Source organism: Novosphingobium sp. SG751A (assembly GCF_013149295.1).
Taxonomy (GTDB): Bacteria; Pseudomonadota; Alphaproteobacteria; order Sphingomonadales; family Sphingomonadaceae; genus Novosphingobium.
In genome coordinates, this window is the sequence record NZ_JABGCB010000006.1 from 285,932 (window position 1) to 333,774 (window position 47,843).

38 protein-coding genes and 1 pseudogene (1 of these 39 cut by a window edge) are annotated in these 47,843 nt (G+C 63.7%); 20 read left to right on the forward strand and 19 right to left on the reverse strand.

The window, feature by feature from the left end; genetic code table 11:
• Positions 1–201, forward strand: partial view of an NAD-dependent succinate-semialdehyde dehydrogenase gene (locus FHW96_RS10475; RefSeq protein ID WP_172340562.1) — the final stretch only. 1,254 nt of this gene lie to the left of the window's left edge; the window shows 201 of its 1,455 coding nt (coding positions 1,255–1,455); its start codon lies beyond the left edge, outside the window; its stop codon occupies positions 199–201.
• A 39-nt stretch (positions 202–240) separates the two neighbouring features.
• Here FHW96_RS10475 and FHW96_RS10480 read toward each other — a convergent pair whose 3' ends face one another.
• Genes FHW96_RS10480 through FHW96_RS10500 form a run of 5 tightly spaced genes read right to left on the reverse strand, consistent with a single transcriptional unit; the run spans position 241 to position 7,148 of the window.
• Positions 241–1,584 carry an LLM class flavin-dependent oxidoreductase gene (locus FHW96_RS10480; RefSeq protein ID WP_172340503.1) on the reverse strand — a complete coding sequence of 448 codons (1,344 nt, stop codon included), beginning with the start codon at positions 1,582–1,584 and terminating at the stop codon, positions 241–243.
• A gap of 5 nt (positions 1,585–1,589) precedes the next feature.
• Positions 1,590–2,870, reverse strand: a complete 1,281-nt coding sequence (locus FHW96_RS10485) for an MFS transporter (RefSeq protein WP_172340504.1) — start codon at positions 2,868–2,870, stop codon at positions 1,590–1,592.
• Between the two features lie 5 nt (positions 2,871–2,875).
• Positions 2,876–4,054, reverse strand: a complete 1,179-nt coding sequence (locus FHW96_RS10490) for a M24 family metallopeptidase (RefSeq protein ID WP_172340505.1) — start codon at positions 4,052–4,054, stop codon at positions 2,876–2,878.
• Between the two features lie 9 nt (positions 4,055–4,063).
• Positions 4,064–5,782, reverse strand: a complete 1,719-nt coding sequence (locus FHW96_RS10495; RefSeq protein ID WP_172340506.1) for an amidohydrolase family protein — start codon at positions 5,780–5,782, stop codon at positions 4,064–4,066.
• Between the two features lies 1 nt (position 5,783).
• Positions 5,784–7,148: an LLM class flavin-dependent oxidoreductase gene (locus FHW96_RS10500; protein ID WP_172340507.1), complete on the reverse strand. Its 1,365-nt coding sequence runs from the start codon at positions 7,146–7,148 to the stop codon at positions 5,784–5,786.
• A gap of 234 nt (positions 7,149–7,382) precedes the next feature.
• Between FHW96_RS10500 and FHW96_RS10505 the strand changes: the two genes are divergently transcribed.
• Genes FHW96_RS10505 through FHW96_RS10515 form a run of 3 tightly spaced genes read left to right on the forward strand, consistent with a single transcriptional unit; the run spans position 7,383 to position 10,127 of the window.
• Positions 7,383–8,060, forward strand: a complete 678-nt coding sequence (locus FHW96_RS10505) for an SDR family oxidoreductase (protein WP_172340508.1) — start codon at positions 7,383–7,385, stop codon at positions 8,058–8,060.
• Positions 8,057–9,322 (forward strand): MFS transporter, encoded by a 1,266-nt coding sequence (locus FHW96_RS10510; protein WP_172340509.1) that lies wholly within the window; start codon positions 8,057–8,059, stop codon positions 9,320–9,322. The genes FHW96_RS10505 and FHW96_RS10510 overlap by 4 nt, the downstream gene beginning before the upstream one ends.
• The gene (locus tag FHW96_RS10515; protein WP_172340510.1) at positions 9,312–10,127 is read left to right on the forward strand and encodes an alpha/beta fold hydrolase; all 816 of its coding nucleotides are present in this window, start codon (positions 9,312–9,314) and stop codon (positions 10,125–10,127) included. The genes FHW96_RS10510 and FHW96_RS10515 overlap by 11 nt, the downstream gene beginning before the upstream one ends.
• Here FHW96_RS10515 and FHW96_RS10520 read toward each other — a convergent pair.
• Positions 10,120–10,527 (reverse strand): hypothetical protein, encoded by a 408-nt coding sequence (locus tag FHW96_RS10520; RefSeq protein ID WP_172340511.1) that lies wholly within the window; start codon positions 10,525–10,527, stop codon positions 10,120–10,122. The two genes, FHW96_RS10515 and FHW96_RS10520, sit on opposite strands and share 8 nt — an antisense overlap.
• Positions 10,524–11,078, reverse strand: a complete 555-nt coding sequence (locus FHW96_RS10525) for a hypothetical protein (protein ID WP_172340512.1) — start codon at positions 11,076–11,078, stop codon at positions 10,524–10,526. Before FHW96_RS10525 ends, FHW96_RS10520 begins: the two co-directional genes overlap by 4 nt.
• A gap of 444 nt (positions 11,079–11,522) precedes the next feature.
• On the opposite strand from FHW96_RS10525, the gene FHW96_RS10530 reads away from it, so the two are divergent.
• Positions 11,523–14,039 (forward strand): TonB-dependent receptor, encoded by a 2,517-nt coding sequence (locus FHW96_RS10530; protein ID WP_172340513.1) that lies wholly within the window; start codon positions 11,523–11,525, stop codon positions 14,037–14,039.
• Between the two features lie 52 nt (positions 14,040–14,091).
• Entirely contained in the window at positions 14,092–14,379 is a 288-nt protein-coding gene (locus tag FHW96_RS10535; protein WP_172340514.1) for a DUF1330 domain-containing protein, read from the forward strand.
• Here the strand turns inward: FHW96_RS10535 and FHW96_RS10540 are convergent.
• The 6 genes from FHW96_RS10540 to FHW96_RS10565 form a co-directional block, all read right to left on the reverse strand.
• Positions 14,376–15,464 (reverse strand): LacI family DNA-binding transcriptional regulator, encoded by a 1,089-nt coding sequence (locus FHW96_RS10540; RefSeq protein WP_172340515.1) that lies wholly within the window; start codon positions 15,462–15,464, stop codon positions 14,376–14,378. The two genes, FHW96_RS10535 and FHW96_RS10540, sit on opposite strands and share 4 nt — an antisense overlap.
• 371 nt (positions 15,465–15,835) lie before the next feature.
• Positions 15,836–16,765 (reverse strand): alpha/beta fold hydrolase, encoded by a 930-nt coding sequence (locus FHW96_RS10545; protein WP_172340516.1) that lies wholly within the window; start codon positions 16,763–16,765, stop codon positions 15,836–15,838.
• A gap of 11 nt (positions 16,766–16,776) precedes the next feature.
• The gene (locus FHW96_RS10550) at positions 16,777–17,604 is read right to left on the reverse strand and encodes a phytanoyl-CoA dioxygenase family protein (protein WP_172340517.1); all 828 of its coding nucleotides are present in this window, start codon (positions 17,602–17,604) and stop codon (positions 16,777–16,779) included.
• A complete protein-coding gene (locus tag FHW96_RS10555) occupies positions 17,601–18,689 on the reverse strand; it encodes an LLM class flavin-dependent oxidoreductase (RefSeq protein WP_172340518.1) in 1,089 nt (362 codons plus the stop codon). The genes FHW96_RS10550 and FHW96_RS10555 overlap by 4 nt, the downstream gene beginning before the upstream one ends.
• Positions 18,690–18,700: 11 nt before the next feature.
• The gene (locus tag FHW96_RS10560) at positions 18,701–20,581 is read right to left on the reverse strand and encodes an MFS transporter (RefSeq protein ID WP_172340519.1); all 1,881 of its coding nucleotides are present in this window, start codon (positions 20,579–20,581) and stop codon (positions 18,701–18,703) included.
• A gap of 109 nt (positions 20,582–20,690) precedes the next feature.
• A complete protein-coding gene (locus FHW96_RS10565; RefSeq protein ID WP_172340520.1) occupies positions 20,691–21,353 on the reverse strand; it encodes a hypothetical protein in 663 nt (220 codons plus the stop codon).
• Positions 21,354–21,614: 261 nt separating this feature from the next.
• Between FHW96_RS10565 and FHW96_RS10570 the strand changes: the two genes are divergently transcribed.
• The 4 genes from FHW96_RS10570 (at position 21,615) to FHW96_RS10585 (ending at position 26,782) form a co-directional block, all read left to right on the forward strand.
• A complete protein-coding gene (locus FHW96_RS10570) occupies positions 21,615–23,105 on the forward strand; it encodes an FAD-dependent oxidoreductase (RefSeq protein WP_172340521.1) in 1,491 nt (496 codons plus the stop codon).
• A gap of 115 nt (positions 23,106–23,220) precedes the next feature.
• Positions 23,221–24,168 carry a formylglycine-generating enzyme family protein gene (locus FHW96_RS10575; protein ID WP_172340522.1) on the forward strand — a complete coding sequence of 316 codons (948 nt, stop codon included), beginning with the start codon at positions 23,221–23,223 and terminating at the stop codon, positions 24,166–24,168.
• A complete protein-coding gene (locus tag FHW96_RS10580) occupies positions 24,165–26,336 on the forward strand; it encodes a molybdopterin cofactor-binding domain-containing protein (RefSeq protein WP_172340523.1) in 2,172 nt (723 codons plus the stop codon). The genes FHW96_RS10575 and FHW96_RS10580 overlap by 4 nt, the downstream gene beginning before the upstream one ends.
• A complete protein-coding gene (locus FHW96_RS10585) occupies positions 26,333–26,782 on the forward strand; it encodes a (2Fe-2S)-binding protein (protein WP_172340524.1) in 450 nt (149 codons plus the stop codon). Before FHW96_RS10580 ends, FHW96_RS10585 begins: the two co-directional genes overlap by 4 nt.
• Here the strand turns inward: FHW96_RS10585 and FHW96_RS10590 are convergent.
• Positions 26,769–27,800: an oxidoreductase gene (locus tag FHW96_RS10590; RefSeq protein WP_172340525.1), complete on the reverse strand. Its 1,032-nt coding sequence runs from the start codon at positions 27,798–27,800 to the stop codon at positions 26,769–26,771. The two genes, FHW96_RS10585 and FHW96_RS10590, sit on opposite strands and share 14 nt — an antisense overlap.
• A gap of 121 nt (positions 27,801–27,921) precedes the next feature.
• Positions 27,922–28,146, reverse strand: coding sequence for a xanthine dehydrogenase family protein molybdopterin-binding subunit (locus tag FHW96_RS10595; protein ID WP_172340526.1), 225 nt, complete (start codon positions 28,144–28,146; stop codon positions 27,922–27,924).
• Between the two features lie 347 nt (positions 28,147–28,493).
• On the opposite strand from FHW96_RS10595, the gene FHW96_RS10600 reads away from it, so the two are divergent.
• The 5 genes from FHW96_RS10600 to FHW96_RS10620 all read left to right on the forward strand — a co-directional run bounded on the left by FHW96_RS10600 (position 28,494) and on the right by FHW96_RS10620 (position 35,524).
• Entirely contained in the window at positions 28,494–29,327 is an 834-nt protein-coding gene (locus FHW96_RS10600) for a helix-turn-helix domain-containing protein (RefSeq protein ID WP_172340527.1), read from the forward strand.
• A 110-nt stretch (positions 29,328–29,437) separates the two neighbouring features.
• Positions 29,438–32,023, forward strand: coding sequence for a TonB-dependent receptor (locus tag FHW96_RS10605; protein ID WP_172340528.1), 2,586 nt, complete (start codon positions 29,438–29,440; stop codon positions 32,021–32,023).
• Entirely contained in the window at positions 32,023–33,114 is a 1,092-nt protein-coding gene (locus tag FHW96_RS10610; RefSeq protein WP_172340529.1) for an NAD(P)-dependent alcohol dehydrogenase, read from the forward strand. Before FHW96_RS10605 ends, FHW96_RS10610 begins: the two co-directional genes overlap by 1 nt.
• A 2-nt stretch (positions 33,115–33,116) precedes the next feature.
• The gene (locus FHW96_RS10615) at positions 33,117–34,526 is read left to right on the forward strand and encodes an aldehyde dehydrogenase family protein (RefSeq protein WP_172340530.1); all 1,410 of its coding nucleotides are present in this window, start codon (positions 33,117–33,119) and stop codon (positions 34,524–34,526) included.
• A gap of 179 nt (positions 34,527–34,705) precedes the next feature.
• Positions 34,706–35,524, forward strand: coding sequence for an alpha/beta hydrolase (locus FHW96_RS10620; RefSeq protein ID WP_371815689.1), 819 nt, complete (start codon positions 34,706–34,708; stop codon positions 35,522–35,524).
• Positions 35,525–35,553: 29 nt separating this feature from the next.
• Here FHW96_RS10620 and FHW96_RS10625 read toward each other — a convergent pair whose 3' ends face one another.
• Positions 35,554–37,206, reverse strand: a complete 1,653-nt coding sequence (locus FHW96_RS10625; protein WP_172340532.1) for a carboxylesterase/lipase family protein — start codon at positions 37,204–37,206, stop codon at positions 35,554–35,556.
• Positions 37,207–37,319: 113 nt separating this feature from the next.
• Positions 37,320–38,450 (reverse strand): hypothetical protein, encoded by a 1,131-nt coding sequence (locus tag FHW96_RS10630; protein WP_172340533.1) that lies wholly within the window; start codon positions 38,448–38,450, stop codon positions 37,320–37,322.
• A gap of 270 nt (positions 38,451–38,720) precedes the next feature.
• Here FHW96_RS10630 and FHW96_RS10635 point away from each other — a divergent pair, with 270 nt between their 5' ends.
• From FHW96_RS10635 to FHW96_RS10650, 4 genes are all read left to right on the forward strand, one after another.
• A complete protein-coding gene (locus tag FHW96_RS10635; protein WP_172340534.1) occupies positions 38,721–41,399 on the forward strand; it encodes a TonB-dependent receptor domain-containing protein in 2,679 nt (892 codons plus the stop codon).
• Positions 41,400–41,482: 83 nt separating this feature from the next.
• Complete coding sequence (locus tag FHW96_RS10640) at positions 41,483–44,707, forward strand: glycosyl hydrolase (protein ID WP_172340535.1); 3,225 nt, start codon at positions 41,483–41,485, stop codon at positions 44,705–44,707.
• Positions 44,708–44,744: 37 nt separating this feature from the next.
• Positions 44,745–45,344 (forward strand): YceI family protein, encoded by a 600-nt coding sequence (locus tag FHW96_RS10645; RefSeq protein WP_172340536.1) that lies wholly within the window; start codon positions 44,745–44,747, stop codon positions 45,342–45,344.
• A gap of 3 nt (positions 45,345–45,347) precedes the next feature.
• The gene (locus FHW96_RS10650) at positions 45,348–46,592 is read left to right on the forward strand and encodes a YceI family protein (protein WP_172340537.1); all 1,245 of its coding nucleotides are present in this window, start codon (positions 45,348–45,350) and stop codon (positions 46,590–46,592) included.
• A gap of 135 nt (positions 46,593–46,727) precedes the next feature.
• On the opposite strand, the gene FHW96_RS10655 is transcribed toward FHW96_RS10650, so the two are convergent.
• Positions 46,728–47,237: a nuclear transport factor 2 family protein gene (locus tag FHW96_RS10655; protein ID WP_172340538.1), complete on the reverse strand. Its 510-nt coding sequence runs from the start codon at positions 47,235–47,237 to the stop codon at positions 46,728–46,730.
• A 69-nt stretch (positions 47,238–47,306) separates the two neighbouring features.
• On the opposite strand from FHW96_RS10655, the gene FHW96_RS26720 reads away from it, so the two are divergent.
• Positions 47,307–47,528, forward strand: a complete 222-nt coding sequence (locus FHW96_RS26720) for a hypothetical protein (protein ID WP_172340539.1) — start codon at positions 47,307–47,309, stop codon at positions 47,526–47,528.
• A 16-nt stretch (positions 47,529–47,544) separates the two neighbouring features.
• Here the strand turns inward: FHW96_RS26720 and FHW96_RS26200 are convergent.
• A pseudogene (locus FHW96_RS26200) lies at positions 47,545–47,715 on the reverse strand (S-formylglutathione hydrolase); the annotation flags it as partial.
• Between the last annotated feature and the right edge of the window lie 128 nt (positions 47,716–47,843).

The window sequence follows — 47,843 nt, forward strand, 5'->3', positions numbered from 1 at the left end:
TTTACCCGGGATTACGAGCGCGTGTGGCGCGTGCCTGAGGCGCTGCGCTATGGCATGGTGGGGGTCAACACCGGCCTGATTTCCACCGAGGTCGCGCCTTTTGGCGGGGTCAAGGAATCAGGCATGGGCCGCGAAGGCTCGCATTACGGCATGGACGACTATCTCAATATCAAGATGGTCTGTTTGGCCGTATCGGGCTGATGGGCTGCTGCCCCGGCGCGCGCCGGGGCAGCCCTGTTGTCAGGCCCAGAGGTCCGGTTCATCGCCCGCCAGCGTGTTGGCCGGGCGGGGAATGCCCAGATTGTCGCGCAACGTATCGCCTTGATATTCGGTGCGGAACAATCCGCGCTTTTGCAGGATCGGCACCACCTGATCGACGAAATCCTCCAGCCCCCCCGGCAGGTAATTGGGCGATAGCGAGAAACCATCGGCGGCGCCCGCGCGGAACCAGTCCTCCATCATGTCGGCCACCTGTTCGGGCGTTCCGGCCATCGAGAAACTGGCGCGGCTGACCGTGGCGCGCTTGGCCAGTTGGCCCAGCGTCAGATCCTCGGCGCGCGCCATGCGGACCAGTTCCTGCTGCACCCATTGCCCCCCATTGGTCAGCGGAATGTCGGGCATTTTATCATCGGGGCCATAATCGGACAGGTCGAATCCGATCTGCATCTGCAACGTGGCCCATGCCAGCGCATCGGGGATCAGGTGCAGCAATTCCTCCTGCGCCGCGCGGGCCTCGGCCTCGGTGGAGCGCACCAGCAATTGCACCGAGGGCAGCACCGCCATATGCGCCGGATCGCGGCCAAACGTCGCCGCACGAGCCTTCATGTCATCGTAAAAGGCGATGGCCTTGTCCTTGCTGCTCTGAGCGGTGAACACCAGATCGGCGGTGCGGGCCGAGAGTGCGCGGCCCGGCCCCGATCCGCCCGCCTGCACGATGACGGGGTGGCCCTGCGGCGGGCGGCCGACATTGAGCGGCCCGGCCACTTTGAAAAAACGCCCCTTGTGGTTCATTTGCCGCAGCTTGGCCGGATCGAAATAGCGTCCTGCGGCCTTGTCGCGCAGGACGGCACCGTCTTCCCAACTGTCCCACAGGGCTTTCACCACATCGACGAATTCCTCGGCGCGTTCATAGCGCAGATCGTGGTCCATCAGCCTGTCATGGCCGAAATTGCGCGCCTCGCTGTTGCCCGCGCTGGTCACCACGTTCCACCCGGCGCGGCCCTTGGTGATATGGTCGAGGCTGGCCATGCGGCGGGCCACGGCATAGGGTTCGTTATAGGTGGTGGACACTGTGCCGATCAGGCCAATGTCGCTGGTGACCATGGCAAGGGCGGCGAGCAAGGTCGTCGGCTCCAGCTTGCCCGCATAATCGGTGGCGGCATAGGCGTCGCGGCCCTTGATCATCGGCAGGCCCTGCTGATCGCCGGAGAAATAGCAGTGCAGCTTGCCGCGCTCGGCGGTTTTGGCGAGGCGGACATAGTGATCCACATCATGCTGGTCGGCGCTGTTGCCATAGCGCCATCCGCCCGGATGGGCGCCGCTGTTGTGAATAAAGGTGGCCAGCACCATCTGGCGGCTGTTCATGGGATCTAATCCTTTTGAGAAGAAGCGATTGCCGCACGCCATGCGGCGGCAAAACAAAGCGAGGAAAGCACAAGAAACGGCACCCCTACGCGCAGGAACGCCAGTCCCAGATCGCCCGATGAACCTCCGGCCCCGCCCCCCGCCAATGCCATGACCCAAGGCCCGCCCGCGCCCGCGACGATAGCGCTGCACAGGCCCAGCATGGCCATGCCAAAGCCGCGCATCGTGTTGGGCAGAATATCCTGAAGCGTGGTGTTCATCGCCACATTGATCATCGGCATGGCGATGCCGATTGTGCCCAGCAGGGCCAGCGAGAGGCGGTAATCCGGCGCGAAACCGGCAAAGGCGGCGGGCAGGCCCAGCAGCGGCAGTGCGCAGAGCAGAGGAATGCGCCCCGCCGCCCCGCCCGACAGGCGCGAATCCGCCAGCAACCCGCTGATCAGATAGCCCGACACCCCCGTCACCAGCAGCATCAGCCCCAGCGCTCCGCTGAAAGCCGTGATCGGCAGGCCATAGTGGCGCATCAGAAAAGGCGCGGTCCACATGGTGATGCCCAGCAGCGCGACATAGAACAGGCAAAAGCCCAGATAGAGCGGCGCCACCAAAGCCCGCCTTGCCCATAGCGCGCCCAGCTTGGCGGCCATATGGGCGCTATCTTCGCGCGGGACGGCCTGGCGGGTGGGTTCCTGCGCGGTCAGCAGCAGGAGCGAGACCGCCGGCCCGCACAGCCCGCACAGGACAAAGCAGGTTCTCCATGCCTCCAGCAGGCCGAAATGGGGCAGGGTGATCGCGATGCCATGGCGCAGGATCATTCCCGGAATGACCGAGGACAGGCCCGAGCCGATGCTGGCACCGATGAAATAGACCGCCATCGCCCGCCCGCGCCGTGCCGGGGCAAACAGATCCGCGATCAGCGAGAGGGCGGCAGGCGCAATCGCTGCCTCTCCCAATCCCACCACCATGCGCGCGGCAAAGAAGCCGGCGAAGCTGGGTGCAAGGCCGCAGGCGATGGTCGCCACGCTCCACAGCGCGATGGCCCCCGCCACCAGCCGCCGCCGGTCGCGATGATCGACCAGCCAGCCCAGCCCCAGCCCCAGCACCGCCGAGAGCAGGCTGTAGGCCATGCCCATCAGCAGGCCCATCTGTGCATCGCCGATGGCAAAGCTCTTGCGGATCGGTTCGGCCAGCACGCCGACGATGGCGCGGTCGATGCTGTAAAGATTAGCGCCTAGAAACAGCAGCACCATGGGCCAGATCGTATGACGCGCCGGGGGATAGTCGCGCATGTTGGTCATTCCACCGGCACGGTGCGGCCGTCGATACAGGCCAGCAACCGGCCGTCGGGGTTATTGAGGATCTCGACCTCGCCATCCTTGAGATAGATGATGTCCTCGAAATGGAATTTGCCGATCTCTGGCCCGATCCATGGCAGATCGCAGGAGATCACCATGCCATCGACCAGTTCGAATGTGTGCATCCCGCCATTGGGATGCGGATGATCGGTATGTTCCAGCCCCACCGAATGCAGGCCGCAGCCGCGAAATTCGGGATTGCCGGCGGCCTGAATGGCGGTGGTGACGGCTTTTTCGACGTCGGTGGACAATGCGCCCGCGCGGAAATGGGGCAGGGCCGCGCGCCAGCCCAGACGGGTGGCGTTGAACACGCGCAATTGATCGGCGTTCGGCATGCCGATCACGGCGGTGCGGCCAATGTCGCTGGTGTAATGGGCAAATTCGGTGGTGGCGTCGAAGGTCACCGTATCGCCCGGCAGGAGCGGCGCGTTCTTGTCCAGACGGCCAAATCCGGGGCGATAGGGGGTGATGAGCAGGAACACCGGACGCGCGCCGCCAAGCGCGGCGGCGGACCAGAACACGCGCTCGGCCTCCGCGCAGGTGGCGCCCGCCGCAATGGCTTCTGCGCTGATTTGGAGCGCCAGTTCGGTCTTGCGACTGGCGGCGCGCATATGGCCCATTTCCTCGGGCGTCTTGACCATGCGAATGTCGCGCAGGAAATCGCGCGCGCCCACCACTTCAATGGCCCCGCCCAGCATTGCGGCCACATCCAGCCCCAGCCCGCGATCCTCGAAGGCAATGCGCGCGCCTTGGGCCAAGCCGATCTCGCGCAGATAATCGGCCACCGCCTCGGGGTGGTTCTGGGGCAGGCCTTCGCTGGTCAGCACGCCTTGCGTGCCGCCCGCGCCGATGCCGGGCTTGCGGGCATAGCCCCGGATGATCGGCATCCATGTGCCGCCGCGCTGCTGCGGCTGGCCGGTGTCGACCTCGACGGTCAGCACGGCGGCTTCCTTGGCATGGTCGCGCGGCAAAAGGGCCAGCGCCAGATCGCCAAAGCCCCAACTGGCGTCCGTGGCCCAGCTTGAGAGGTAATAGGTGTTGATCGGGGTGGAGGCGACGATGGCGTCAATGCCGTCGCGGTCCATCAGTGCATCGGCGCGGGGACGGTTGAGCAGCATGGGAAAGCCTTAATGAGCGCGGCGGAGCAGGCGGCCCGGCAAGGCGCCGGTGGGTCTGTCTTCGCGGTGGGTGATGATGCCCGACAGGATCGTGGCGGTATAGCCTTGCGCCTCCTGCGTCAGGCGGCGGCCGCCTGCGGGCAGGTCGAAGGAGGCGCGCGGCGGATGGAGATGCAGCCGGTCATGGTCGATGATATTGATGTCGGCCTTCATGCCGGGGGCCAGAAGGCCGCGATCGCGCAGGCCCATTACGCGTGCTGTATGGCCGGTCATGCGATGGACGACATGGGGGATCGAGAGCTTTTCGCCCGCCCGGTCGCGCGCCCAATAGGTCAGCAGATAGGTCTGCATCGAGCCATCGCAGATCGCTCCGCAATGCGCGCCGCCATCGCCAAGGCCCAGCACCGTGTCCTGCCGGGTCAGCATGTCGCGCACAACGTCGAGATTGAAGCGCGTGAAATTGCGCGCCGGGAAATAGAGGATGGCCTGCCCCTCTTCCTCCAGCAGCAGATCATAGGCCAGCTCTGGCAGCGAAACCCCGCGTGCGGCGGCCAGATTGTCGAGGCGGCGGCTTTCGGGCGGGGAATAGTCCGGCTCCGCGCCCATCGGATAGCACAGGTGGATATAGCGCATGAAGGCGGGATATTTCGCCGGGTCCAGCTTTCCGCCATATTCGGACAGGATCGCGGCGCGCGTATGCGGATCACGCATCGCCGCCACCCGCGCGGGCAAGGGCAATGCGTCAATCGCGTCATAGCTGGGGCAACCGCGAAACGGGTGGAGTGTCAATTGCAGCCCCATCAGTACGCCTACCGGGCGGCCCACGACTTGCCCCAGCATATCGGCCCCCGCCGCGCGGGCGTTGGCGCAGGCATTGGCGATCTCCAGCCAGCGGTCGGGCGCCTCGTCATATTGCAGCAGGGGGAAGGTGACGGTGTGGCCCGATTCCTGGGCGATGCGTTGCAACAGGCGGAATTCGCTGGAAAAGCCATTGGCCGTATCGAATTCCGAGGCCGACATGAACAGCGCTTTGCCATGCGGGCGCATGGCCAGCGCGATGGTCATCAACTCGTCCTCGCTGGCGGTGGTGACGGGCAATTGCTCGCCGCCTGCCGTGCGATGGCCGATCACGCGGGTGGTGGAAAAGCCAAAAGCGCCCGCCGCCATGCCCTCGGCCACAAGGGCGGCCATGCGCTGCATATCGCGCGCGGTGGCCGGTTCGCGCTTGACCGCGCGCTGGCCCATCACCCAGACGCGGATCGGGATATGCGGCACGGCAACACCGAAATCGGCATCCATCCGCCGCTGGCTCAGCGCGTCGAGGAAATCGGGAAAACTGGTCCAGTTCCACGGCAGCCCTTCGGTCATGACGATGCCGGGAATGTCCTCAACGCCTTCCATGACGTCGATCATCTGCTCGCGCATCTCGGGCTTGCAGGGGGCAAAGCCCACCCCGCAATTACCCATCAGCAGGCTGGTCACGCCATGGTTGGTGGAGGGCGAGAAGTGGCTGTCCCATGTGACCTGTGCGTCATAATGGGTGTGGATGTCGACAAAACCGGGGGTAACAAGCTGTCCGCGCGCGTCAATTTCCTCCGTGGCCGACCCTGCGATCTGCCCCATGGCGGCGATGCGGCCATCGGCTATCGCAATGTCGCCCTCGAACAGGTCCGCACCCGTGCCGTCGGCCAGCGTGCCGCCGCGGATCACCAGATCATAATCGGCCATCTTACGCCTCCCCCTTTGCGGGCCAGATTTCGGGTTGAACATGGGCATAGTCGCCGGTTTCATAGCCATTGGCGGGCCGCGCCAGCCCCAGCCGGTCGCGCAGGGTTTGCCCTTCATATTCGGTACGGAACAGGCCCCGCCGCTGCAATTCGGGCACCACATGGGCGACGAAAGCCTCCAGCCCGGCGGGCAGATAGGCGGGCGTGATGACAAAGCCGTCGGCGGCCCCGCTCTCATACCAATACTGCAATTCATCGGCGACATCTGCGGCGGTGCCCGCGATGGAGCGGCTGGTGCGCCCCGCCGCCACGCGCCGGGCCAGTTCGGCAATCGAGAGGTTCTCGCGCCGGGCCAGGCCGACCACCTGCTCCCATGTCGATTGCGACAGATGGCTTTGCGGCACATCGGGCAGCGGGCCATCGGGATCATGGTCCGAGAGGTCAAAATTGCCCAGCAGCCCTTCCAGCTTGCCGATGGCGACGGGCGTGGGGATCAGCGTGTCCAGCTCGCGCTGGATGGCCTGCGCCTCCTCGCGCGTGGGGGCGACGATGGGCGTGATCGCGGCCATGATCTTCAGGCCTTCCGGCGCGCGGCCCACTTCGGCCAGCAGATCATGCATTTCCGCCCGAAAGGCGCGGGCCGTGTCAGGGCTGGGGTGCGATGTGAAGATCACCTCGGCATGGCGCGCGGCAAAACGTTTGCCCGTGTCCGAGGCCCCGGCCTGTACCAGAACGGGGTGCCCTTGCGGCCCGCGCGGCACGTTGAGCGGCCCGGCCACGGCAAAATGATCGCCGCGATAGTCAACCCCGTGCAGGCGGGCAGGATCGACATAGCGCCCGCTCGCCTTGTCGGCGATCACCGCGCCATCTTCCCAACTGTCCCACAGGCGCTTGGCGGCCTGAACAAATTCCTCGGCGCGTTCATAGCGCTCGGTATGGCCGTAATGGGCCGCGCGGCCGAAATTATGCGCCTCGTTCTCCATGGTCGAGGCCACCATGTTCCACCCGATGCGCCCGCCCGAAATATGGTCGATGCTGGCCAGACGGCGCGCCAGTTCATAGGGCTGGGAATAGCTTGTCGATGCGGTGCAGATGAAGCCGAGCCGGCTGGTGGTGGCGCAAAGATGGGCGATGATGCTGGCCGGGTCCAGCTTGGGCGTTTCCAGACAGGCGAAAGTGTCGGCGCTCTTGGCGGGCGGGTATCCCACCGAATCAGCGATGAACACCGCGTCGAACAGACCCCTTTCCGCCGCCGCCGCGCATTGCCGGAAATAGGCGATATCGGTCAGCGCATTGACCTGCGCATCGGGGTGGCGCCACCCGGCGATATGGCCGCCGGTCTGCATCAGGAAAGCAAGAAGTTTCATGAGGAGGGATTATGTTGTGCATTTCTGTGCATGCGATAAATCCCCATGAAATGTTCGCCTATCGGAATTTTCGGCGCGACACCTTGATAAAACGTGCAAGAAATTGTGCAACTGAGTGAATGACGTATGGCCTGATCTCCTGCCGGATAGAGTGCAGGGGCAAGGTGATGCTGCGTGCAGGGCCTGCACATGGGTGCATCCACCATGCGCGCGGTTGGGGAAAGGGCAGATTCGATGCCGGAAAAAAGAGTGCTGATCACTGGGGCGGGCGGAGCGTTGGGCATGGCCGTGATGGCGCGATTGGGCGCGCAGGGCTGGCATATCGCGCCGGTCGCCGGACGCCATGGTGCAGTTGCGCCCGGTTGGTTCGGCCCGGTCGATCTGGCCGATCGCGATGCCGCCGCGCAGGTCGTGGCGCAGGCGGCGCAGGCGCTGGGCGAACTGGACGGCGTGGTGCATCTGGCCGGGGGTTTTGCCATGCATCGCGTGCTGGAATGCACGTCGCAGGATTGGCGCGCGATGCAGACCGGCAATGTCGAAAGTCTGATCGCGGTGGTGCAGGCCGCCGTGCCGCATATGGCCCATGGCGGGGCGATTGTTGCCGTGGGCGGTATGGCGGCGGCGCGCGCGGGGGCGGGCATGGCGGCCTATGCTTCGGCCAAATCCGCTGTCCTGCGCGTGGTCGAGGCGCTCAGCGTCGAACTGGCCCCGCGCGGGATACGCGCCAACGCGGTGCTGCCCGGCGTGATCGACACGCCCGCCAACCGCCGCGACATGCCCCGGGCCGATCCGGCCAAATGGACCCATCCCGAAGCGATTGCCGATGTCATCGGCTTTCTGCTCAGTCCGGCCTCGCGCGCGATCAATGGCGCGGGCGTGCCGGTGAACAATCCCGCCGGGCCTGCGGCATGAAACCGTGGCGCGCGTGGAGCGCGGTGCTGATCCTGTGCATCGCGCAGGTGGTTTCGACGGTGGATCGTGGGATGCTGGCGCTGGTGGTCGATCCGGTGCGGCGCGATCTGGCGATTGGCGAGGTGGATATTGCCCTGCTGCAAGGCTTTGCCTTTGCGGTCTTTTATGTCTCGGTGGGGCTGCCGCTCGGCTATGTCGCGGATCGGGTCAACCGGCGCCGCCTGTTGTTCGGCGGTATTCTGGTGTGGAGCGCGGGCACTATCGCCTGCGGTCTGGCGCAGACATTTGCGCAGATGTTTCTCGCCCGGCTGGTGATCGGCGTGGGCGAGGCGGTGCTTGGCCCCTGCGCGGTGGGCATGATCGGCGAGATGTTTGCCCCTGACCGGCGCGGGCGGCCAATGGCGCTGTATGTGCTGGGCAGCATGGTCGCTTATGGCCTTGGCTCGATGGCCACCGGGGCGGTGCTTCAGGCGGGCGCGGCGGGCGGTTTTGCCGGGTGGCCGGGGATTGCGGATCTGGCGCCATGGCGGATCGCCTTTGTGTTGATGGGGCTGGCGGGGTTGCCGGTGGCGCTGTTGCTGCTTTCCATTGCACATACCCGGCGCACGAAGGAGGCGCAGCCGCTCAGCCTGCCCTTTGCGGCCATGGCGGCGCGGCGCGGTGTGCTGCTGCCGCTTTATGGCGCGGTGGCGCTGTTTGCGATGGGGGCGGCGGCGGCCTCGGGCTGGGGCGCGGCTTTGCTGGGGCGGGCCTATCATTACGCCCCCGCCGATGTGGGCAAGCAATTGGGCGCGGCGCAGATGGCCTGCTCACTGGTGGGTGCGGGGCTGGCCGCGATTTTTGTGGACCGTGTGGCGCGGGCAGGCGGGACCATTGCCAAGTTGCGGATGAGCGCCTTGCTGGCGTTGCTGACCATCCCGGCCTGCATGGGCTTTGTCAGCCAGAGCGGCGCGGGCGCAATGATTATCACGGCCACGGTGATGGCGACGAGCGCGATTTATGGCACGACGATGCTGTCCATTCTGGCCGATGCGGTGCCGGTCGAGGCGCGCGGGCTGGCCGTCGCGCTCTATGCTTTCGTGATGACGATGATCGGCGGCTCGCTGGGGCCGCTGGCGGTGGCGGCGCTGACCGAGCGCGTATTTGTCGATCCGGCCCGCGTGGGCTGGTCGATGGCTTTGGTGGGCGGGGTTGCCCTGTCCCTTTCGGCCTTGCTGGCGGCGATGGCCGCGCGGGCGCAGGAGAAATTGGATGCTTGTTGAAAAAGCCTATGCGCCCAGCCGTTTCGGCCAGTTGCATTACCGCATTGTCCGCCCGGATGGGCCGATGGTGCAGCCGCCCTTGCTTGTGCTGCATCAGACGCCCAGCAACAGCTATGAATGGATGCCGATCCTGCCGCTGTTGGCGCAGGGGCGGGTGGTGATTGCACCTGACACGCCCGGCTATGGCATGAGCGATGCGCCGCCAGAGCCCGCCTCGATCCCTGATTTTGCGGGCGTGATGGGCGATCTGGTCGATTATCTGGCCGAGCGGGGAGAGATCGGGGATGGTGCCTTTGATGTGATGGGTGCGCATACCGGTTCGATCATCGCGACCGAATTGGCCGTCAGTTTGCCGCAACGGGTGCGGCGGCTGGTGCTGTTCGGTCTGGCGGCCTATCCAGAGCATGAGCGCGAGCGGCGACTGGCGCTGCTTTTGGAGAAGTTCCCGCGTCCCGGCGCCGATCTGGCCCATGTCGAACAGCTCTGGGCGATCTTTGGCGAGCTTGGCGATGCGCGCATGACCAGCGAGCAGCGCCATGTGGCAATGGCGGAATGTCTGCGGCTGGGCGCGCGGATGCCATGGGGCTATATTGGCGTGTATCGCTATGATTTCCTTGGGGCGCTGGCGCAGGTGGAGCAGCAGGCGCTGGTGATCAATGCGCAGGATGATCTCTGGGAGGTGACGCAGCAGGTCGCGCCGGTGCTGCGCCATGGGCGGCTCTGGCCCTTGCCGGGTCGGGCGCATGGATTTCTGGCCTTTGATGCGGCCGATATTGCGCCGGACATCCTGGGTTTTCTTAGCTGATCAAGGCGGCTTCCTGCCTCATCCTTGCCTCGGTTGGCGCGTCAAAGGCGATGCCGATCACTGTGCAGGGCTGCTCCAGCGGATAGGAGCGATGGCCGCGCCCGACCGTGTCCAGCATCACCAGCATATCGCCGGGGCGCAGCACCCGCCGCGCCCCATCGCCCGCCTCGACCGCCCATGATCCGCGCAGCACGATCGACAGGCCCGCAATGGCCGAATTGTGCCATTCGCCATAACCCTCACCGGATCCCTGCGTTATGCCCCATCCGGTGGCGCCCGCGATGCCTTCCCAAAGATCGGCGTCCGTTTTGCGACAGAGCGCCAGTGGCAGGTCGAGCAGGCGCGATCCGCCATCGGCTGTGGGCATGATCGCCACGGCCTGATAGGGCGCGCCGCTCATCGGAACCACAGCTTGTCGCGCTCGCTGCTGCCTGTCGCGGGGCATAGCGCCTTGGGCATCTGCACCGAGGCCATGAAGGAGCCCTGCGGCCCGGCGCGCGAGATATGGCCCTTGCCGCTGCAATCCTCGGCAATGGCGATGTCGCCATGGCGCAATTCGTGGAACGATCCATCCTCCAGCCCGATCAGCATCGTGCCGAAAATCGGGATCAGCAGGGTCGGCTGGTTGGCAACATGAAAGCTGAAACCGGCGTTGGGGGCGGTGCCGCCGATGGAAACGCGCTCGGCCTCGCGGCGCAGGAACAAGGCAATTTCGCCCATCACCGGGGTGTTGACTGGCAGGCTTTCGATCCGGCTCTTGCCGCCCTGCGCGGTGTAGAGATGGAAGGCACGGGCAAACCATGGGATCGGCCCTGTCCCATGAAAATCGAGTGGGAAGGGTGGCGGGCTTTGCGCCGGGACCGGGGAGGCCAGCGGCGCGGCCATGCCCGCCAGAGCAAGATTGCGTATCAGGGCGCGGCGCGGCGGGCTCAGGGGTGCTTCATCGGACATGCAGACATCCTTTCTTGCAAGATATGTGCATTGATGTGCATTGGTTCTGCGGTTCCAAGATGTGGTGCAGTATCGTCCGACAGGCGGAGTTATTACGAAAAATCGGCGGAAAATGGCGATGATTGAGCCCTTTTATGGGAGGATATGCATGGGCTTTCGACCAATCTTGCATCTGTATGGCGGCGCATATCATCATCCGACAGGCGAATAGGCCCTATATCGTGCATCGGGAAAACGGATCTGGATGCAACTTTTGCTCGTCCGCGGCAGAATCATGTGCACATTCGTCCATGATGTCCATCTTCGCCCGGATACCAACGGGCGAGCATAACGCCCGGTCAAACAGCATGAGCACCGGGGCGAAACGCAGGACCGCCCCAGACAATCTTACGGGATGAAAGTTGCCGCCCCGCGTGGGCCGGCTTGAAATGAGGGGTTATCACCATGACGCGTTACCCACGACCGATCCGTTCTCTCTCCATTTTCCACCTGGCCGCTTCGGCGCTGGCGATGGGCGCCACGCTGGCCGCCGCAGGCCCGGCCCAAGCCGCAGAGCCCGCCGCAGAACCCTCCGTCGGGGATGCCGCCAATGATCCGGGCGCCATTACCGTCACCGCGCGCAAGCGGTCCGAGGATATTCTCAAAGTTCCCGTCACCGTGACGGCCATGACCGCCGCTGCGCTGGAGCAGCGCGGCATCGTCTCGATCACCGATCTGGCCGGTTCGACGCCGGGGGTGAATGTCAACAACAGCTCTTCGGGCCATGCCGACCGTTCGTTCCAGCAGGTCGTGCTGCGCGGCTTCACGCCCTCGACCACGCTGGCCACGACCACCTCGATGTTCATCGACGGCGTGCCGGTTTCCTCGCCTTCCCAGGTGACCTCGGTCTCCGATCCGGCGCAGGTCGATGTGGTGAAAGGCCCGCAAAGCGCCTATTACGGCCGCAATACCTTTGCCGGCGCGATCAATGTCACCACCAAGGAGCCTAAGGGCGAATGGGCCGGCACGATGACCGGCATGGTGGGAACGCGCGCCAATTACCGACTGCAAGGCACGGTCGAAGGGCCGATCATCGGCGACATGCTGACCTTCCGCGTGACGGGCGAGCGCTTTTCCAAGAACGGTTCGTGGCGCAATGCCTATGACGGCAGCACGCTGGGAGATCAAAAGACCACCACCGGTTCCGCGCTGATCGTGTTCAAGCCCAGCCCCAAGCTGACGATGAAACTGTTCGGCATGATGAGCGAGGACCGCGACGGGGCGCCTGCCCAGACGCGCCTTTATGGCTATGACATCACCACCGCTTCGGGCACAAAGGTGGCCGCCAACCAGTCCAATTGCACGCTGAGCGGCAATACGCGCGGGGTGCAGGGTTATGGCAGCACGGTGTCAAACGCCTATATCTGCGGCACGGTGCCGGGCCTGATTAATCCGATTTCGGCCAACACGGTCAACACCGACGCGATCAAGCAATTCCTCGCGATGACCTCGAACCGGGTTATTCCCACCAGCGACAGCGTTGATGGCTATGGCCTGCTGCGCAAGAGCCAGCATGCGCATACGGCGGTCAATTACAAGATTTCCAGCGACCTGACCGCCGACTTACTGGCCGGGTATAACCGCGAGGTCTGGTCGACGCTGATCGATCTGGATGGTTTCGATTCCTCCGGCTTCCCATCGACCACCAATCCCAAGGGTTATTACGATTTCCCCTATCTGGTCGAGCGGCGCAATCTGGACTGGTCGATGGAAGGGCGTCTGGCCTATAACCATGGCCCACTGCGCGCGGTGGCGGGCGTCAGCTATCTCAAGGCCGACACATGGTCGGGCGGCGGCGGCGGCACGGGCGCGCTGACGGCATCGCTGCTGGTGCCGGGCGGAAAGAGCGAGAACCGCACCACGGGCATGTTCTTCGGCCTGACCTATGATGTCCTGCCCAATCTTTCGGCCAGCATCGAAGGGCGCTATCAGATTGATACTTTGGGGGCCTATGCCCGTTCGGGCGGCCAGACCATCACGTCCAGCGCCTTTATTCCGGCGGGCACCTATGCGGGCAATGCTCTGTTGGTGCAGCAGACCTATAAAAATTTCACCCCGCGCGCGATTATCAACTGGCAGATCAATCCGCGTACCATGGTCTATGCATCCTGGGCCAAGGGCGTGAACCCGGCGCAGTTCAACACCACCATTCTGGCCCAGACCGCCTCGGTTCAGGCCGCCGCGCTGGCCGCCGGGGGGCAATTGACCATTGCGCCGGAAAAGATCACCAATTACGAAATCGGCATGAAGGGCAAGGCGCTGGACGGGCGCCTGCGCTATACGGCGGCGGCCTATTATGCCCAGTGGCGCAACCAGATCAACGCGATCACCATCGTGGCCGCCGATCCCACCACATCCACCGGCTTCACCTTCATCAACACCTCGGCCAATTCGGGCTCGGTTGATCTTTACGGCGTTGAACTGGACACCAGCTGGAAGGTCAGCGACCTGTTGAGCATCGAGGCCGGCGGCGCGCTGAACGGCAGCGATATCAAATATTTCCGCAGCACGACGATCAGCCAGTTGACCGGCATCTATGACTTCTCCGGCAAGGAGATGAAGTATACGTCGAAATATTCGGCCAATGTCGGCGTCATTTTGGGCGGCGAATTGAAGAATGTGGCCGATGCCAAGTGGTTCACCCGCCTGGACTGGAATTTCAAGTCGGGCGTGTGGTCGAACGAGGCCAATATCGCCAAGACGCCGGACGCGCATAAGTTCAACCTGCGCGCGGGCGTGTCGAAGGGGCGGTTTGCGGTCGATGTTTTCGTCAACAACCTGCTTAACGACAAGACCTATACTTCGTTGACCGACAATTATGTGCTGGACCCCAGCTTTGCCCATTCGGCCTATTTCTCGGCCCTTTTGGTGGGCTTGCCGGATCTGCGCACCTTCGGGCTTCAGTTGAAGGTCAAGATGTAAACCTGTTCGGGGCGGGCCATGCGGTCCGCCCCCATTTTGCAAAGGAGGGTTTATGGCCGCCCATATTGTCGCCACGGTCCGCGTGCATGATCGCGAAAAATTTGGTGAATATCTCAAAGCCGTGGCGGGCGTGGCTGAAAGTTTCGGCGGCGAATATGTGCTGCGCGGCAAGGTGGCCGAGGTGCTGGAGGGCGATGTCGATCCTGCCGAGCTGGTGGTGGTCCTGCGCTTTGCCGATGCGGATGCGGCGCGCGCCTATGTCAACTCGCCGCTATATCTGGCGGGCAAGGCGCATCGCATCAACGGCGGCGGCGTGGTGGAATCGCGGCTTATCCTTTAATCGGCATATTGCGGGATGGCGGCGGGATTGTTGGCAAAGCTCAGCCCCAGCGTCGTCTCGCGCTCGATCACATCGCAGGCCAGCCAGATGCGCGGCGGCGGCGCCACATTGGGCCCCAGCCGCCCTGCCATCGTCGATACCGCCGTCTGCACCAGCGAGAGCAGCGGCAGGTGGATTGAGGAGGTCGCGTGCGATAGCCAGCGCGATTGCGAAGTGTCGCCAAAGCCGACCACCGAGACATCCTCGGGCACGCGCAGGCCGAATTCCTTGCGCGCCACATCGACAATGCCCACGGCCAGATAGTCCGAAGCGGCAAAGATCGCGTCGGGCCGATCCTCGCCTGCAAACAGGACGCGCGCCGCGGTGATCCCGTTTTCATAGGTCCAGCCCGTATCGACCCAGCGACAGGGCGCGCTGCCTCCCATTTCCATGGCATGGGCAAAGGCCTGCAATTCGGTCAGGCGGCGCGGATTGGCGGCAATCGCGGCGGGGCGGCTGCGCCCTTCCTTTTGCATCAATTGTGCAATGCTGCGCCCGATTTCCGGTCCGTCGATCCACACCAGAGCGGCGCCTTCGACCACATCCTGCCGATCCATCACCACCAGCGAGATACCGGCCGCAACGACTTTTTTGCGCACCGCCGCGCCCGGCACGGCGGAGAGCACGATGATGCCGTCGACCTGTTCATCGACCATGTCCCCAACGGTCACGTCCAGCAGCGCCAGATCGCTGACGATACGCCAGACCACGTCGAAGCCGCGCTGACGCAGCTCATCCTCGAACATGGCGTAGAGGTGGCAGAAATAGGGCGAAAACAGGTTGGCCATCACCACGGCGGCGCGCTTGGGGCGGCCATGGTTCTGCTGGCTGGTGGCTGATTGCAGGCGATAGCCCAGCGCCTGCGCGGCGGCCAGCACCTTGGCGCGGGTCTGGGGCGCGACGCTGGCCCCCGGCGTAAAGGTGCGTGACACCGCCGAGCGCGAGACCTGCGCCATGCGCGCCACATCGTCGGCGCTGACTTTGCGCCCGACGGCCTTGGGGGTGATGGTTCGTGCGGCGGGTTTGGAGGGGCCTTTGGGCTTCATGCGATCGGCTGCTGGTCCGTGAACGGGGTGAAGGTCTGTGCATCAGGCTTACGAGTGTTGCACGAATTGTCAAACCCGGTGGCGGTGATGCCCTGCGGCCGATCAGCTTTGCGCAGATCCGGCCCGCAATTTGGCCGGCGCGCGCGGACTGTCCGCCTGTCGGACAGGGGTAATGGCGTGGCTGAATTGCACGAAATATCGCAATATTGTGCATTATGAATTGAACGTAATTGCGCAAAATTCACAATTCGCGCCCTACCTTTGCGGCAAAGGGCGTCAAGGAACCGGGCGCAGACGGCAAAAAAGGCCGCCGCGCCTGCAACGACCCTCACTGGCCCGGGCCGCGTTGGCCCGGGTTCTTTTTGCGCCGATTATCCCGCGTCGAGAAAGCGCGCCAGCAAGGGCGCCGTCGCCTGCGGATTGTCCTGGATCACCCATGCGCCGCTGTCGGGCACCACCACCGTTTCGCCCCGGCGCAGCACTGCCTCGGCAAAGGGGCGGAAACGCTGATAGGCCTTGTCGAACTGGCCATAGACGAGCAGGGTCGGGCATTCGACCCGGCGCAGCGCGGATTTGAGATCGGTCACGCCCACGCCGCGCTCGCTCGGTTGCAGCCAGAGATCGGCGGCCTGACGGCTCTGAATGCCCTCGCCATTGATCGCATCGGCATGGACCATGCCAAAGGTGCCCACCAGCAATTCGGGGCCAGTGGGTAACGGATGACCACCCGCATCAAAAATCGGCTTCAATTTCACATCCACCGCCTGCCGCACTTCCTCCAGGGATTTGCGCCCGCCCAGAGCACTGGAAATCACGCCCAGCCGCCGCACGCGATCCGGATTGGCCGCCGCCATCACCACGCCAATGCAGCCTCCCAGCGAGGTGCCCATCACGTCTGCCACCGGGATATCCATCTCGTCCAGCGCGCCAAACAGCATCGCTGCCGTTTCTCCCAGCGTGTGAATATAGGGTGGCGGCCCATCCATCCGCGATCGGCCATGGCCGGGCAGGTCAAAGGCGATCACCTGCCGCCCCTGCGCAAGGGCCGGGGCGACCTGCCGCCAGTCGGCCAGCCATCCGCCCAGCTTGTGGAGCAGGATGACGGGTGCAACTCCGGCGCGCGCCTCGCCCAGCGTGGCGTAATGCAGCACGCCCCCGCCGCGCCGGATCTGGCCAAAGCGCGTCCAGGGTCCGGCGGGCGGAACAATCGGGGCGGGTGCCCTTGGCGCCGCGGCGGCCCCGCCTGCCATCATCGCGGCGCTCATTCCCATCATCTTGGCCATCTCGCGGCGGTTCATCATCGTATTGCTCCTTATGCGCCCGCGCGCAGATCATCACGGCGCCACAGTATCGGCAAGACATCCTGCGCCCCGTCAACCAATTCGCCCTCGGGCATTGCTTCCACGCCGGGTATCGCGGCCTTGTAGGGCGCATTGCGCCAGCGCACGTCATGCCCGAACAAACGCACCGCCAACCCGGTGCGGGCCAGAGCGGGACTGTCATTGCCCTTGGAAAAATGCGGCGTATGCGGGTGAAAGATCACGGCGTCACCCGGCTCCATATCGAATGTCACGAAGCGGAAGGCGAAATCGGGATTGTCGCGCTCGGCCTCGAAATTGGGGCACAGACCATCGGCCTGATCGGGGCGAAAACCAAAAGTCAAACCCTCCTCCACACAATGTTGATGCCACCCGGCGACATATTCGATCCGGCCGTTTTCCTCGTTCACCGGGGTAAAGGCTGTCCAGATGTTGGGCGCCATTTCTCCGCTGACCGGCCATGCCGTCTCGTCGCAATGCCATGGCATGACCGAGGGGCTGAGCGGGGGCTTGGAAAACAGATGATCGTGATACATGCGGATATGGTCGGCGCCGATCACCCGGCCGGTGGCCTCGGCAATCGGGCTGTCCATGACAAAGGCACGGAAATCGGGGTCATTACGCCACAGATAGCAGACCGAGAGCATCGCCCCATTCGACGGCCCCAACATGCCATAGCGCCCCGGATCGGCGGACACGCGGGCAATCGCGCCCTGCATCCGCGCAACCCATTCCGCATCCAGCAATCCGCGCAGCACCACCACGCCATCGCGCGCATAGGTGTCGATATGGTCCTGGGTAATCGCATATTGCATGGTCATCGAACGGCTCCTTGATTGGCGGCATCATGGGCCAGCGCGGCGGCGCGCAGGCGGGGAAAGAGTTTTCCGCCATATTCGGCGAGGTCCTGATCGGGGCGGAAACCGCGGATCAGAAAGCGCGTGATGCCCATGGCGTAATAGTCCATCAGCGCGGCGCAGACCTGATCGGGCGTGCCGACCAGCGTGGCCTGATTGCCGAAACGCCCTTGCGCCAGATGGGTCACGCCCAACCAGAGGCAGCGGTCGTGGCGATGGGCGCTTTCGGCGCTGGATAGGATGGCCTCGCCTGCATGACTGGATTGTGTGAAATTGCTGGGGCCTTGGGGCGCGGGCAGGCGCGCCATCATCGCGCGGAAATTGCGCAGGACGGCATCGGCCCTTTCCCATGCCTGCGCCTCGGTCTCGCCAAGGATCACCAGCATGGTCATCATGAAATCCATCGGGCGTTCACCCGCCGCCGCCAGCACGCGGTCGCGATGGCCTGCGATATGGGCCAGCGTGTCGCCGCTCATGGCGAATACATCGGCATGGCGGCCGCATGCGGCAATGGATTCGCTTGATGTCCCGGCCCAACTGACGGGAATCGCGCCGGGTTTGACCGGGCTGAAGGCTTGGTTAAAGCGATAGAAGCGCCCCTCGTGGTCGATGGGCGCGGGGCTTTCCCAGATCCGGCGCAGGATGCCGACATATTCATCGGCGCGGGCATAGCGGTCGGGCTTGGCGGTGAAATCGCCGTCGGCCTCCAGTTCCTTGTCGCTGGGCCCGGCGATGATGTGGACGGCCACGCGCGCGGGCGCCAGCCTGTCGATCGTGGTCAGCATCCGCGCCGCCATCGTGGGCGCGATAAAGCCGGGGCGGTGGGCCAGCAGGACTTTCAGCCGCTGAGTTCCCGCCAGAACATGGGTCGCGATGGCGTGGCTGTCGGGCATCAACGAATTGTTGGCGATCAGCACCCGGTCATAACCGGCGGCTTCCTGCGCTTTGGCGCTTTCCAGCATGGCGGCGGGGTCGAACTGGCCGGGTGGGGCGTGATCGAGCGGGGTGCCCCGGTTATGGGAAACAATGCCGGTGATTTCGACAGGCATGGATTGTCCTCTCAGGGCTTGGGCACGGGTTGAGGATTGTGCTGAATGTTCAGGTGGTTGGCCACGCAATCGCCCGGCGCCACGCCATCGGGGCAGGAGGAGGCGCGTGGTTTGAGCGGCTCTTCACGCGGCAGGCGGATGGTCATGGCCATGACCGGCGCGACGCCGATGGCGCGGCTGGTGCGGCCCTTGCCTGTCGTGTCGGCGGCCAGAACGATGTCGCCCGCATGCAATTGCCGGATCGCGCCATCACCCAGCCCCACCTCCAGCGTGCCGCTCAGCACCACCAGCAGGCGCGGGCTGGAAACCCGGTGCCAGTCGATGAAGGTGCCGGGCGGGCTGACCCCGATCTCGGTGTCGGTGGTGGTCAGCCGCGCGTTGAGCAGCAGCGGATCGGCACCGGGCGCGCGGGGCAGGGTAATGGTGGAAAGATGCGAGACGCCGCCCGCATCGGCGGTGATCTGGGGGATGGTGATACCCGATCCCTGCGCGCGGGCGGGCGCAGGCGTGGTTCCCAGCACCATCACCATGGCCAGCGCGCCGATGGCCATGGTGGCGGGCAGGCCATCGCGAGGGCGCGCGGCCATGGCCTCTTCGCCGCTATGGCGCAGGAACAGGCAGGCGACCGTCGCGGCCATCGCGGGCAGCACCGACATGGACAGGACAATGCCCAGCACGACGCCTGATCCTTGCACGCTGCCCGCATCACGGGCCGAGACGAAGCCGGCATGGCTCATGATCGTGCTGAAAATGAACGTGCCAAAGGCGGCGGTGGCCTTTTCCACCATCACGAAAACCCCGGCCAGCCCGCCCTCGCTATCGGCCATGGCGGCATGGAGGCGGGCATGGTCCATCGTGTCGGTCAGTACGGTGTAGAGGCCGAAGAACAGGCCGCCGAAACAAAGGCCCTCGGCCCCGCCCAGCATCAGCACCCATGGCACGGGATGGCCCGCCGGAACCAGATACCACAGCAGCATCGCGCAGGTTTGCGCGCCTGCGGCCAGCATCAGCGCGCGGCGGCGGCCCAGGCGACCCGCGATGCGCACCCATCCGGGCTGGCTGACCATCATCCCCAAGGTCTGGAGCAGGAAGATCGAGGCGAGGCCTTTGTCCGAGGCGTGCAGGACATGGCGCGTGTAATAGGGCAGCGCCGCGCCATGCAGCGTCAGCCCGGCGAACATTGTCACCTTAAAGCCGATCAGGCGGCAGAAGGGTCGGTTGGCGCGGATCGCGGACAGGCACTTCTGCCAGCTCAGGCGCTTTCTTTCGGGCGCGGCCTCCGCGCCCTCCAGCCCGTCGATCAGCAGAAAAGTGCCGATCCCGCCCGCTGCCACCAGCGTTGCCAGCACCAGCGCCAGCAACCCATGCGCCGCCCTGTCGCCGCCCAGCGCCGCCAGCATCCACGGCGCGGCCGAGGTGGCCGCCAGCCCGCCGAACGAGGAGCCATAGACGCTGAAGGTCATCAGGCGCGAGCGTTGATGGAAATCCTGCGTGATCTGGCGCCCGATGGCCAGATAGGGGATGCGATAGAGCGTGTAGGCGGTGGAAAAGACCAGCAGAGAGGCGCCCGACCAGAGCTGCAGACCCGCCGCGCCCAGCCCGCCCGGCACGTTGAAGAGCATCACCAGTGAGAGCGCCGCCAGAACGCCGCCGCCCGCCAGATAGGGACGATAGCGGCCCCAGCGCGTGCTGGTGGCATCGCACAGCAGGCCGACCAGCGGGTCGATGGCGGCATCATAGATCTTGGAAAGAACCACCAGCAGCCCCGCCGCGCCCATCGCCATGCCCAGCGAATCGGTCATGAAACGCAGGTGGAGCAACCCGACCGCCCCCACCAGCGCCGCCGAGGTGAAGGAACCGAGGCCCCAGCCGATCAAGGCTTTGCGTTGCATGATAATCCTCCGGCAAGGTTCGGGAGCGCCGGTGCGCCGCCTTATGTGCAATAAGAATGCAAAAATTGGCGGTTATTTTGCACAAATGGTGACCTATCCGCGTGGCGGATTAAACCGGCGTACCCAGCCCCAGCACGCAGGCGATCAGCACCAGCACCCAGATGCATTGCACCGTGGGCCGCGTCTGGCCCAACACCTTGCGGACGGCGGCATCGCTTTGGGGCGTGGCCCCCTGCGCCTTCATGGCGGCAATGGCGGGAAACAGCGGAACCAGTTGAAAGCGCACGATCACCCCCGTGGTCACGCAGGCTGCCAGCACCAGCAATTTGCAGGCGATGAAGAAGGGCATGGCCAGATGGCCGGTCAACCCCGCCACCCCCGATACGGCCAGCAGCGCGATCATCGCATAGCGGATTTTGATGTCGATTCCGCGCGCTAATGCCCCGCGCGGCCCATGGATCAGATGCACCGCCCATGCCAGCACCAGCCAGATCAGGCTGAACACCCACAGTCCCGCCAGGGCCCATGGCGTGATGGCCAGCCAGCCCTTCGTCGCCGCCAGCGACAGGCCCGTCGGCAGCGTCAGGATCAGCACCGTGCGCGGGGCCATATCGATCCCGTTCATGATTTTCAGCGCCAAAAGGCGTTCGCCCACCGGCCTCTTTTCGTCCATCATAAAGCCCGCGTTGTAAAATGTGCCCAGATCCCCGCCCAGCCAGTAGATCGGCACCAGCAGATGAAGCAGGGTGAGCAGGGCAAGCGACCAGTTCATGCAAATCTCCCCGGAACGGGCGGCAGATTTCGTGCAAAATGCCGCCGCACTGTGCAAGGCCATGCAACGCCGCGCGCCCAAAGAGCAGCACTTCAGGGTGGCTTTGGCCGTGTGGCGGTTAAATCTGACGCGGATGGCCGTGGCATTGCCGATCATGATGCAATAATTTGCAAGCAACGCTGCCCAAGGCGCGGAAGAGGGCCTCTCCGCCGCGCATTGGCCGCCGCGCATGGCCTTATGGGAAGAATGGTGGAAAAGAGCATGTTCGACAGACGCGACTTTCTGATGAATGCCGGGCTGATCGGCGCCGGGGCGATGCTGCCGGGGGCCGGGCTGGCCAAGGGCGTGCTGGCGGCGGAAAAGGCCGATGTGGTGATCATCGGCGGTGGGCTTTCTGGGCTCAATTCCGCGCTGATGCTGGGCGATCTGGGGTTCAAGGTGGTGGTGCTGGAGGCCGGCGCGATGGTCGGCGGGCGGGTCAAGACGCTCGACACCAGCGAGGGCAAGCTGGACGTGGGCGCCAGCCAGATCGGGCGCGGCTATGCGCGGATCATCGATGCCTGTATGAAATTCGGGCTGAAACTGACGCCGGAGGACCGCGACTTGCTGCCCTTCGGTTTCCGTTACAAGGATCAGTGGGTTGACCTGAAAACATGGGCCGACAATCCGCTCAACAAGACCGTGGGCGATGAGCGCAAGATATCGCCCATGCTGATGGGGCAGGCGGTGACGAGCAAGTGGAACCCTTGCAAGGAGTTGTCCGACTGGCTTGATCCTTCGCTGGCCGCGCAGGACATTTCGCTGCGGCAATTGATGGTGCAAAAGGGCTATTCGCCCGCCGCCATTGAACTGGCCTCTTATTCCGCGCCCGGCATCGGCATGGATGAAACCTCGATGCTGCGCATGTGGCAGGAGGAAACGCGCGGGGCGGCGGACCGGCGCATCGGCGGGCGCGAACGTGAACAGCGCGACCATCCCTTTGGCGAGACCAACGACCATAATGCCATCGACGGGCTTTCCTCGATCAACAATATCGTGGGCGGCACCCAGCAACTGCCCTTCGCCATGGCGGCGAAACTGGGCGATGTGGTGCGGTTGAACAAGCGCGTGGGCCGGATCGCGATGAGCGACAAGGGCGCCACCGTCACCTGTATCGACGGCAGCGCCTATCAGGCGCGCTTTGTCATTTCCAGCCTGCCTTTCTCGATGCTGCGCGATGTGGAGATCACCGGGACAGCCAATCCGATCGCGCGCGACGCCATCGCCCATATGCCCTACGCCAACACCGCGCGCCTCTATCTCAGCGTGGAAAAGCCCTTCTGGAAGGCCGATGGCCTGCCCGCCAGTTTCTCGACCGATGGGCCGATCGGCATGTTCTGGGGCATCGATAACCACACCGGCGAGGGCAAGCATCGCGCGATGGTGGTGATGGTGGGCAAGGTGGCGCAGGCGATTTCGCAGCGCGCCGATGCGGTGCCTTTCATCCTGTCCGAACTGGAGCGTTTGCGCCCCGCGTCCAAGGGGCTGCTCAAGGTGGTGGCCTATAAGGACTGGCTGCGCGATCCGCTGCAAAAGGGCTGCGGTTTCAGCCTCGCGCCGGGTCAGGTCAACGCTTTTGGCCGCGACTTCATCAAGCCATGGCAGGTGCTGCATTTCTGCGGCGAGCATACGCGGCGCAGCGATTACGGCATGGAAAGCGCGATGGAAAGCTCCGAACGGGTGGTGCTGGAGGTGGCCGAAAGGGCGGGCTGATCGGCTCTATCCGCTCGCCGGACATTGGCGACAACAAAGACTTCCCCGCGCCCCGCGCAGGGCAGTCTTTGTCCCAAGAGCGCCGCGCAGGCGCTTAAGGATTGGGGAGACATTCATGACATATCGCTGGTTTCTGGCCGGATTGGTGCTGGCTGTTTCCCCGCCTGTCTTTTCGGCACCCGCATCGATCCGCGATTGCAAGGACGTATGCCCCGCGATGGTGGTGGTCCCGGCGGGCCATTTCACCATGGGCGCCGATGCGGGCGAGGCCGACCGGCCCGAAGGCGCGCCTCATCCCGTCGCCATCACCCGCGCTTTTGCGCTGGCCACGCGTGAGGTGACCAATGGCGATTATACCGCCTTTGTCGCGGCCACCGGCTACGCCTCCTCGCGCGGGTGCCGCAGCCTGATCCGCGCCACGGGCAAGGTCGAGGCGATCCACGATGCCGATTTCCGCCATCCGGGTGAGGGCGCAGGCGATGGCGCGCCTGACCGTCCGGTTGTCTGCGTGTCATGGCGCGATGCCAAGGCCTATACCGCATGGCTCTCCCAAAAGACCGGCAAGCCCTATCGCCTGCCAAGCGAGGCGGAATGGGAATATGCCGCGCGCGCAGGCACGAGCGAGGAATTCCCATGGCAGGGCGGCGCGGCCAAGGCCTGCGCTCATGCCAATGTACTGGACGGCGACGGTATGAAGGATGGCGCGCTGGCGGTGTTTGGCGGGGCGGGGGGCATGGCGGCGGCTGTGCCGTGCCGCGATGGCTTTGCCGGGGTGGCGCCGGTGGGGTCTTATCCGCCCAATGCCTTTGGCCTGTACGATATGGTCGGCAATGTCTGGGAATGGACACAGGATTGCTATGTCGCGCCCTATCCTGCCGATGCGTCGCACGATGGCCGCGCCTATGAGGTTTCGGGCGCATGTCCGCGCCGCGCGGTGCGGGGCGGCAGCTGGATTTCGGCGGCATTCCGCAACCGGGTAACATGGCGCGGGCGCGATCCCGAGGACCAGGTGAGCTGGATCTTCGGTTTCCGCGTCGCGCGCGATCTGGTGAATGGGAAATGAGCCGCATCCTCAATCTCAGCCGCCGCGAAATGCTGCATGGCCTGGGCGCGGGCGTGCTGGCGCTGGGCTTTGGCTTTCCCGCACGGGCGCAGGGCGGGGCGGGCTTTGGCGCGATGATTGCGATTGTGCCGGATGGCGCGGTGCATTTTACCTGCCCCTCATCGGAAATGGGGCAGGGGACGCAGGAAGCGCTCGCCCGTCTGATTGCCGAGGAACTCGATTGCGACTGGGCGCGGATGGAGGTGGGGCTGCCATGGGCGGACAGGGCCTTTATCAACCCCGGCATGGGAAAGCAGATGACCGCCAACAGCGCGACCACGGTGGGCTATTTCCTGCCTTTGCGCCGGGCCGGGGCGGCGGCGCGGATGATGCTGATGGCGGCGGGCGCGGCGCGCTGGGGCGTGGCGGTGGACCAGATCTCGACGCAAGGCGGCGAGGTAATTCATGCGGCCAGCGGGCGGCGGCTGACCTATGGCGCGCTGGCGGAGGAGGCGGCGCGTTTGCCGGTGCCGGGCGATGTGGCGCTCAAGTCTCCCGCCGATTTCCGCCTGATCGGCTGCAAGAGCCCGCGCAAGGATCTGCTGCCCAAGGTGACGGGTCGGGCTGAGTTCGGCGTCGATGTGATGCGCCCCGATATGCTGGTGGGGGCGCTGGCGCTGGCCCCGCATCCGCGCGCAAAGGTTGAGGCAGCCAATCTGGCACAGGTGAAGGCCATGCCGGGCGTTGTGGCGGTGGTGCCGGTCGATGGCGGCTATGCGGTGCTGGCTCCGCGTTTCTGGACCGCGAAAAAGGCGGCCGAGGCGTTGAAATTGACCGTGCTTTCCTCGCCAACGGCGGGGGTGGATGACAAGGTGATCGATGCTGCGCTGACCCGCGCCTTTGCGGAAAAAGCGCCGATGCCCTTTCCCGATTTCGATTTTTCCACCATGCGTCCACGCGCCGGAGGAGGCGACAAGCCCGCCGTTCTGGCCGCCATCGCCGCCGCGCTGCGCCGGGTGGAGGCTGAATATGACGTGCCCTATCTGGCCCATGCGGCGATGGAGCCGTTGAATTGCAGCGTGCTCTTTGCCGATGGGCAGTTGACCCTGCGCGGGCCTATGCAATCGCCCGAGGACGTGCGGGCGCTGGCGGCCAAAATGGCGGGCCTGCCGCTCGACAAGGTGCGGGTGGAGGTGACGTTTCTGGGTGGTGGGTTTGGCCGCAAATGGGCGACCGACTTTCCCATTCCCGCCATGCAGGCTGCGATGGCCGTGCCGGGGCGCTGGGTTAAACTGATCTGGACGCGGGAAAATGATCTGGCGATGGACCAGTTCCGCCCGGCCTATCGCGTCAAAAGCGTGGCCGGGATCGGGGCAGACGGCGCGCTGGTTGCGATCCACAGCCGGATCGCGGGGCAATCAATCAACACCTATCACGGACGGCGCGGCTTTCCCGGCATGGCCGATCCCACGGCGGCCGGGCTGCTGATCTACGGCTGCTATTCCGGGCCGATGAAGCTGATGGAATTTCACGAGGCCGATCTGGCGATCCCGGTCGGCTTCTGGCGGTCCGTTACGATGAGCCAGAATGCCTTCTTTGCCGAGAGCTTCATCGACGAAGTGGCGCGGGCGGCGGGCCGCGATCCCTATGTCTATCGCCGCGACCTGCTTGCCGGTGAACCGCGCATCGCGCGCGCGCTGGACAAGGCCGCTGCCATGATCGGCTGGGACCGGCCCAAGGCGAAGGGCGTGGGGCGCGGTATGGCGCTGACCTATAACGAGGGCCATGTCTGCGCGCAGGCGGTCGAGGTGACGGTTAATGAGCGCAAGCTGGCCATCCGTCGGATCGTGGCGGCGTTTGATTGCGGGGTGATGGTCGATCCGGCGGGCGTGGAAAGCCAGATCAGCGGCGGCATCATCTTTGGCCTTCAGGCCGCGCTGTGGGGTGGGGTGCCCTTTGGCGACGGGCGGCCGCAAATCAGCAATTTCAACGATGTGCGCCTGCCCGGCCTTGCCGATGTGCCGCCCATCGAGGTCGCGCTGATCCCCAGCGGGGCCAAACCGGGCAATGCGGGCGAGGCGGGTACGCCGCCGATTGCGCCCGCCCTTGCCAATGCCATCGCGGACGCGGGCGGGGGCCGGGTGCGCCGCCTGCCTCTGTCGCTTCGTTTCGAACTGGAAAATGCATGATCACGATCACGGTCAATGGACAGGAACGCCATGTCGAGGCCGAGGAGGACACGCCCCTGCTCTGGGCGCTGCGCGAGGATCTGGGGCTGACGGGGACGAAATTCGGCTGCGGAGCGGGGCTGTGCGGGGCCTGCACCGTGCATGTCGATGGCGAGGCGATGCGCGCGTGCCAGATCCCGCTGAACATGGCGCAGGGGCGCAGCATCACCACCATCGAAGGCCTGACCCCGGCGCAGGGCCTTCATGCGGTGCAGGCGGCATGGGTGGCGGCGCAAGTGCCCCAATGCGGTTATTGTCAGCCCGGCATGATCATGGCGGTGGCCGGATTGCTCAAATCCAATCCGCGCCCCGATGCCGCCGCGATCCGCGCAGGCGTGACCAATCTGTGCCGCTGCGGCACCTATCCCCGGATCGCGGCGGCCATTGCTCAGCTCAGCTCAGGCTGATCCTGCGCCCCTGCTGGGCGCTGGCCATACCCGCTTCCAGCACTTCCATCACCGCCAGCGCCTGTTCGGCGGGGACGGGGTTCTCACCCTTGCCGTTCAGGGCATCGGCCAAAGCCTGCCAGAACAGGCGATAGTCGCCGCGCTCATTGGGCACGGGGGTGGATTGCGCCGGGTCGGCGCCGTCGGTGAAATGGCCGATGGCCGGGTCCAGCCCCCAATCCGGCCCGCCCGGCGCGGCGCCGCCCAAAATGGCCGGTTCCTGCGGGTCGATGCCTGGTTTGATCCAGCTTCCCCCCGTGCCGTGGACGGCAAAGCGCAAAGCATGGTCGGCGGCCATTTTGCTTGAGCGCAGGACCGCGCGGCGGCCCGGATAATGCAGAACGACATGAAACCAGTCGGGCGCGGGCGCGCCGGGGCGCAGTGCGGTCAGATCGGCGGTGACAGCATTCGGGCGGCCAAACAGGCACAGCGCCTGATCGACCAGATGCGGCCCCAGGTCGAGCCATGATCCGCCCGCGCGGGCCTCTTTCCACACCGCCGCCGGGACCGGGCGCCAGCGGTCGAAATGGCTTTCGAAATGGACGATCTCGCCCAGACGCCCTTCGCCGATCAGCCGCCGCAAGGTGAGGAAGTCGGCGTCCCAGCGGCGGTTCTGAAAGGCGGTCAGCATCTTGCCGCTGCCGCTTGCGGCCTCGGCCATGGCGCGGGCATCCTCGGCGCTGGTGGCAAAGGGCTTGTCCACCACCACATGCTTGCCTGCCCGCAGTGCGGCAATGGCGTGTTCGGCGTGAAATTCATCGGGGCTGGCCACGATGACCAGATCCACGTCGGGCTGGGCCAGCAGGGCGGCGACATTTGGCACGACCGTCATTCCCGGCAGCCCCGAATGGACCTTTGCCACATCGCGTGAGACCACGGCGCGCAGGGTCATCCCGGGCGTCAGCGCAACAAAGGGGGCATGAAACACGCGCCCGGCAAGGCCATATCCGATCAGGCCGACGCCAATCTCGCGCATCATTCATGCTCCTTTCGCTGTATCTTCGCCTGCGCCTTTAATCGCTTTGCCCGCCCATGCCCAGAGCCTTCAACGCCTCGACTTGGCTGTTGATGCGGCTGCTGAGGCTTGGGGCTTTTCCGTGTCAGAGCGCAAAGGGCAGCGAGCGCAGCCTCTTGCCCGTGGCGTCAAAGATCGCATTGGCCAGCGCCGGGATCACCGGGGGCAGGGCCGGTTCGCACAACCCTCCCGGCGGCGCATCAGAGGGGACAAAGGCGACCTCCACCATGGGCAGGCGGTCGATCCTGGCAAAGGGGTGATCGTGGAAATTGCTCTGCTGGACCTGCCCGCCCGCGGTGGATGGGCGCAACCTTTGGTTGAGTGATCCTCTCACGGTGCCGATCAACTGGCAAAGAGGAATCCTGTGATCGGCATATTTACCTTTGCTCTATCGCTGTCGAGGTTGGGCCTATCAAGGCATCATTTTCCGGAGTTGCTTGGCCGAGTTGCGGGCTGATGCGCCTCCCTCGCTATACGCGCGAAGCATCGACTCCCGCTACGATCATCGCTATTAGTACGCCATATAACAACTTGCGCCTTTATTGCAGCAAGACCTAACGGGAGATCGCGATGTTTCAAAAGCACGCCACTGGCTCGATCGGCGCGAGTAAGAGGCTAGATTATTGGAACAATCTTGTATCGACTATGTTTCCCGGCATGACGGTCGATGGCGCGCAGGCCATCAATGCCAGTTGGACGGGATGTCGTCTGGGCGATTTTGGCCTTAGTTTGGCCAGTTCGGAACGCGCTTCGGTTCGCCGCTGGGCAGGCGGCACGCCGCAATCGTCCGAAGGCAGCGGGCTGATCCATTTCCAGTCGCAAGGCTTTAGCGCAACCGGGCAATGCGGCCGCAACGCCGGGCTGTTTTCCGGCGATCTGACCTTCTGCGCGCCCGACGAACCTTACACGATAGAGATTTCCGACCGCAACGTCATGTTCGTCATCGATTTTCCCTGGGCGGCTCTGGAACAGGCCGGGGCAACGCCCGGACTTGTCCTGCGCCACCAGACACCGGCGATGGGCGTGCTGCACGGTTTTGTGGGGTCGGTGTTCAGCCAAAGCTGGAACGGGATGCCGGCAGAGGAGGAGCGCTCCGCCTTAGGCGACGTGCTGCATCGGCTTTTGCTTAACGCGCTCAGCACGCAAGCGGGGCAAAGGACCCAAACCGGCCTGCGCGAACGCTTACTTGGCTTTGTCGAGGGCAATCTGGGCAATAGCAGCTTGCGCAGCGGGTCGATTGCGTTGGGGTTGGGCGTGCCTCAGCGCGATGTGCAGATGGTCTTTGCCGAAATGGCCACCACTGCCAGCGACTATATCAATAGCCGCCGCCTAGCGCTGGCCGCTCATCGGCTGCGTTCAGGCCCGCGCGGCGCATCCTTGACCGATCTGGCCTATGAGCTGGGCTTTTCCGATGCCGCCCATTTCAGCCGCCGTTTCCGCGAGCGCTTTGGCGAAGCGCCCAGCACTTATGGGCGCAGGTTTGGTCAATAGGCGTTTGTTCAAGTCAAGAGCGGCCGGACGTTCAAGACAGGCAATGCTATAGGGAATAACGTTTCCTCCATAAAGGCGGGGCCAACCGCCGCCACAGGAGAGGAAACACCATGCGAAATCGCCTTTTCGTCACCAGTGCGATTGTTTTGACCATGGCCGCAACGCCCGCACTGGCCCAGTCCGCGCCTTCAGATTCCGCCATTGGCGAGATCGTTGTCACCGCCCAGAAGCGCTCGGAAAACATCCAGACCGTGCCCATCGCGATCAGCGCTTTTACCGCAATGGCGCTCAAGGAACGTTCGGTCACTTCGGTCGCCTCGCTTTCCTCGCTCACGCCCAATGTCAATTTGGATGGCGGCACACCCTTTTCCGGATCCTCGGCGGTGCTCTCGGCCACTATCCGCGGCATTGGTTCGGATGACTTTGCCTTCAATATTGATCCGGGCGTCGGCATTTATCTGGACGGCGTCTATCTGGCGCGCACCGTTGGCGCCAATCAGGATTTGCCTGATGTGGAACGGGTCGAGATCCTGAAAGGCCCGCAAGGCACGCTGTTTGGCCGCAACACCATCGGCGGCGCGATCAGCATCGTGACGCATGATCCGGGCAAGGTTTTCAAGGGCAGCTTTGACGCCACGACCGGCAGCTTCAACATGGTCAAGTTGCGCGCCACGGTCGATGTCCCGCTCACCCACAGCCTGTTTTCCTCGCTCACCGTGGCCAGCCTGAACCGTCAGGGCTTTCTCAAGCGCATTCCCTTTCCCGATCAGCGGGCGGGCAATGCCGATCCCTATACCAGCTTTTCCCACGCGGATTATTCCAGCGCCTCGCGCGAGGGCGGCGATAATAGCGTAAGCCTGCGCGGCAAGTTGAAATGGGACAATGGCGGCGCGATTACCGCCACGTTCACCGGCGATTTCACACGGCAGGACAGTCCTTCACAGGCCACCAAGCTGCTGGGCGTGTTTCCCAATGTGCCGGGGCCCTTTGCGGGCACGACAAATCTGCCCGGAACGGCTTTTGATCCCACCTCCAGCACCGGCTTCCTGTTTGCGGGCCTCTATAATTTCTGCATCAACAGCACGCCCAGCCAGATCGCGGGCCGCAATGCCCAAGGTCTTTGCGGCCCGCGCGGCACACAGTTTAATCCGCAATACCAGCTTGCGGGTCTCGGCAGCGTGAACACTGACAGCAATCCGCTCAACAACCGGCTGCCGTGGGATTCTCGCTTCGTGATCGCCGATCCCGACCTCTCCTATGCCACCGGACCAAGCTTCACCAAGCTTACCGCATGGGGGCTTGGCGGCACAGTGCAGGCCGAGGTCAGCCCCAATCTTACCATCAAGTCAATCACCGCCTATCGCCAGACCAATTGGAAGGGTGGGGTCGATGCCGATGGTTCGCCGCTGTCTTTCCTCGAACTCAGCTTTACGCAGAATCAGTGGCAGCTTAGCCAGGAACTGCAATTGCTGGGCAAGGCTTTTGATAAGAAGCTGAATTATGTGCTGGGCGCTTACTATTTCAAGGAAAAGGGCGACCTGCACGATTATGTGGTTTTCACTGAAGGCTTGTTGCAGGTGGACGGCCTCAACAAATTCAACACCGAGAACTGGGCCGTGTTTGGACAGGTGGATTTTCGCCCCAGCGATCTGCTCGGCTTCACCGTGGGCGGGCGCTATACCAAAGAGCGCAAGGCGTTTGAAGGCGGACAGCAGGATCTGAACGGCGGTAATTACAAGCTGTTTGGCTGCTCGGATGGCGCGGGCAATATTACGCCGGGTGGCCCGTTCCCGCTGGCGCCGGTGTCTTGCCAGACAGCGCTGGGCTATCCCAATCCGGCCAATCCGGTACAGGTCTATGTGCCGGGGGTAAACCGCAAGAGCTTTTCCAATTTCTCGCCCAAGCTAGGTGTACAACTGCATCCGGCCAAGGATATCATGGTCTATGGCTCGTGGTCGAAGGGTTATAAAACCGGCGGCTGGACAACGCGCCTGACCAATCCGCAAGGCAATGTCGCGCCCGATTTCAACGAGGAAAAGGCCACCACGCTGGAGGCGGGCATCAAGTCGAGCCTGCTTGACCGCCATTTGCAGATCAACCTTGCCGCCTTCACCACGGCCTATAAAGGCGTCCAGCTCAACATCCAGATCGGCACCTCGCCCACGATTGCCAATGCTGGCGATGCGCGGATCAAGGGGCTGGAGCTTGAAGTGGTGGCAGCGCCGATCCGGGGCCTGACGATCAATGGCGCGGTGGGCTATATTGATGCGCATTACACCGCGCTGCTGCCCGCCGCTCTGGTCAATGCCAGCCCGATCCCGGGCATTCAGGAAGGCATATTCGTCGGCGCATCGCTGCCCAAAACCGCCGATTGGAAGATCAACGTGTCGCCGCGTTACGAATATAGGATGGCAAGCGGGGCCTCGCTGGTGGCTTTGGGCGATTGGACCCATACGACGCAGGTGTGGAACGACATCGCGCGTTCGGATTTACTGCGCCGCCCGGCCAATGACATGTTCAACGCCAGCCTTGCCTATAACGCGCCCGAAGGCCGATATTCGATCACGCTGGGCGCGACCAACCTGACCAACACCCGCTATATTACCAGCGGAGGGGTGAACATCGCCGCAGGCACTGCCTTTGGCACCTATAACCGCCCGCGTGAATGGTATCTGCGCTATGGGATGAAGTTCTGATGACGACGCCCGCCATTGCCGCCGTTTCCAGAGTGGTGGGGGAGGCCCCGCAACTCGAAATTGTCACCATAGACGATCCCCGCGCCGGCGAGGTTCTGGTCAAGCTGGTCGCCACGGGCATATGTCACACCGATATGGTGATGCGCGATGGGCATTTGCCGGTGCCGATGCCGGTGGTGCTGGGCCATGAAGGCGCGGGCCATGTTGTGGCCGTGGGGGAGGGGGTCAGCCATGTCGCGCCCGGCGATGCGGTGGTGCTCTCCTTTGCCAGTTGCGGCGCCTGCCCAAGTTGCGAACTTGACGCGCCCTCCTATTGCCACGCCTTCTTTTCGCGCAATTTCCTTGCCATGCGTGAGGATGACTCGACCGCGATTCATGATGGGGCAGGCCCGGTCCACAGCCATATCTTCGGCCAATCCTCCTTTGCCACTTATGCCATTGCCCATGGGCGCAATACGGTGAAGGTGGAAGCTGACTTGCCGCTTGAACTTATGGGGCCGCTGGGCTGTGGTTTCCTGACCGGCGCGGGGGCCGTGCTCAATGCGCTGGATGTGAGGGAAGGGCAGGGTTTTGCCGTGCTGGGCGCGGGGGCGGTGGGTATGGCGGCGATCATGGCGGCCAAGATCCGCGGCGCCGCCCGCATCATCGCGGTGGATCGCTCGGCCGATCGCGTGGCGCTGGCGCTCTCGCTGGGTGCGACACAGGGCGTCGTGGCCGATGGGCGCCCTTTGGCCGAACATGGGCTGGCGGGGCTTGATCATGTGCTTGACACGACGGGTCATGTGCCGTTGATCGAGGAAGCGATCATGACGCTTGGGCCGCAGGGGCAGGCTGGTTTGGTGGCCGCCTTTGCGCCCGGTGCGCAGGTCAGGCTGGACGCGGCTTTTGTGATGAGCGCCGGGCGCGTGGTGCGGGGCATTGTCGAAGGCTCCGCTGATCCGCAAAGCTTGATCCCGCAGCTCGTTGCCTATTGGCGCGCAGGCCTGTTTCCGATCGAACGGCTGGTTCGCTTCTATCCCTTTGCCGAGATCGCGCAGGCCATTGCGGCCGGTGAGAGCGGCTCGGTCATCAAACCGATTGTGAGAATGTGAACATGGAAAAGACACTGCGCCTCCTTATTGACGGGCAATTGGTGGACGGGGCGGGCACAATGCCGGTCATCAACCCGGCTACCGGGGCGGCTTTTATGCGGGCCGCCCGCGCCGATACGGCGCAATTGGATGCCGCCGTAGCCGCAGGCCGGCGCGCCTTTCCCGCCTGGGCGCGGCATTCCTATGCCGAGCGCCGCGCGTATCTTGAGCGCTTTGCCGATGGCGTGGAGGCGCGTTTCGAGGAATTTGCCCGCCTGCTTACCATGGAACAGGGCAAGCCTCTGGATCAGGCGCGTTTTGAAGTGGGCGGGACGGTGGCCGGGCTGCGCTATTTTGCGGCGCAGGACATTGCGCCTCATGTCATTCGCGATACGCCCGAAGAGCGCATCACCGAACACCGCAGTCCATTGGGTGTGGTGGCGGCGATCACACCTTGGAATTTTCCGCTGATCCTGCTGGTGGTCAAACTGGGGCCTGCTCTCATCACCGGCAATGTGGTGATCGCCAAGCCTGCGCCCTCCACCCCGCTGACCACTTTGCTGCTGGGCGAGGTGGCGGCCGATATTCTGCCCGCCGGTGTGTTTCAAACGCTGGCCGATGCTAATGATCTGGGTGGGCCGCTTTCTGCCCATGCGGGTGTAGCCCATGTCAGTTTCACCGGCTCCACCGCCACGGGCAAGAAGGTGTTGTCGAGCACCATCGACACGCTCAAGCGCTTCACGCTGGAATTGGGCGGTAATGATGCAGCGCTGGTGCTGGACGATGCCGATGTGGCCAAGATCGCGCCGATGATTTTCAACGCGGCCATGGTCAATGCGGGGCAGGTGTGTCTGGCGGCAAAGCGGGTCTATGCCCCGCGCGTGCTTTATGACGATTTGTGCAAGGCTTTGGGCGATCTGGCGCGCAGGGCCGTCGTGGGCGATGGCATGGAGCAGGGTAGCCAGATCGGCCCCATCCAAAACGCCGCGCAATATGCCAAGCTGGTCGATTATCTGGCGCAGGCGCGTGAGGAGGGAACTGTCGTGGCTGGCGGCGAACCGCTTGAGCGAGGCGGCTATTTCATCGCGCCAACCATCGTGCGTGATCTGCCCCATGATGCCCGGCTGGTGCAGGAGGAGCAGTTTGGGCCGGTGCTGCCGTTGCTGCCCTATGATGATCTCGATGCCGCAATCGCGGCAATCAACGCCAGTGAATACGGCCTTGGCGGCACCATCTGGACAGGCGATCCTGATCGCGGCGAACAGGTGGCGGCGCTGATCAACAGCGGTACGGTATGGATCAACCGCCATCTCGATTTGCCCTTTGATGTGCCGTTTGGCGGGGCCAAACAATCCGGCATTGGGCGGCAGCAGGGGCTGGAAGGCTTGCTGGAATTTACGCAGGCCAAGATTATCAACATGGCCAAAGCATAATCCGACCACAGGAGAGAATTCCGATGAGCAAGCCCTATGTTCGGCCTGATGTGGCGGCCTTTCTTGCCGCGATGGAGCAAAGTGGCGCGACGCCGGTCAATGAATTGCCGGTGGCCGCCGCGCGCATGGCGATCCGCAGCATGGGGCAGGCGATGGACCTGCCGCCAATACCGCTGGCGGTGGTGCGCGATCTGGCATGTGGCGAGATTCCCCTGCGGCTTTATGACAGCCTGAACGTGCGGCAGGCAGGACCGCTGATCCTGTTCTTTCATGGCGGCGGTTTTGTCTTCGGCGATCTGGATTCGCATGATTCCTTTTGCCGCTTTCTGGCGCAGCGCAGCGGTTTGCCAGTATTGGCGGTGGATTATCGTCTGGCGCCCGAACATCCCTTTCCCGCCTTTGTTGAAGATGCCGAGGCCGTGGCCAGATGGGTGGCCATGCAACCTGAAGCTTTGGGATTGGCTCTGAGCGGCCTTATCACCTGCGGAGACAGCGCGGGCGGACATCTGGCGATCCTCGTGGGGCAACGCCTTAGCGCCCGGCCTGCCGATCTGCCGGTTTTGGCGCAATGGGCCATTTACCCGTTTTTGGGAGCGGGCAGTGATTGGCCTTCTATGCGCGAATTTGGCGAAGGCTATATGCTAAGCCAAAGCGCGATGGATTGGTTCGATGGCCTTTGCGGCAAACCCGAAGGTGATCCGAGCTATAATTTGCTGCTCGGCCCGATCCCGCAAGTGCCGCTGGTCATCCAGATAGCGAGCCTTGACCCCTTGCGCGATGCGGCCTGCCATTATGCCGATATGGCGCGCAATGCCGGGGCCAAGGTGATTGAGATCGGGGCTGAGGGCATGATCCACGGCTATGTCAATATGCGCCTGGTCTTGGATTCAGCGCAGCAGGATATTGAGAATTTCCTCGCAGCCGGGCTGGCCTGCTTGGCGACGTCAGCAAGTGACGGTGGTTTTGGATTACTTAGGGCGTGTTATCGCGAAGCGTAAATCCGTCGGATCGGGCTTTTGCTTGCCCCTTATCGGATGGCTTCGGCATCCGGCTGTTGCATGAAAAAACGCCGTTCAGTGCCTTCGGGGTCGCGCGCCACCCGGCATTGTGCATCGATGATCATCGTTTCGCGCCGCTTCAGCGTATAGGCGGGCCATTGCGGTTGCCCCTTGGCTGCCGGGCGTCCGGTGTGGGCAAAATGCGCCCACATGTGGCTCATGTTTTGCGCGGTTTTCAGGCGGGCCGGGTCGCGCGGGCCGAATTCGGGCGCCGTGTCGAATTTCATCGGAATGTCGGAGGCATGGGGCGATCCCTGCGGATAGGCGGTGCCTTCGACCGGTGTGGGGTCGCGGTAGTCGAGGATATAGGCATAGGCCGGAGCGCCGTGCTGGCGCGCCTTGGCCTCGGCGATATGGATGGCATGGGCGCGCCATGGCGCAGCAGTGGCGATGGCCATAAAGAGCTGTGATGGGCTGGCATGGGGGCGGGATGCGCGAAAGGTGGCGATCCATTCGCCCGCACGCGGTCCGGCCATGGCGGTCACTCGGGCGATAAGACCCGCTTCATTCAGCCGGAAGGTTGCCGGATCGAGCCGGTTGAAAAACACGGCCTCATCCTTGCACCCGCCGATGATCAGCGGCTTATGCGCGGAAATTGCCGGGGCGGACCGCGCGAAGGGTTCCTCGGGCAGGATGGCGCCGTCGATGAAGGGCCAGAACATCAAGGATGGCGGGCCCGAGGGCTGGCCGGGCAATTTCGTGCCGGGTTGCGCCGATGCGTCGCCGCCCGCCTGCGCCTTGATCAACGCCTCGGCGGGCAGGGATAGCAAGGTTTTGGCATCGCTGATCCCTAGCCGTTTCATCACCTCGCGCGTTACGGCGCTGGCCGCATCGGGGTCCATATGGCCGGGGCCGATCGAGCTTTCGATCGAGGCCTTGTGGAAATAGGCCGCCGCCGAAGGCATGGCATAGAGGCAGGCAGTCTTGCCCCCGCCGCCGCTTTCGCCAAAGATCGTGACATTGCCCGGATCACCGCCAAACGCGGCAATGTTGCGCCCGACCCAGCGCAGCACCATCACCAGATCCATCAACCCCTGATTGCCGGGATAGTCCTCGCCCAGCAACCGGCCAAGGTAGAGATAGCCCATGATGCCGAGGCGGTGATTGGATTGCACCACCACCACGTCATTCTCTGCCGCCAGCCTTGCGGCATCCTGCCATGGGGCCGCGCCCGAGCCGACGACAAAGCCGCCCCCGTGCTGATAGACCATGACGGGGCGGGGTTTGCCATCAAGCGCCGGGGTCCAGACGTTGAGGAACAGGCAATCCTCGGCCGGGGCGGGGCGGCCCGGCCCTATCGGTTGCCCGGCGGGCTGGAGCGAGGGCGCGCCAAAGGCTGAGGCATCGCGGATGCCGCTCCATGTCGGCGGCGGCACGGGCGAGCGGAAACGGCGGTCCGGGCCGGACACCGAACCGGCATAGGGGATGCCGCGAAACACTTTCACGCCTCGGTCATGGATACCCAGCAGGCGGCCATCGTCGGTTTCGACCATCGGCCGGTCGAGCGCAGCCCCGCGCAACAGACTCGGCGCGGCCCCCCGCAACAGGCCCGGCGCGCCGATCAAAGTCAGACCGCCGGTTTGAAGAAAGCTGCGCCGGTTGAACGCATCGAAAGCCGCCATCACGAGATCCCCGCAAGAACAGCCATGGAGCGTGGGGATTATGCGTCCCTTGCGCCGGTGGCCGGATGGCGGTGCTTCTTGCGATAATCGGACGTGGCAAACAGGGTCCTAAATCAACTGCGCGCGACGCTTTCGCACAAAGTCACGGTATGGCGTGCCGCCATGGCGTCGCCTTCGCACACCGCGAGGGCCAGTTGGCACGTATAGTCGAGCAGCATATCGGGCAGCGGTTCGAGGATGCGTTCGAGCGCCAGGGCATCGGATTGCAATTGAAAATAGAAGATGCAGCGCGCCAGCATATGCAACACCCTGTTGCCCGCCACATCGCCCAGCATCCGCCATATCAGCACTTGCCCGGAATGGTCGGCTGTGTCGAAATCGCGGGCCTGCAATTCGTCCAGCGTGGCCCGCAGGAGTGCGGCCTGTTGGTCTGTGCGATGGACTGCGGCATAGGTCGCGGTGCCCAGATTGATCGACCAGATGATGTCGCGCGATGTTTCTCGGTTCAGGTTTTGCAGCACGAAATGCGGATAAAGCGCGCGCACCACCGCGCCGGGCGAAGGCTGGCGCAGGGCGATGCCGCCGCCGCGACCGGGGACCATTTCGATCATTTCCAGTTCTTCCAGAATGCGGATCGCCTGCAAAATGATAGGCCGCCCGCTGGAATGGGTTTCCTCCAGTTCGACCAGCGTGCCCAGCCTGGCCCGCCCGCCCGGAGCGACGGGGCGGGCCTGAAGGTCGGCCACGATCCGGCGCGCGATGACCAGCGCGCGCGTGTCGCCCGCTGCGGGCAGATGGTTGTCGGCGCGGTCAAAGGTCTGCGCCAGCGCCCCAAGGATGCCGCCCACGAAATCGAGCGAGGCGGCCGGGCGCCACGCCATTTCGGGCATCAGTATATCCTGCGCGCTCCGCACCTCGTCCCGCCCGGCGCCGATGGCGGACAGATAGATGGCCATCAGCTCGGCCGATTCCTCGATTGCGGGAACCCGCAGCGCCAGCCCGCCATGCACACCCCGCCGCACCGAGCCGAGAAAGCGTGATTCGAGAATCCGCAGCGCCTGCCGCACCGCCTTGGGCGAGGCTTGGTAGTCCTGCGCCAGATCGCGTTCGGGGCCGAACACCGGCCGGCCGTCGCGGTGATGGGCCAGCAGCGCGGTTTCAAATTCCGCAACCAGTTGGATGGCGGCTTTGCGCGGGCCGTGGGATGGGATTTGCGACGCAATTTCGAGCGATTTTGTCAGCATGGAATGGTTCCGGGGCGGGGTTGCTTGTTCTGGATGCCGTCCTTCGCGCGATTTTGGACCCTCTTTTCCCTTCGGCGCAAGTCCTAATGCATGGATTAACAGGTGACGGACCGCTGTGTGCGGCGGATTGTTTTCAGCCTGTGATGAAAAAGTATCACAATAATGATATAGGGTGGAGAGGTTGATTTATTCTCAAGATATTGGGAATAAACTTCTGTGGGTTTCATAAAAACCTTCATCCTCCATTCAATAAATTCAGGAGGATTGTAAATGAGGAAATGGTTTCTGCTTTCAGCCACGGCGATGGCCTTCAACCTTGCGCCCGCAGGCGCGGCTTTCGCCCAGACTGTCCCCGCCCCGCAGGAGGCCAAGGAGATCATTGTGACCGGCGTTTTCGCGGCCAAGGCGGCAGAAAAAGCGCCCATTTCGATTAACGTCGTCACATCCAAGGATCTGGCCCAGCAGGTGGCGGTTTCCTCGGCCGATCTGCTCAAGAATGTGCCCGGTGTGTTTGTTAACTCGGCGCTGGGCGAAATCCGCAATGTGGTGTTCTCGCGCGGGATTTCGGCCAATTCGCTCGATGGCGCGGGCGGTTATTATTACGTTTCGCTTCAGGAAGACGGTCTGCCGGTCGATCTGCTGACGGCCAGCAATTACGGGCCTGACTACTACCTGCGCTCCGACATCAATCTGGGGCGGCTGGAGGGCCTGCGCGGGGGCACGGCGGTGATTACCGGCCCGAATGCGCCGGGCGGGATTTTCAACTATATCTCGAAAAACGGCAAAACCGATCCGGGCGTGGCGGTCGATCTGAAATTCGGCCTTCAGGGCGATGGCAAGCTGCCGCAATATCGGGCCGATGCCTATATCGGGGGGCAGCTGCGCGACAATCTCTATTATTCCATCGGCGGCTTTCTGCGTCTGGACAATGGCACGCATGATGCCGGCTATGCGCTGAACAAGGGCGGTCAGGTGAAGGCCAATCTGCTCTATGAATATGAGGGCGGCTCGCTGCAACTGACCGGCAAATATCTGAACGATGCCAATACGTGGAACGAGTTTACGCCCGCCTTTGGCGGCACCCGCATCGCACCGGGCTTTTCCAACGTGACCTCGAACCTGCAACCGGTGTCGGGCAGCCATTGTTACCCCGTGGTAGGCGGGGGCAGCGGTTGCTGGAACCCGTCCAACCTGGTGCAGAATGAATCGATCGCACTGGGCCTCAACTGGCGACAGGATCTGGGCGGTACGTTCAAGCTGGATAACAAGCTGCGCTATACCTATAACCGATCGAACTGGGGCGCGGGCGCGGTGCTGTCGGTGGTTTCGCTGCAAGACCCCATCGTCAATATCCTGATGGGCACGGCCTTCCTCCAGCCCGGCACGCTCAACTATTACAACGCGAACAGCGGCACTCTGGCCGCTTCGATGCAGGCGGGCGGTTCGGCCAGCGTCTTTGCGCCGGGCTATTTCAACGTCACGGCCAACAATCTGCCCAATCAGGGCATCATTGCGAACAGCAATCTGCCCGGCAACATCGGCGCCTATGTCGGCTTCGGCAATGCGCAGAAATCATGGTCGAACCAGATTTCGGATCAGCTGACGCTGACGGGAGACGTGGGCAATCATCACCTTGCTCTGGGCGGCTTTATCGGTCTGGCCAAGCTCTCGACCGATTATTCGGGCGCGCCGGGCATCGGCCTGATGACCATGACGCCCCAGCCCCAGATGCTGACCGTGACCTATACGCCCAATGGTTCCTCCACGCCCTATCTCGTCACCAGCCCGGCGGGCTTTGGCGGTATGGGCCAGCCTGCGCTGACCAGCTATAACGGCACGCAGAAACAATATTCGCTCTTCTTCGGCGACAGCTGGAAGGTGACCGACAAGGTGACGCTGGAGGCAGGAGGTCGCTGGGAGGCGATTGATTACGACATTCGCAACCAGTCGTGGAATTCCAGCCCCTTTGCCCTGTTTCCTATGGGTTTCGGCTCGCCTGTGGGCGGGGTCGATGGCAATCCCTATACGCTCTATGACAATGGCGTTTCCAGCGCGGGCGCGGTCTATCGGACACAGCGGAATTACAATTACTTCAACTATTCGCTGGCCATCGATTATGATGTGAACAACAATCTGACCACCTATATCCGCTATTCCAACGGCAAGAAGGCGCCCGATTTCGGCGGTATCCAGAGCATCAACACACCGGGGCAAATCGCCACCGCCTTCCCCGCTCCCCAGCGGATTCAACAGGTCGAACTGGGCATCAAATATGCGCGCGGGGGCCTCAACCTGCAATTCTTTCCCTTCTACAGCCTGCTGCAGAACGTGAATGTGCCCGCCGTGTTCAACTACACCTCCGGCCCCCAGACCGGCCAGCAATATGTCGAACCGGCGTTTCAGGGCCAGATCAAGACCTTTGGCATCGAAATCGCCGCTGCGGCTCGTGTCACGTCCAGCCTGAACCTACATGGCAACCTGACCTTGCAGGACCCCAAGGCCAGCAATTTCTACAACTGGGCGCAGGGGCCCAAAGGCGATGGCACGGATGATGTGAAAACGCTGATCCCGCGCGGGGATGCGGATAACAATCCCAAGATCATTCTGCGCGGCGGGTTCGATTATGCACCCATCGCCGATGTCAAAATCTTCGGCACCGTGTCCTATCTTGGCAAGCGGGCGGCCAATGCGGCCAATGCCTTCTATCTGCCCGCGTTCACCACAGTCGACATGGGCGCATCATGGAACATCACCAAGCATATCAAGGCCCAGTTCAATGTGAGCAACCTGTTCAATCAGGTCGGTATCATGTCCTGGTCGGCCACCGGCTTCCTTGCCAGCCTCAACCGGCAGGGGCTGACGGCGGCGCAATATAACCCGAATGCCATCTATCCCGTCGTGCCCAGTCAGGCCCGCTCCTTCGTTTGGACGGTGTCGGCCCGGTTCTGATGCGCGGATAGACCACGTTCCTCTCCTGATCCTCCGCGGCCTCGTGCAGGCTGCGGAGGATGATTTTTAACGGAGTCCGGTTGATGCCCAAGCCCTTGCTTTTCTTTTCCCTGCTCGCCGGTTGCGCGCTGGCCGCTCCGCTGGCGGCGCAGACCACGCTGGTTGAGGGGTTTCAAAACCCGCCCGCCTCGGCCCGCCCGCGCGTGTGGTGGCATTGGCTGAACGGCAATATCACGCGTGAGGGGATCGACAAGGATCTCGACTGGATGGCCCGGATGGGGATAGGCGGGGTACAGAATTTCGATGCCGGGCTGGCCACACCGCAGATCGTGCCCAAGCGGCTGGTCTATATGCAGCCCGACTGGAAAGAGGCCTTTCGTCATGCGGTGATGAGCGCCGAGGAAAAAGGGCTGGAATTCACCATCGCTTCCTCGCCGGGATGGAGCGAGACGGGCGGTCCATGGGTGCCGCCCGAAGACGGGATGAAAAAACTGGTCTGGGCGCAAACCGATGTGCAGGGCGGGCAAAGGTTCAACGGCAGGCTGGCCGATCTGCCCCATGTCACCGGGCCATTTCAAAACCTGCCGAATTCGGAACCTTTTGCCTCCGGCGCGGATGGCAAATTGCCCGAGGCATCGGGGCAGGTGGCCGTTCTGGCGGTGCCGGTTCGCGCGGCGGCCTTGCCTATGCCGCGCGTGATGGGGGGCGATGCGGCGGCGCTGCTGGACGATGATCTGCAAACGGCGCTCGATCTGCCTTTGGCTGCCGATGGCAGCGCTGTGCAGGAAATGGCTTATGACCACCCCGTCTCGGTACAATCGCTTCGGGTCTTTGTTCACGATGCCCAACCTCCCTTTGCCCCGCCGCGCTATCGTGCCCATCTGGAGGCGCAGGTCGACGGAGCATGGCGTAAGGTGGGCGATGTGGGCCTCTCGGCGGTGGCCAGCACGATGGCATTCAGCCCGATCACCGCATCACGCTTCCGCTTCGTGATCTCGACCAACTCGGTCCCCTCCGCCGACAATTTTCTGGGCAGCGTGGCGGGTGCCGACATCACTCCGCTGTTCCCTTCCTCCGGCCCCGTGACAAAGGTCCGCATCGGCGAATTACGCTTTCTGTCCGGCCCTGTCGTGCATCAGGCCGAAGCCAAGGCGGGCTTTGCCACCGTTGCCGATTATGCCGCAATCGATACGCCCGTAGCGGGGCAGGGCGTGCCCGCCGCCGACATTGTGGACCTGACCGGGCAGGTCAAACCTGACGGCACGCTGGATTGGACCCCGCCTGCGGGCGTGGCGTGGCGGATCCTGCGCTTCGGCTGGTCGCTGACCGGCAAGTCGAACCACCCCGCTACCGCCGAGGCTACCGGGCTTGAGGTGGACAAATATGATGCGGCGGCGGTCGAGCGTTATATGCGCCGCTATCTGGCCCTCTACCGTGATGCGGTTGGGCCGGAATGGATGGGCGAAAAAGGCATACGCGCGATCCTGACCGACAGTATCGAGGTGGGCGCCTCAAATTGGACACCGCGCCTGATGGAGGAATTCCGCCGGAGGCGCGGCTATGATCCGCTGCCCTTCCTGCCTGCGCTGACCGGGATAGCGGTGGGGTCGGCCGCGCAATCGGACCGGTTCCTGCATGATTTTCGACAGACTTTGGCCGATCTGATGGCGGACGCGCATTATGGCACCGTGGCTCGCGTCGCGCATGAAAATGGCCTCAAGGTGTATGGCGAGGCGCTGGAGGCGGGGCGCCCGGTGCTGGGCGATGATATGGCAATGCGGGCCCATGCCGATGTGCCGATGGCTGCGCTCTGGGCGTGGGCGGGGGGCAAGGGAGCGCGCAGCGGTTATCTTGGTGATATGCGCGGCGCGGCCTCGGTGGCGCATTTCTATGGGCAAAATCTGGTGGCGGCGGAATCGATGACCTCGGCCTATTCGCCATGGGCCTTTGCGCCCGCTGATCTCAAACCTGTGGTCGATCTGGAATTTGTCGCGGGCGTCAACCGGCCCATCATACACACCAGCGTCCACCAGCCCGAAGATACGAAACTGCCGGGCCTTTCGCTGGGCATTTTCGGGCAATATTTCAACCGTCACGAAAGCTGGGCCGAGATGGCGCGGCCATGGGTCGATTGTATCGCGCGCAGTTCCTATCTGCTGCAACAGGGCCGGTTCGGGGCGGATATCGCGGTGTTCAACGGTGAGGATACGCCCGTGACCACCGCCTTTTCCGCCGCAATTCCCAAGGGCCTGCCGCGCCATTACGGCTATGATTTCCTCAATGCCGAAATGCTGGGCCTTCTCAAGGTTGAAGGGGGGCGTGAGGCGGTCAGCCCCGGCGGCGCGCGTTATCGCGCCATCATGCTGGGCGGCACCAGTCGGTTCATGACGCTGGGGACGCTTCGTCGTCTCAAAGCTCTGGCCGAGGCGGGCGTGCCGATCATTGGCGACAAGCCGCAGCGCTCGCCCGGCATGGCCGACGATCCGGCGCAGTTCGAGCGTGAGGCCGATGCGCTGTGGCGCAATCCGCGCATCATCGCGAGTGGGGATGTCGAAGAGGCGATGGGCAAGCTTGGCCTTTCCCCGGATTGGCAGAGCTTGACCCCGGCGGGGGCGGATTTGCAATTCGTCCACCGCGTCCTGCCCGAAGGCGACCTCTATTATGTCAGCAATCCGGGTAGCCAGGCCGTTAAAACCGAGGTCGCCCTGCGCGCCTCCGGCCCCGCGCAGCAAATCTGGAACCCGCGCGATGGCTCGGCCATTCCGGTCCCTGCGCGCAAAACTGGCGCGGCGACCATCATCCCGCTCGATCTTGCCCCGCATGATTCCCGGTTTGTCGTCTTCCACAACTCCCCGCCGCCCAAGGTTGTACAGGGTGCGGAAAAGCCCGTCTTCTCCTTCACCACGCCATGGCGGGTCAGTTTCACCGGCCTCGCTGCGCCCGCGCCCGTGGTGATGCCGCGCCTGAGTGCCCTCAATACCAGCGCGGGCAAGGCACAGCGCTATTTTTCCGGCACGATAACCTATGGCAACAGCTTCACCTTGCCGCAGGTGCTGATCAACGGACGTCTGGCCGGGACGGTGTGGTTTGGCGGCGATCGGGTGAATATTGGCGCGCTGGTGCGCCGTGGGCGCAATGAACTGACGGTCCGGGTGGCCAATTTGTGGGTTAACCGCCTGATTGGTGACGCCCAGCCCGATGCCCGACCGGTCACTTGGACGGCGGTGAAAACCTATCGCGCGGATGCGCCCTTGCGGCCATCCGGGCTGATTGGGCCGGTGCGTCTGATTTCGCGTGACACACGCTGATTTTTGCTATGATTAAGTATCTTTGGAGTCTCCATCCATGAAACGCCTTACCTCGCTGCTGCTTTCTGCTCTTGTTGCGACCCCCGCGCTGGCCGCCAGCCAGGGGGCCGATGTGGCCCGGATCGAGCCCGGCACCTATGCTGCCGACCCGACCCATACCGCCGTTGCCGCGCGGGTCGATCATCTTGGCTTTTCCAAGACCACCCTGCGCTTTGCCAAGGCAAGCGGGGAATTGACCTTCGATCCGGCAAAGCCCGAGGCCGCCACGCTGGACGTTTCGGTGGACGCCATTTCGTTAAGCACCGATACGGAAGCGCGCGACAAGGAATTGCGCGGCGCGGGGTTCTTCAATGCCGCGGCCTTTCCCACCGCGCATTATGTTGCCGACGGACTTGTCCGGGTGGATGCCACCCATGCGCGGGTCAATGGTCGGCTCACCTTGCTGGGCGTGACGCGCGACGTGCCGATGGAGGTGACGCTGATCGGGGTGGGCACGGGTCTTGCCAATGACAAGCGGATCGGGGTGACCGGCCATATGCAGATCAAGCGGTCGGAATTCGGCATGAAAACCTTCCTGCCCTTTGTTGGCGACGATGTGAGCATCGACATTGACGCCGAATTTTCAAAGAAGAAGTAAAAGATGAACAGCGCCCCTCTCCGTTATCGCCCGATGGCCATCGTCCTGCATTGGATGATTGCTGCCTTGCTGATGTTTCAACTGGGGCTGGGATGGCATATGACCGACATGCCGCGATCGGCGGTGATGTTCGCGGCGTTTCAGTTCCACAAGAGCATCGGCATGGCCATCCTGCTGCTCTCGTTGCTGAGGGTGGCGGTGCGGGTTGCCTCGCCCCGACCCGCTCCGGTCGAGGGACCGCGATGGCAGACCTTGCTCGCTTCGGGTGTGCATGGGCTGCTTTATCTCTTCATGATCGGCGGGCCTTTGACGGGATGGGCGCTGGTTTCGACCGCGCCGGTGGCGATGGCGACCTTGCTGTTTCACACGGTGCCCCTGCCGCATCTGCCGCTGGGCCATGGCTGGCATGATGGAATTGAGGCGGGGCATTCGCTGCTGGCATGGCTGGGCGCGGGGCTGATTGTTCTGCACATCGGCGGGGCGCTGAAGCATCAGTTGGCGGCGCGGCGTGAGGAATGGGTGGTGCCGCGCATGATGCCCGCCCATGTCCGCTCTGTGTGGGGCGCGTTGGTGCTGGCGCTGGGCGGGCTGGGGGTCAGTTTTGCGCTGCCCTGGGGGATCTATCGGACCGTGCCTGTGTCGGCCGCTCCCGTCACGCCCGCGCCCGCTGCGCCTGTGGCTGTTGCTTCTGAAGCGCCTGCTGTCGAGGAAACTCCGGTTGCCGTCGCATCGGCGGAGCCGGACAAGCCCCTGACCCATGACTGGGCCATCGAGCCGGGCGGGCGTCTGGGTTTTTCCGCCACGGTCAATGGCGGGCCGGTGGAGGGCCGTTTTGGCAAATGGACGGGCAAGGTCACCTATGATCCTGACCATCCGGAGGCAGCCAAACTGACCGTGACGGTTCAACTGGCCAGCGCATCGAGCGGCGACCAGACGCGCGATGGCATGTTGCAGGGGCCTGAATTCTTCGGCTCTTCGCCGATGGGGCGGGCGGTGTTTGTGGCCAATGGGTTCAAGCCCGCGGGGGGCAGCAAATTTGCTGCCGAGGGTCGTTTGTCGATCAATGGCGTGATGGTGCCGGTCACGCTGAACTTCGACCTGCGGATTGCCGACAATGGGGCCACCGTCAAAGGCAGCGCCCGGCTCGACCGCACCGCGCTCCATGTCGGCACCGGGCAATGGAGCGGGACGGATCAGATCGGTTCGGAAGTTGGCCTTTCCTTCAACCTGAAGGCGCATCGCAAATAGACGAGAGGAAGGTTACGCTTTGGGCGCGATGTTACTGTCGGCGGGCGATGTACCTTTGGCGGAGATACGGTTCTATCGGGTGAAATAGAACCGGCGGGTGAAATAGGGCTGGCGGGGCCGGCCCTATTGGCGGCTTTATTGGCGCGCCACGGGCATCAATGTGGCGCTGTCCCAATGTTCATCCGCCTTGCCGTCGACAAAGCGCCACATGTCGAACCAACTGGTCGTATAGGTTTTGCCCGGTGCGCGTGGATCGGGCAGGGTGACGACCGTTACGACCACAACCTTGTCGCCCTGCGCCAGGACGCTGACCACGGGAGCGGAAAGCCGCGCCGGGATGGGTTTGGGTTTCATGCCGATCGAGGCAAAGAAGCGGACCACCGTGTCCCGCCCGGATGCGACATTGGGGTTATGCTGAATATAGCGCTGGCTGAGATAGGCCGGGGCCTGCTCCCAATGCCCCGCCTCCAGCAGGTCCTTCATGATATGATAGGCGGTCTGCAAATTGCGGTTAAGCGATGGGTTGGGATGGTGGAACAGGGCTTCTGCATTGGGCGCGGGAGTGACAGCTTCCTGCGCGGCTGCGGGGTGGGCGGCAAGCAGGGCGCCGCTGAGAACGGACAAAAGGCGGTTTCTTGAGAACATGGGCAGTTTCCTTCGAGGTCATCATAAACTGTTCGCCGTGATCGCGACAGAGGGGGGAGGGACCATCGAATGCTTATCGAAACAAGGGATCAGAATTGGGCAATGTTCTTCTTTGAGCGACACAGCCTCGCGCTCCAAGAGCATTTTTACATACTTTTCCGGCCAGAAGCACGGCAGGTGGATGTAGAGCCGATCGAAGGTCTTCTCGCGGCCAACGATAGCCACGCTGCCCTCGAAGCCACCCTGACGCGGGGCGATGGCACATTGCGCCCCGGCATGACCCCGCGCTGACGATGAGGATGTCGCGATGCTTGGTCATGAAGGTCGAAATAAAGTAATAGGAATGGTCATAGCCCGGCTGCATGCGGATCGGCGCTGGTTGCCGGGCGGCCTCGCAGGCTGCGACGAGCAAGTTGGTCTTGAGCTGTCCATCGAGGAAATTGTCGGTCTCGCCCTGATCGACGAGCAGGTCGGGCAGGTCGCATGGTAGATACTCCCTTGTTGAAAACCTTTCAAAATACGACGACGGAGCGGATCGACTTGCCTTCGTGCATGAGGTCGAAGGCGGTGTTGATGTCTTCAAGGCCCATGACATGGGTGATCATG

Bases quoted from the DNA above. Each gene is read 5' to 3' on its own strand.
- FHW96_RS10480 (WP_172340503.1), bottom strand. From the start codon at position 1,584: ATGAACAGCCGCCAGATGGTGCTGGCCACCTTTATTCACAACAGCGGC.
- FHW96_RS10485 (WP_172340504.1), bottom strand. From the start codon at position 2,870: ATGCGCGACTATCCCCCGGCGCGTCATACGATCTGGCCCATGGTGCTG.
- FHW96_RS10490 (WP_172340505.1), bottom strand. From the start codon at position 4,054: ATGCTGCTCAACCGTCCCCGCGCCGATGCACTGATGGACCGCGACGGC.
- FHW96_RS10495 (WP_172340506.1), bottom strand. From the start codon at position 5,782: ATGGCCGATTATGATCTGGTGATCCGCGGCGGCACGCTGGCCGACGGC.
- FHW96_RS10500 (WP_172340507.1), bottom strand. From the start codon at position 7,148: ATGAAACTTCTTGCTTTCCTGATGCAGACCGGCGGCCATATCGCCGGG.
- FHW96_RS10505 (WP_172340508.1), top strand. From the start codon at position 7,383: ATGCCGGAAAAAAGAGTGCTGATCACTGGGGCGGGCGGAGCGTTGGGC.
- FHW96_RS10510 (WP_172340509.1), top strand. From the start codon at position 8,057: ATGAAACCGTGGCGCGCGTGGAGCGCGGTGCTGATCCTGTGCATCGCG.
- FHW96_RS10515 (WP_172340510.1), top strand. From the start codon at position 9,312: ATGCTTGTTGAAAAAGCCTATGCGCCCAGCCGTTTCGGCCAGTTGCAT.
- FHW96_RS10520 (WP_172340511.1), bottom strand. From the start codon at position 10,527: ATGAGCGGCGCGCCCTATCAGGCCGTGGCGATCATGCCCACAGCCGAT.
- FHW96_RS10525 (WP_172340512.1), bottom strand. From the start codon at position 11,078: ATGTCCGATGAAGCACCCCTGAGCCCGCCGCGCCGCGCCCTGATACGC.
- FHW96_RS10530 (WP_172340513.1), top strand. From the start codon at position 11,523: ATGACGCGTTACCCACGACCGATCCGTTCTCTCTCCATTTTCCACCTG.
- FHW96_RS10535 (WP_172340514.1), top strand. From the start codon at position 14,092: ATGGCCGCCCATATTGTCGCCACGGTCCGCGTGCATGATCGCGAAAAA.
- FHW96_RS10540 (WP_172340515.1), bottom strand. From the start codon at position 15,464: ATGAAGCCCAAAGGCCCCTCCAAACCCGCCGCACGAACCATCACCCCC.
- FHW96_RS10545 (WP_172340516.1), bottom strand. From the start codon at position 16,765: ATGATGAACCGCCGCGAGATGGCCAAGATGATGGGAATGAGCGCCGCG.
- FHW96_RS10550 (WP_172340517.1), bottom strand. From the start codon at position 17,604: ATGACCATGCAATATGCGATTACCCAGGACCATATCGACACCTATGCG.
- FHW96_RS10555 (WP_172340518.1), bottom strand. From the start codon at position 18,689: ATGCCTGTCGAAATCACCGGCATTGTTTCCCATAACCGGGGCACCCCG.
- FHW96_RS10560 (WP_172340519.1), bottom strand. From the start codon at position 20,581: ATGCAACGCAAAGCCTTGATCGGCTGGGGCCTCGGTTCCTTCACCTCG.
- FHW96_RS10565 (WP_172340520.1), bottom strand. From the start codon at position 21,353: ATGAACTGGTCGCTTGCCCTGCTCACCCTGCTTCATCTGCTGGTGCCG.
- FHW96_RS10570 (WP_172340521.1), top strand. From the start codon at position 21,615: ATGTTCGACAGACGCGACTTTCTGATGAATGCCGGGCTGATCGGCGCC.
- FHW96_RS10575 (WP_172340522.1), top strand. From the start codon at position 23,221: ATGACATATCGCTGGTTTCTGGCCGGATTGGTGCTGGCTGTTTCCCCG.
- FHW96_RS10580 (WP_172340523.1), top strand. From the start codon at position 24,165: ATGAGCCGCATCCTCAATCTCAGCCGCCGCGAAATGCTGCATGGCCTG.
- FHW96_RS10585 (WP_172340524.1), top strand. From the start codon at position 26,333: ATGATCACGATCACGGTCAATGGACAGGAACGCCATGTCGAGGCCGAG.
- FHW96_RS10590 (WP_172340525.1), bottom strand. From the start codon at position 27,800: ATGATGCGCGAGATTGGCGTCGGCCTGATCGGATATGGCCTTGCCGGG.
- FHW96_RS10600 (WP_172340527.1), top strand. From the start codon at position 28,494: ATGACGGTCGATGGCGCGCAGGCCATCAATGCCAGTTGGACGGGATGT.
- FHW96_RS10605 (WP_172340528.1), top strand. From the start codon at position 29,438: ATGCGAAATCGCCTTTTCGTCACCAGTGCGATTGTTTTGACCATGGCC.
- FHW96_RS10610 (WP_172340529.1), top strand. From the start codon at position 32,023: ATGACGACGCCCGCCATTGCCGCCGTTTCCAGAGTGGTGGGGGAGGCC.
- FHW96_RS10615 (WP_172340530.1), top strand. From the start codon at position 33,117: ATGGAAAAGACACTGCGCCTCCTTATTGACGGGCAATTGGTGGACGGG.
- FHW96_RS10625 (WP_172340532.1), bottom strand. From the start codon at position 37,206: ATGGCGGCTTTCGATGCGTTCAACCGGCGCAGCTTTCTTCAAACCGGC.
- FHW96_RS10630 (WP_172340533.1), bottom strand. From the start codon at position 38,450: ATGCTGACAAAATCGCTCGAAATTGCGTCGCAAATCCCATCCCACGGC.
- FHW96_RS10635 (WP_172340534.1), top strand. From the start codon at position 38,721: ATGAGGAAATGGTTTCTGCTTTCAGCCACGGCGATGGCCTTCAACCTT.
- FHW96_RS10640 (WP_172340535.1), top strand. From the start codon at position 41,483: ATGCCCAAGCCCTTGCTTTTCTTTTCCCTGCTCGCCGGTTGCGCGCTG.
- FHW96_RS10645 (WP_172340536.1), top strand. From the start codon at position 44,745: ATGAAACGCCTTACCTCGCTGCTGCTTTCTGCTCTTGTTGCGACCCCC.
- FHW96_RS10650 (WP_172340537.1), top strand. From the start codon at position 45,348: ATGAACAGCGCCCCTCTCCGTTATCGCCCGATGGCCATCGTCCTGCAT.
- FHW96_RS10655 (WP_172340538.1), bottom strand. From the start codon at position 47,237: ATGTTCTCAAGAAACCGCCTTTTGTCCGTTCTCAGCGGCGCCCTGCTT.
- FHW96_RS26720 (WP_172340539.1), top strand. From the start codon at position 47,307: ATGCTTATCGAAACAAGGGATCAGAATTGGGCAATGTTCTTCTTTGAG.